Genomic DNA, 41,609 nt, shown 5'->3' with positions numbered 1-41,609 from the left:
AGATTTTCGAGCAGCCAGCGTGCAGTGGCGCGCTGGCGACCTCGCGCGGTCGCGGCGACACAGGGTCGCCGCGGCGCGCGCCGACCGCACGGCACCGCACCGCCGGGAGTTTCAGAAAATCGAGGTGTCTGAATCGGTCTGCAACAGTAAGTATCGCGGTTCGGTAGTTCGGCTTATCCGCCGTGCGTGTAGCCCCGGTCGGGAAGGGGCTCGCCGTCGGCGGTCACGCCGGCTTCGGCCGGCTCGACCGTCCCGATCCGGGCGATCCGGGTCGGTGAGCGCTCTCGGATCGCGTCGAGCGCGCGCTCGGGTGCGGTGAAGACGAGTTCGAAGTCCTCGCCGAAGTGGGCCGCGAGTTCGAAGCGTTCCGTCGCGTCCGAGGCGACCTCCTCCACCGCGGAGTGGACCGGGACCCTCTCGCGGTCGACCGCGAACCCAACGTCGCTCGCCGCTGCGATCTGGTGGAGCGAGCGGGCCAGTCCGTCGGAGGAGTCCATCATCGCGCTCGCGCGGCCGGCGAGCACGCGACCGGCCGCCACGCGCGGGGCGAACCGGAACAGGTCGTTCGCGCGCTCCGTCTCCCCGGCTTCGAACAGCCGGAGGGCGGCCGCGGTCCGGCCCCACTCGCCCGTGACACAGACCGCCTCGCCGGGTTCGGCGCCGGTGCGGCGGACCGGCCCCGCACGCTCGTCCACCTCGCCGAACGCGGTCGTGGCGACGGTGAACTCCGAGTGTTCGTCGAGGTCGCCGCCGACGTATTCGGCCTCGACGGCCGCGCACACGTCCCGGGCGCCCTCGAGGAACGCCGTCAGCTCCTCCGGATCGAAGCGCTCGTCGGCGTACACCGCGACCGCGGCGGTCGCGGCCGCGCCCATCGCCGCCACGTCCGACAGCGAGGCGCCGACCGCGCGCCAGCCCGCGGTGTAGCGCGTCGTCCCGGCCGGGAAGTCCGTGCGCTCGTGGAGCATGTCGGTGGTGACGACGGTGTCGCCCACGACCGCCGCGTCGTCGCCCGCGTGTGGGAGGGTGGCGCCGATCCGCGCCAGCGCCTCGCGTTCGTCCATCGGGCCGGGGTTCGGCGGCGGCGGACTAAAAGGGGTCGGCACGCGGCCGGAATCCCGACGCTCCGGCCCTGTAAACCGTTCCCACGGTGCCTCCCGAATACGATGACTTTAAACGGCATGCGACGGAATTTGGCCTCAATGGTAACCATCTACGACGTCCCGGCGGAGGACCTCATCGAGGAGGCCGCCGCGCGACTGGAGGACCGCATCGAGGAGCCCGCGTGGGCCGAGTTCGCGAAGGCCGGCACCGCCAACGAACTCCCCCCCGAGCAGGAGGACTTCTGGTACGTCCGCTCCGCGAGCCTGCTCCGCAAGATCTCCAAGAGCGGCCCGGTCGGCGTCGAGCGCCTCGCCACCGAGTACGGCGGCAAGAAGCGCGGCTCCAACCGCTACATCGTCCGCCCCGGCGAGCACGCGGCCGGCTCCCGCAACGTCATCCGCACCGCGCTCCAGCAGCTCGAGGAGGAGGGCCTCGTCGAGACCGCGCAGGGCGAGGGCCGCCGCCTCACCGGCGAGGGCACCGCCTTCCTCGCCGAGGTCGCCGAGGACGTCTTCGAGGACCTCGACCGCCCCGAACTCGAACGCTACGCGTAGAGCGTTTTTCGCTTTTTCCGCAGGCTCGCAGTCGTGAGCGGCAGCGCCGTGTCGCGGTCGGGCCCGCACCGGCGTGGCCACTGGGAGTGGGAGCGCGTACAGAACCGTCGCGGTGACCGGTGCCCGGGCCGGGTCGTTACGAACCCGCGCGGAACTCGCCGTGCTTCATCCCGAGCAGGAAGGCGACGACGGAGAAGACGACCATCGAGGGCAGGACCATCATGAACACCGTCGAGGGCATCATCACGGCCGTGAGCGCGACGGACGCGACCGCGACGATCACGACGAGCGGAGCCACCGAGCGGGTGAAGTCGAACTCCATGGTCGCCGTTGGAACCGGACGGACAAAAACGGTCGAGTGGGTGACGGGCTCGAGAAGAATTGTTCTCGACTACTTCCCTCAGAAGCCAACGAACCGTGTATACAAACGTCAACACAACTAACGGGGGGGGGGGGGATAGCAAGGCGGTGGCAGGAGGTCAAAGCGCCGTGGAGCGGGCGCGCGGATTTTGCTGGCAAACGAGGTGGGGCCACGAATAGGGGGATCATCTCAGTTTATCCCGTCAAAACTGAGGTTTTGAGGACTCAGACGCCCGAATCGGCGTAACAGTATTAAGTGGCTCTGTTGAAATCCTATCTTCTCGACACCTTTCTTGCCAGAATAGTCCTTAGGCAGGTGGGACTGGTAGTTAGAGAAATCATCAGTTTCGATGGACAATTTATTCGAGCGTGCTGCATACAGGGCGCGAGTCGGTCAGGGTTGAGTGTGCGAACCAGGCGGTAGTCACACCCCTAATTATCCTTTTGGACGGTAGAACCGGAGCTGTTGGCTCTGATTGACCGATTAGCCAACGAGTTCTATATAGGGTTCTGAGCAACTTTTACACTCGGTGCGCGATCAGCGAAACCTAATGAGGTCTTCCTCGACGCCCTCCGTTTCGCGTCGGAACACGCTCGCCGCTAGTACCGCCCTCCTCGCGTCGCTTGCCGGCTGTGCGTCACTCTTCGATGATAGCTCATCGACAACGCCTGACGACTCACCGACAGCGGGGACGGTCACAATGAATGCACGAGACGAAGCGACCACCACGCCGCTGCACGTCCAGTCAGGATCGGAGTTCCACCGAGTGCTGCATGAAGCGGCTATCACGTGGAATCTGAACCCGAAAGTGTCGGACAGAAGTTGGGTAGCAGAACTCGACATCGCCTCGGACATACGACTAGCTGACTATTTCTGTCGACAGGAGGGACTGGAACCCACCGGTGAGCGGTCAACTCCACCGGTTCCGACTGTCATATCTCATTCTGATCCAACGGCTGTGGTCCGAGACCTCGCTGCTGACCGGGTTGATCTCGGTGCCACTGGGTACAAAACGACCGGAGCAATCAGCGAATCGCTTGCAATCGAGGACCAGTCGGTCAGTCATCCGGTTGCAACCGCCGGGAGTGCGTTCGTCGTCAGCCCTCCGATCATCGACAGCGGCGTGACATCGTTGCGGGCAGAGGAGTTGCGGGACATCTACGCGGGCAAGATAACGAACTGGAAGGAGGTGGGCGGTCCAGACAGAGAAATCAGGGTCATTGCTGGTCCCGATGCGAACCCCCCGCGCTGGCTTATGGACACGTTTTTTAACGGCGTTCCCGAGGCTGGCGTTGACGAACGCAGGGGGAGGGAGGCCACGCGGGTCAACAGAATAGAATCCCGGAACGACGCAGTCGGTGAGGTCCCCGTCGGTTTCGCCGTCTACGACACTCCCGTTTTGGACATCAGTGTTGATGGCACGCGTTTCAGCGTGAACGAGACGGGATATCCGGCGACGGTTGACCTCGCGTGTTATTCGTGGGGGGAGCCGAACCCGCAAGAGCGTGCGTTCGTCTCGTACCTCCAGTCGCCCGCCGGACAACGGTACGTCGACAGGTACAGGGACTTTCTCCCGCTCAATTGGCAAGCCGACTCTTGACTGATCCTGCCAATTTGACGATCGCTGTAACGTTGGACTCGACCCTGGCCATAGAACGAAAACTCAGAAGATAATCGCTAGAGTGGTTGCTGCATATCCCCTCTGAGCCGGTCACGACTCTTTTGACGAGAATCAGAAGGGTTCGACCCACTTGCTGTCTTGTTCATCGATATCCGCTGTTCAGAGTGACTTGTCGATGTTGTGAGTGAGACAGCCGACAACGAGTTCACGGAACTGCTTCCACCAGTATCGTGAGCGGACGAATGCGCCATATTTCCGTTTGAGGCTGGAGTTCACTGTCTCGTTCTGACTCCGTTGGCCGTAGAGGTCGGCGTCCAGCCGTGCATTCCACGCCTTGTGGAGCGACGAAAACTCTCGGTGCTTGATGAGGGGGCGAACATCAGCGTCACGGGCGAACGCGCGAACCTTCTGGTCGTCGTATCCCTTGTCACCGAGGAGAATCGCTACTTCATCGGTATTCCGCTTGATGAGCGACGGTGCAATTTGTGAGTCGTGTTTTCGTGTCGTCGTCACGTGTAAGTCGATTATGGCGTTTACTCTCGTGTCCACGAGAAGCGTAACTTTCAACTGCTGAATTGTCAACTTAGTTCGCTTCGTGTAGTGCTTCGAGGCATGACTGCGGTCGAACCCGGAAGCGTCTATCCCGACGACGCCGTTAGTAGGGAGAAGCGTGACCGAGAGGTTGAGAAGAACCCGCCACACAGCCATTTCAAGGCGGTTGAACGCCTTACACAACGTCGAAGGAGACGGGATTTCCTGAAGATTGAGGACGCTCCGAACCCGAGGCATTTCAATAAGTTCGTCAAGGAGCGTCCGGTACGTCGTATTCTTCCGAACCTTGAGACAGAGGAGGACGATGTGTTGATGAAGTGTGTACCGCCGTTTCGAGAATTTCGATGAGTAACGAGCGATAGCTCGCCGAGCCACGTGCATCGCTTGCTCAACGAACCGGAGTAACTGTGACTTCGGGAGGGCTTCCATGCGGTCAGACTACCGGGCGAACCTGTAACTCTCTGAGGATTTCAACAGAGCCTATTAAGTCATCACCCGCTCATACCAAGTGTATGACAGTACATTGGGGGAAGATAGCTGCGTTCGGGTCATTGCTCACAGTCCTTGCCGTGGCTCCGTTCCTGCTCGAGATGGGGAGTATACTGTCTAACGCGAGTATTCAGAGCGAAGATATTGAGAGTACGTATCGGATGATGAATCTCGCAGTGGGCGCGCTCAAGGCGTTGGTCCCGCTCACCCTTGGGGGCGTTCTCGTGTTCGCCTTCTTTTAATTTGCAGGGGAGATGGCATAGATGTCAGACTGGAACGACGCAGACGACTTGGTGACTGCCGTAGCCGTCTTAGTTGTGGGAGGCCCACTTCTCTATCTCACTCTGAATATTGGCGAATTGTCTTTCTCTGAAGCGTGGGCGGTAGGCGAGTACGTGATTCGGACGATCGCGGTCCCCACCTTCGGTTTGATTATCCTATTCTGGGCTCTTCTCAAGATGGGTCCGCTGGTGGATGTTTTCGCAGATTGGTGATGGTTCGCAACGATTAGTCGGCTCCACTTCCACCCCGCTAAGTCAAGATTTTTGAATTATCAATTTGTCGTTTGGAACATGGGAGGACTTGATATTGGGGGTGTGGCAAGTTGGTTACTTGCCGCAGGATTAGGATTAGGAATCCTGTGGGCAGTTAATGAGGGTATGCTGAGAACTCAATACAGTTTGGGGTCCACGTCGGTCCCGATGGAGAACCTTGGACTGATTATTTTCCTCGCGGCGATTGGACTGGGAGCGTTCTATTTCCTGAAAGACGTTGGGCGGAAATTGTAGCGACGTTTCGTCCGCGCATATTCACTCCTACCCCTACGCGAGTAGGGACCCGTCCGCTCTGTGATCTTGACGGGGGACCTTTTGGGGTGGTGTCGATCGGGTTCGATTGACGCGCAAGAAGTGGCGAAGCGGCTACCTATCAGGTTGGTAGAGTAGTCTGGCGGGTTTGACACCAACTATCGGCTAAAGCGCCCGAATCTGTGTAGACTACACAAAATCTCTACTTCCCCCAGAAGGGGTCCCGCTTGCGCCGCGTGTCGAGGTAGCTCGTCAGTGCCTCCAACTCGTCGGCGGTAATCTCGTCTTTCAGCTCCTGTTCGAGGATCTTCGCGTGCTTCTCGGGGACCTCGGTCCAGAGGGTGTCGCCCTCCTCGATGCCGCGGCCGACGGTCGGGCCGTCGATGGCGACGCTGACGCGCTCGCCCGCGCGGGCTTCGTCGACGTCCTCGCCCTGCTTCTGGATGCCGGAGAGCTGGCCGACGCGGTCGAACTCGTTGCCCTCGAACTTCCCAACGTTGCGGTTGTTCTGGAGGGTGCCCGAGAGGACCTCGACGCCGACGACCGCGGGGTCGTTCTGCCGGAAGGTGTGGTCCGGGAGGATCCGGACGCGCGCGGGGCGGACGATCTTGTCGAGGACCGTCTCCTGCTGGGCGCGCTTGCGCTCCTCGACGAACGTCTCGTAGTCCTCGATCAGCTGGTAGATCACGTCGTCGGTGAACAGCTTCACGTCCGCGGCCTCCAACTCGTCGCGGGCGTTCGACAGCAGGTCGACGTTGAACCCGAGGATGGCCTTGTGCTCGTCCTGGTTGGCGGTCTCCGCGATGGCCACGTCCCGCGGCGCGATGTCGCCGACCTCCGCGCGGAGGATGGGGACCTCGGCCTCCTCGAGGGCGTTCGCCATCGCCTCGAGGCTGCCGAGCGTGTCGGCCTTCACGACGACGCCGTCCTCCTCGGTCTCGACCTCGATCTCCGCGAGCTCGGCTTTCACCTCCTTGATCACCTCGGCCTCGGTGCGGTCGCGGACGACGCGGACGGGCGCGCCCGCCATCGCGTCGTCGAGGTCCGGCGCGGCGATCTTCACGCCGGCCGCGGCGCCGACCTCCTCGACCGTCTCGAACTGCTTCTCCGTGCGGATCTCCGCGAGCGGCTGGGGCTGGAGCAGCGCGCGCACCTCCGTCACGATGGGGTCGCCCTGCCCGCCGACGACGACCGTGTCGCCGGTGCGGATCACGCCGTCGTACATCACGGCGTCGACGGTGGCGCCGAAGCCGCGCTCGTCTTTCACCTCCAGGACGGTCCCCTTGCCGGGACCCGCCACGTCGATGGCCATCTCCTCCTTCATGAACCGCTGGGAGAGGCCCATCAGGACGGTCAGCAGGTCCGGGACGCCCTCGCCGGTGATCGCGGAGACCGGGACGACGCCGATGTTCTTCTGGAAGTCCTGCACGCGCCAGTAGAGGTCCGCGGAGAAGCCGTTGTCCGACAGCTGGCCGATGATCTGGTAGAGGTTCTCGTCGAGCATCGACTGCGCGCGGTCGGACTGGGCCTCGTAGGTGGGCTGGATCGGCTCGCCCTCGTTGGGGTTCCAGCCGGGCGTGGTGTCGATCTTGTTGGCGGCGACGACGAAGGGGGTCCCCGTCCGCCGGAGGATGTCCAGCGCCTCTTCGGTCTGGGGCTGGAAGCCGTCGTTGACGTCGACGACGAGCACCGCGATGTCCGCGAGCGCGCCGCCGCGGGCCCGCAGCGTGGAGAAGGAGTGGTGGCCCGGCGTATCGATGAACAGCAGGCCGGGGAGGTCGAAGTCCTCCGGCTGGACGAGTTCGCCCGCCATCGAAGAGATGGTCGCGAGGGGGATGTCCGTCGCCCCGATGTGCTGCGTGATCGCGCCCGCCTCGCCCTCCGAGACGGCGGAGCCGCGTATCTTGTCGAGTAGACTGGTCTTGCCGTGGTCGACGTGCCCGAGCACGGCGACGATTGGCGTTCGTAGCGTGTCCGCGTGTGTGTCTGCCATCGAAGGTCACCCCGAGAAATCGGTCGTTACCGGGAGGAATCGCGGGCGGCAGTTAAGCCTTTCAGAACGGCGGTCGCGCAGCGATCGGACCGATCCCGGGTGCGGCGGCCGGCTTCCGCGCTCCCGGTCGGTCCGCCCCCGCGCGGCGTGTGCCGCCCGTCGGACGCCCCCGTGGCGTTTAAGACGGTCGGCCGGGTTCGTTCGGACATGGCAGACATCCTCGCGGAGAACCTCTCCGGCAAGGCCGTGATGGGCGCGGACGGTACCGAACTCGGCGACCTGTACAACATCACGATGAACCTCAAGTCGGGCGAGCTCCACCACCTGCTCGTCACCCCGAACGACCAGTTCGACCCCGCGCGGTCGAGCTTTCAGGTCGACGAGCGGGGGCGGATGCTCGTCCCCGTCGGCAACGTGCAGGCGGTGAAGGACTACATCGTCGTCGGCCGCTGATGCGGGTCCTCGACGCCTCCGCGTTCATCCACGGCCACGACCCGGACGGACCGACGGCCTCCATCCCGGCGGTGAAGGAGGAACTGGAGGGGGGGCACGCGCTGCGGTTCGACGCCATGGAGGGGGGCGGCATGACCGTCCACATCCCCGACGAGGCCTCGCTCCGCCGGATCACCCGCGCCGCCGAGGAGTCCGGCGACGCGGACGTGCTCTCGGAGACGGACCGCCGCCTCGTCGCCGCCGCCTTCGAGCTCGACGCGACGCTCGTCACGGACGACTACGCGATGCAGAACGTCGCGGAGCGGCTCGACCTCGACGTGGAAGTGATCGCCCGCGACGGCATCACGGAGGAGCGCGAGTGGCAGTGGCAGTGTTTCGGCTGCGGTCGCGTCTTCGACGAGGAGAAGGACCGGTGTCCGATCTGCGGCAGCGAACTTACGCGCAAGAACCCCTCGTGAGCGGCGCGGTTCCCGGCCCTCGTCCGCGGACCTTTTTCTGACCCCTGAGGGCTCGGTCGCGGACCGCGGACGACGGGTTGAAGCGGCCGGCGCGCGGACGTGCGGACGAACATGGGCTACGCGTGTCCGGTCTGTGACCTGCCGCAGCGCGACGGCGAGCACCTCGCGCACCACCTCGCGTTCACGGCGATGCTGCACGGCGACGACCACGAGACGTGGCTCGACGAGCACGCCGACGCGTGGAGCGACAGCACCCCGGCCGAACTCGCGGGCGAAGTGACGCCGCACGCCGAGGAGGTCGAGACCGAGGACGGGGACGGTCACGACCATCAGCACGGCCACGGGCAGGGTCACGGGCAGGAACCGGGTCGCCCCGACGTCGGCCCCCTCGGCGGCGGAGCGGGCGGGCTCGGCGCCGGCGGCACCGGGCGCGGCGCGGGGGCCGCGTCGGGGGGCCCCGGCCGCGACGACCCCGAGGTCCAGCAGGTCCTGCGGGAAGCGCGCGAGTTGACCGAGCGGATGCTCGACGACGGCGACGGGGCGGACGACGACGCTTCCGGGAGCGAAGACGACGCCTGACTGTCCGCTTCGGAGCGGAAACCCCTTCCCGCCGCCGGTCGGATCCGGGGACATGGAGACGAATGGTTCGTTCGCTCCGGCGACCGTGGAGGAGGCGCGCGACCGCTACGCGGAGGCCGGCGAGGCGGCGCAGGTGGTCGTCCGAGAGACGGCGAAGGCGATGGGCTTCGACGGCGAGGAGTACGACGAGCGCGTCACCGGCGAGGTTATCGAGACCGCCCGCGACGCGCTGTTCGCGTCGCTTCTGACCGTCCACGTCGCCGACCGCGAGACGTTCGAGGCGTGGCTCGACGAGCGGCCGTTCACCGAGGGGGACGTGACGGTGCTCGGCTCCGAACACGTCGACAACGTGGTCTGGCACGCCGCGCCGTTCGCCGACGCGGTCGTCGCCGCCACCTTCCAGAACGAACCGGACGCGGCCGCCGGTACGCTCCGGCGGAACGCCTTCGGGCGGATCTACCGGGACGCGCTGTAGCGCTCGGTCGGCGGACTGACGGCCCGTCGGACGACGCGTTTCGACGCACTTCGACGACGGGGACGGCGTCTCGGCGGGACGCTTACGGCGCTTCGCCCCCAACGGAGACCGTGCTCTCGAACGAGCGGGTGGTCGTGGGGCTCGCGGCGACGTTCGCGGGGCTGACGGCGGTGCTTCTGGTCGGCGGGCTCGCGATCAGCCCGGTGATGCTGGCGGTCGCGGTCCCGTTCGCGCTCGCGACCTACTTCCTCTGGTACCACGCCAGCGGCCGGCTTCGGGCCCGGGTCCGGCGGCAGGCGACGGGCGCATCCGCGCGGGATCGCGCGCGAGCCCGGCAGCGAGCCAGGGCCGCCGAGAACCGTCGCGCGGCGTTCACCGGCAGCCGGGCGGACCCGCGCGGGCGACAGTCCCGCGAGCGCCGACGGGACGGGCAACGCCGGAGCGGCCGTCGCGACGGACGCCGCGACCGGGCCCCGCCGGCCGACGGCGGTCCGACGGTCCGCGAGGCGTACGCCACGCTCGACCTCTCGGCCGACGCGGACGAGGCGGCCGTCAAGCGCGCGTACCGCGAGAAGGCGAAGGAGCTGCACCCCGACGCCGCGGGCGGCGACGAGGAGGCGTTCAAGGAGCTCAACGCCGCCTACGAGCGCTTACAGGAACGGTCGCGGGCGTAGCGCGGTCAGGGCGTCCTCCGGGAACACGCCCGACGCGAGAGCGCTCCCTGCCGCTCCCGATCGGTCCGGAGCGTTCCTCACCACTTTCGACCGATCCGGACTGCCCCCGTGCCGTGGGGACACACCCCACGAAAACCGTTATACGTGGTCCTCGCCTACGAGCGCCCATGAGCGCTGACCGGTCCGCCATACGGGGGGCCATCGAGCGCGGGGAGCAGGACGGCGGCGCCGTCGAGTTCAAGGAGCGGCTCTCCCGCGAGGTTCACCTCGCGGACGGGCGGATGGAGTCGCTCGTGGCACAACTCCGCCACCGCGTCCTCTCCGGGGACGGGGAGGCGACGTACGTGCTCGGCGTCACCGACGACGGCGGGATCGCCGGCGTCCCGCCGGAGACCTTCTCGGAGACGATGGACGTGCTCTCGGTGCTGGCCGAGGAGGCCGACGCGCACATCCACGACGTCGACACGTGGAGCGTCGGCGACGTGCGCGAGGGCGGTGACGGCGGCGAGAGCCCGACGGAGGGGATCGTCGGGCTCGCCACGGTTCGCGAGGGCGGCGTGCTGGAGACGGACGAGGACCACCTCGTCGTCGGCACCGCTGGCCACGTCGACCACGGCAAGTCGACGCTCGTGGGGTCGCTCGTCACCGGAGACGCGGACGACGGCGACGGCGCGACGCGCGGCTTCCTCGACGTGCAGCCCCACGAGATCGAGCGCGGGCTCTCCGCGGACCTGTCGTACGCCGTCTACGGCTTCGAGGACGGCGAGGACGGCGGGAACGCGGAGTCTGCGGGGGAGTCCGCGGGGGTGCCCGCCGCTGACCCCGTGCCGGTCCGCATGGACAACCCGCACCGCAAGACCGACCGCGCGGGCGTCGTCGAGCGGGCCGACCGGCTCGTCTCGTTCGTGGACACCGTGGGCCACGAACCGTGGCTCCGCACGACGATCCGCGGGCTGGTAGGCCAGAAGCTCGACTACGGCCTGCTGGTCGTCGCGGCCGACGACGGGCCCACCAAGACGACGCGCGAGCACCTCGGCATCCTGCTGGCGACCGAGCTTCCGACCGTGGTCGCGGTCACCAAGACCGACGCCGTGAGCGGCGAGCGCGTCGACGCGGTCGAGCGTGAGGTCGAGTCGATGCTACGGGAGGTCGGGCGCACGCCGCTCCCGGTCGAGCGCCACGGCGTCGCGGCCGCGGCCGACGAGATCGGTGAGTCGGTGGTCCCCGTCTTCCGGACGAGCGCGGTGACCCGGGAGGGACTGGACGACCTCGACCGGCTGTTCGCGGCGCTCCCCAAGCGCGCGACGCCCGAGCGCGCGTCGTTCCGGATGTACATCGACCGGACCTACAGCGTGACCGGCGTCGGCGCGGTCGCGTCTGGCACCGTGAACTCCGGCGCCGTCGAGGCGGGCGACGAACTGCTGTGCGGCCCCATGCCCGACGGGAGCTTCCGGGAGGTGGAGGTCCGCTCGATCGAGATGCACTACCACCGCGTCGACCGCGCGGCGGCCGGCCGGATCGTCGGGATCGCGCTGAAGGGCGTCGACGAGGCGGAACTGGAGCGCGGCATGGTGCTCGTCCCGCGGGAGGAGAACCCGCCCGCAGTCCGGGAGTTCGAGGCCGAGGTGATGGTGCTCAACCATCCGACCCGGATCCGCGACGGCTACGAGCCGGTGGTCCACCTGGAGACGATGAGCGAAGCGGCCGAGTTCTCCCCCGAAGGCGGTCGACTGCTGCCGGGCGACACCGGCCAGGCCACGGTCCGGTTCAAGTTCCGACCCTACCTCGTGGAGGAGGGACAGCGGTTCGTCTTCCGTGAGGGGTCGAGCAAGGGCGTCGGCACCGTCACGTCCGTCACTCCGCGGTCCGGTCCCGTGAACGCGGACGACTGAGGGGGCGGCCCGTCCCGCGACGGCCCCACGGCGATCGACAGGAGTGTACATTTCTGATCTTTTTCCACCGTTAGATCGCCGACCTCGGATGGAGATCCATGAACGATTTGCGAAATCCTTATTATATAGAAAGGAAACCGGCATAACATGCGGAAGTCACGCATGGACAACGTTACGAGGCGGAAGTTGCTCGCGAGCGGAGCCGCGCTGTCGTCGACGGCGCTGCTTGCGGGTTGTACCGGTGGAGACGACGGCGGTTCCGGCGGCGGAACCGGCACCGAGGACGGCTCGGGCGGCGGGAACGGCGGGAGCGACCTGCCCCAGCAGGAGCTCTACTTCGGTCAGGTGAAGGGCGCGCTGGACATGGACCCCATCGTCATCAACGACGTGCCGTCCGCGCAGATCGCGGGCCAGATCTTCGACGGCCTCTACGAGTACGGCGAGGGCGTCAACATCGAGCCGAAGATCGCGGCCGAGCAGCCGACCGTCGAGCGCGACGGGACGCGATACATCGTTCCGCTCCGCGAGAACGCGGAGTTCCAGAACGGTGACGCGGTCACCGCGGAAGACGTCATCCACACGATGACGGCACCGGTCGAGGAGGAGACCGAGAACGCCTCCGAGGTCGACATGATCGACACCGCGGAGGCCGTCGACGAGCACACGGTCCAGTTCGACCTCAAGTACCCCTACGGCGCGTTCAACACCGCGATGGTCCGGAACGTCGTCAACGCCTCCGTCCGGCAGGAGGACACCGAGGCGTACAACCAGGACCCCGTCGGCTCCGGCCCCTTCGACCTCGTCGAGTGGGAGCCCGAGAACTTCGCGACCGTCGAGCGGTGGAACGACTACTGGGACGAGGAGGCGGGCGTTCCGAACATCAAGACCATCGAGTTCGACCCGGTCGAGGAGCAGACGACCCGCGTCACCGAACTCGAGACGGGGAACCTCGACATCATCGAGACGATCCCGCCCCAGCTGTACGAGACGGTTCGGAACAACGAGAACGCGAGCATCTCGGAGGCGCCGGGCGTCGGCTACTTCTACCTCGCGTTCAACTGCGGCGAGGGTCCGACGACCGACCCCGTCGTTCGCGAGGCGGTCGACTACTGCTTCTCGATGGACCAGGCCATCGAGAACTTCGTGAAGCCCTCGGGCGTCCGGCAGGTCAGCCCGTACCCGGCCTCCATCTCCGAGGAATGGGACTTCCCGGTCGACGAGTGGGGCGAGATCAGCCACGACCAGGACATCGAGCAGGCACAGAGCCTGTTCGAGGAAGCCGGCGTCAGCTGGGACTACGACTGGCGCATTATCGTCCCGCCGGACGACATGCGCGAGCAGATCGGCATCTCCCTCGGGGACGGCCTGCAGAACGCCGGCTTCGAGAACGTCCAGGTCCAGCGGCTCGACTGGGGGACCTTCACGGACGCGTACACCAGCGGGAACGAGGAGGACTTCAACATGTACACCCTCGGCTGGTCCGGCTCCCCGGACCCGGACGCGTTCGCGTACCACCTGCTGAGCCAGGAGACCGAGGGCGTGACGAACGGCACCTTCCACAACTACGACGAGGCGTCCGCGAAGCTCACGCAGGCGCGTGAGTCGGCCGACCGCGAGGAGCGGCGCCAGCTCTACATCGAGGCGACGACGACGCTTCTGGAGGGCCGCGTCCACATCCCGGCGTACAACCTGAACAACTCCTACGGCGTCCGTAACAGCGTCGAAGGCTTCAGCTCGCACCCGATCTCGACGCAGGTCCAGATCTTCACGGACCACAACAACGTCTCCGTCCAGTAGTCGCGACGGCGACGTTTCCCGGTTTCCGGCTCTTTCCCGCCGATTTCGCGGGAACCGAAAAGCAACCTATTTATTTGCGGATTTGCGACAGTCCGACAGCCGCAGCGACTTCAACGACTATGATACATGTTCACAATGGGGTGGTCTAGATGAGCCTCCTCCGATACAGCCTGTGGCGACTCACGCAGGCCGTCCCCGTGCTCATCGGGATCATCACGATCACGTTCTTCCTCGCGAACCAGATTCCCGGCGACCCGGTCGAGATCATGCTCGGCCCCACGCCGGCGCAGGAACAGGTCGAGGCGATACGGGCGAAATACGGGCTCGACCGGCCGGCCCACGAGCGGTTCATCGCGTACCTCTCGGGCGTCGCGACCGGCGACCTCGGCACGAGCATCTACTACGACCGCCCGGTGCTGGAGATGATCCTTCTCCGGCTCCCGGTCACTATGCTGCTCATGCTGTCGGCGTTCGCGTTCGCCGTCGTCACGGCGATCCCGCTCGGCGTCATCTCCGCGAAGCGCCGCAACGAGCCGGCCGACCACATCTCCCGGTTCGTCTCGCTCATCGGCGTCTCGACGCCCTCGTTCTGGATCGGGCTGGTGCTGATCATCGTGTTCGCGTTCCACCTCGGGTGGTTCCCCGCTCGGGGGCTGGTGCTCCCGTGGGCGAACCCGGTGGACGTCCGCGGCGCCGCGACGCGGGTGGAGGTGCTCCGGCAGTCGGCCCACCACCTCTTCCTGCCGATGATCGCGCTCGGAACGCTCCAGATGGCGCAGATCACCCGGATCGAGCGCTCCTCGATGGTCGACTCGCTGCAGGGCGAGTACGTGAAGCTCGCGCGGGCGTACGGCGTCCCCGAGTCGACCATCGTGCGCAAGCACGCCTTCCAGGTGGCACAGCTCCCCGTGATCACCATCGTCGGCCTCGGCCTCTCGACGGCGCTCGGTGGCGCGGTGCTGACCGAGACGGTCTTCGAGATCCAGGGCATGGGCCGGCTGATCATCACGGCGATCAACAACCAGGACTACGAGCTGATCATGGGGACGACGTTCATGTTCGGCGTCGCGTACGTGGTGGGGGTCATCATCACGGACATCGCGTACGCCTACCTCGATCCCCGCGTGACTTACGGTGACGACTGATGGGTGCCACGAATCCAGACACGGACGACGCCAGCGCGGAGGGCGCCGACGAGCCCGCGGAGGGTGCCGGCGAGGTCGAGGCCCGCGTCGGGCTCAGATACACGCTCGCACAGGTCAAACGCGACACGACCGCCCGGATCGGGATCTACATCGTCGGCTTCATGACGGTCGTGGCGGCGTACGCCGCGGTCGACTACTACATCTTCGACTACGCGATCGCGGAGGCGATCATGTACAACCCCGAGACGGACCCCGAGGAGGTCCGCCGGCTCCTCCCGCCCATCGGCATGGAGAACCAGTTCGGGCAGGGCGTGCTCGAACACCCGCTCGGGACGGACCACCGCGGCCGCGACCTGCTGACTCGGCTGGTGTACGGCACTCGCGTGGCGATGACCGTCGGCTTCATGGCGACGAGCATCGGGCTCGTCGGCGGCACCCTCATCGGCGCGGTCTCCGGCTACTACGGCGGCTGGATCGACGACGTGCTCCAGCGCGTCACGGAGACCGTCTACGCCATCCCGTTCCTCGTGCTGGTCATCGCGTTCATGACCGCGTTCGGGCGCGACCTCCGGTTCGCGATGATCGGCGTCGGGATCACGGCGATCCCGGTGTTCAACCGCCTCATCCGGTCGCGGGTCGTCTCGATCCGCGAGGAGGACTACATCGAGGCCGCCCGCGCCGCGGGCGTGAAGGACCGCAACATCATCCTGCGCCACATCATCCCGAACAGCTTCGCGCCGGTGCTGGTGCAGGCGACCCTGCAGGTCGGCGTGAGCATCCTCATCGTCGCCGGCCTCTCGTTCCTCGGCTTCGGCGCGCAGCCGCCCACCCCCTCGTGGGGACAGATGCTGTCGGTGTCGCGGGGGTACATGCTCCCCGCACCGACGTTCAGCGTCTGGCCGGGGCTGGCCATTCTGATCACCGTCGTCGGCTTCAACATCCTCGGCGACGGCCTGCAGGACGCACTCGACCCACGGATCAACAACTGACATGACCGAACCACTACTCAGCGTCGAGAACCTCAAGACGCAGTTCTTCACGGAGGACGGCACGGTGCGTGCCGTCGACGGCATCTCCTTCGACGTCCACGAGGGCGAGATCGTCGGGCTCGTCGGCGAGTCCGGCGCGGGGAAGTCCGTCGCCACCTCCAGTATCCTGCGGCTCGTCGAGAGCCCGGGCGAGGTCGTCGACGGCGAGATCACCTTCAAGGGCGAGACCCTGTTCGGGCTCGAGGAAGGCCCGGACGGCGAGCCACAGCCCAGCGAGGAGATGCTCTCCGAGGAGGAGATGCGCGACGACATCCGCGGCAACGAGATCGCCATCATCTTCCAGGACCCCATGGAGTCGCTCAACCCCGTCTTCACCGTCGGGGGCCAGCTCCGGGAGTTCATCGAGCTGAACCGGGACCTCTCGACGAAGGAGGCCGAGCAGGAGGCGATCGACATGCTCCGGGAGGTCGGCATCCCGGACCCCGAGAACCGCTACGACGAGTACCCCCACCAGTTCTCCGGCGGGATGCGCCAGCGCGTGCTGATCGCGATGGCGCTCGCCTGCCAGCCGGACCTGATCATAGCGGACGAGCCGACGACCGCGCTCGACGTGACCGTCGAGGGGCAGATCCTCGAACTCGTCGAGGAGCTCCAGGAGAAGTACGGCACCTCCTTCATCTGGGTGACCCACGACATGAGCGTCGTCGCGGAGATCTGCGACCGCGTCAACGTCATGTACCTCGGGGAGATCATCGAGCAGGCGGACGTGGACGACCTGTTCTACGACACCAAACACCCGTACACGCAGGCGCTGCTCGACTCGATGCCCCGACCCGACGAGACGGTCGAGGAGCTGAACCCGATCAAGGGCGTCATGCCCGAAGCGATCAACCCGCCCTCCGGCTGTCGGTTCCACTCGCGGTGTCCGGAGGCGCGCGAGGTCTGTACGCGCGTCCACCCGGAGCCGCGGACCGTCGCCGAGGACGCGGTCGCGGACGCGGACGCGCCCACCGAGGCGGCGGTCGCGGACGCCGCCACCGAGGAGGGCGAGCGCCCGCACACGGTCGCGTGCGTGAAGTACGACGCCTTCGACGTGGGATACGACTCGAGCGAGCCCCTCGAGACGGAGGCGACCGGCGGCTTCAGCGCCGGCCTGACGGACACCGGAGGTGAGGCGGATGACTGACGAGCTGGCGTCGGCCGGCGACGTGGCCGAGGGCGAGCCGCTGGTCGAGGTGCGCAACCTCAAGAAGTACTTCGACAACGACAGCGGGCTCCTCGGCGGGGTCGACGTCTCGACGGAGTTCCCGTTCGTCGAGCGCAACCCCACCCACGTCCAGGCCGTCGAGGACGTGAGCTTCGACATCAAGAAGGGCGAGACGCTCGGGCTCGTCGGCGAGTCCGGCTGCGGGAAGTCCACGCTCGCGCGGACCGTCCTCCAGCTGCTGGAGTCGACCGACGGGGACATCTACTTCAAGGGCGAGGACCTCACCGAGCTGAGCGGCGAGGAGCTGCGGACCAAGCGGAAGGACATGCAGATGATCTTCCAGGACCCGCAGTCGTCGCTGGACCCGCGGATGAAGGTGGGCCCCATCGTCGAGGAGCCGATGAAGGCTCACGACATGCTCGACGAGGAGGGGCGCGAGGAGCGCGCCAAGGAACTGCTGGAGAAGGTCGGGCTCGACCCCCAGCACTACAACCGCTACCCGCACGCGTTCTCGGGCGGGCAGCGCCAGCGCGTCAACCTCGCGCGTGCGCTATCGGTCAACCCGGACTTCATCGTCTGCGACGAACCGGTCTCCGCGCTCGACGTCTCCATCCAGGCGCAGGTGCTCAACACGATGCGGGACCTGCAGGAGGAGTTCGACCTCACCTACCTGTTCATCGCGCACGACCTGAGCGTCATCCGCCACATCTCCGACCGCGTGGCCGTGATGTACCTCGGGCAGATGGTCGAACTCGCGGACAAGGAGGAGCTGTTCGAGAACCCCAGCCATCCCTACACGCAGGCGCTCCTCGACGCCATCCCCGCGCCGGATCCGCGGGCGGGCGGCCGCACGGCCGTGCTGAAAGGCGACGTGCCCTCGCCTATCGACCCGCCGTCCGGCTGTCGGTTCCGGACGCGGTGCCCGTCGCTGATCCAGCCCGAGGAGTACGACGTGGACGACGCGACGTGGCGCGACCTCGTCGAGTTCCAGCGCGCAGTGAAGCGCCGCGCGTTCGAGACGACGAACCGCGAGGAGCTCCGCCGGCGCTACTTCGACGGGGACGAGCCGGGCGGCGAGGCGGGCGACGTGCTCGCGGAGGCGCTCGGCCACATCTCCGTCGAGGAGTGGGACGAGGCCGAGGCCCTCCTCACCGAGTCGTTCGCGGAACAGAGCGTCTGCGCGACGGAGGAGCCGGCCTACGAGATCGATGCGGAGTACGGTGACAGCCGCCACTACGCGGCGTGTCACCTCCACCGCGACGACGCGACCGCCTCCGGCGGCGACGCCGGCGTCGGCGAGGGCGTCACGAGCGACGCGGCCGTCGACGAGACGGCCGAGCCGGCCGACTGAGTCGCCCTCGAGGGGGTTCCTGTCGCCAAGCCTTCGTCACTCGATCCGCACGGTCGTCGAGTCCTCGATCCGCGCTCGGCCGCCGTCGACCGACAGGAACGCGGTGACGGTGTGGTCACCCGGTGCGACCGGCTCGGCGCGGTCCAGCCCGGTAGCTTCGCTCCGCCGGATCGTCCCGTTCCACACGGCGGTCGCGGTCTTCGACTCGCCGGCGCGGAACGGGAACGTGAGCGGCGACGCGGAGACGTAGCGACGCTCGTCGGTCGCCTCCAGGAGTCCGTCGACCTCCCAGCCCCACCGCCGGCTGGTGGGCGTGGGGACCTCGACAGGCACCGGGAGCCGGTTCCGGAAGGTGACCGTGATCTCGACCGGGTCGCCGACCGCGTACGTGTCGCGGTCCGTCTCGACGGAGACGACGACCGCGCGCCGTGCGAGGCCGGTCGGGACGACCTTCGCGAGCGTCCGCGTCAGGTAGTTGGTCGTCTCGTCGAACCCGGTCCTGTCCGTCTCGTCGGTGTGGCGTTGCTGGACCATGGTCGGGAGTGCGGGTCGCCGGTCGACCGCGCGATGGTTGTTCCAGCTACCGGCTCCGAGGACTTTCGTCTGTCGGTTTTCGGGGCGGCGGTCGGGATCGGAACTCGGGGGCCTGACTCGGAAGGAGCGGACTCAGAGAGGACCGACGCCTCACGTCCCGCTTCGCCGTCGCCAGACGGTCTTCGCGTAGCCGACCCCGCCCCCGACGAACAGGCCGAAGAAGACGAACGCGGGCAGCAGCATGATCGCCTGCGTGATCGCGGTCGCGACGTAGCCGGCGAAGACCCACGTCGCGGCGACGAACTCGAACTGCGCCGAGACGGCGGCGGCGTACGTCAGGAACGACAGCAGGTAGACGCAGCCGCCGAGGACGCCCGCGAGCGGCGCGTCGACCCAGCCGGCGTCCGGTGCGGTTAGCACGGCCGCGACCGCGGGGCCGGCCATCCCGACCACGAAGACGGCGGGCCGCATTCCCGACGCGAAGCCGACGAACGCGAGCAGCGCGACCGCCTGCACCACCGCACCGTAGATCACGGGACGCCGAACGTGGTCGCGCAGCCGGCTACTCGCCGCGCGGCTGCGAACGACCGCAGGGAGGGTACTCACGGGCGTTTGTCTCGATGGAACGACAAAACGATTGCGGAGATGTGAGGCGGCGTTTAGCCGAGCCGACGTCGCGCAAAGACGAGCCCCTACGACCGACCTTCAGCGGTACTCGGCTCGGCGTGACGGGCGCATTCGCGACCTGGGTTAGGTGGCTTCCGAGAGGTGCTCGCGGATCGTCTCCTCGTCCAGCGCGTCGAGCACGCGGTCGGTGCCGACCGTCTCCACGAAGCGTTCGAGGCCGCGCTCGGCCAGTTCCTCGACCTCCTCGGGCGTCCGCCGCGTCTCGAACGCGCGGTCGATGTAGCGCTCGCGGCGCTCGCGGTGTTCGGGGGTGTCCGTCTCGCCCTCGGTCTCGTTGTCGAACCACTCGCGCCAGCGGTCGCGATCGGCCCACTCGCCCGAGAACTCCGCGTCCTGACGGAGCCAGTCGTAGTGGTCGACCACCTCGCCGGAGAATCCCGCCTCGCGCCGGCGGTCCGCGATCAGGCCGCGCGCGACGTGCGCGCCGTTGCCGGCGGCGACGACCGCCTGCGCGCTCCGGGCGTCCGCGGGCGAGGCGACGTAGAGCCCCGCCACGTCCGTCCGGCCGTCCGCGTCCGGGTAGGTCGGGTCGAAGCGCTCCTCCACCTCGCCGTGATGCTCCTGTTCCGTGAACATGTCGCCCTCGTCGAGCGGGCGCAGGTAGGAGCCGTCGTACCACGAGGCGGCCACGACGCTCTCGGCCGTGACGGTCGTGCCCGCGTCGGTCTCGACGGCGAACCCCTCCTCGGTCCGGTCGACGCGCTCCACCAGTTCCGCCTCGATGGTCGCGCCGGCCTCGCGGACGTGCTCGTCGAGGAGGTCGCGGAAGGCGTCGACCGGGATCCCGCCCGGGAAGCCGGGGTAGTTCTCCAGGTACGCACAGCGCGGGAGCGCCGCGTTGCCGCGGTCGAACACCAGCGTGTCGAGGCCGTACCGCGCGGTGAAGATGGCGGCCGCGCTGCCGGCCGGTCCGCCGCCAACGATCACCACGTCACGGTCGGCGGCGGACCCCTCCCGATCGCTCTCGGCTTCGGCGTCGCTCACGTCAGAACTCCCCGTTGACGATGGCGGCGACGCGGTCGCGGTCGAACAGTTCCTCGCCCCCGAACGCGTCGGGGTACAGCGCCTGCGCGGCGCGTTCGAGTTGGAACAGGTGGACGATCGGCCCCTGGTAGGTGACGCCGCCGTAGATGACGCGGTCGTTCTGTACCGCGGTCAGCTCGCTGGCCACGTCGTGCGACTCCAGGTGCGAGCGGATCTGCTCGTCGAAGTACTCCGGGGTGATCTCGCCCTGCAGGCGCACGGCGAGCGCGTCGGGATCGATCTCCAGCAGGGTCTCGTAGTCGATCGTCGCGCCGCCGGCCTGCGCGTCGGTGATCCCGTGGACCGCGAGCGCGTCGTCGACGCCGAGGTCGCGCCAGTGCTTGGACTGGGTCCCCTCGCCGATCAGGTACGGGTAGTACGACTCCGGCGGGACCTGCTCGGGGTAGACGACCGCCACGTCCGGGCGGTCCTCGGGGAGCCGCGACTCCACGTCCGCGATGACCTCGTCGTGGTAGGACGCGAACGCCTCGTACCGCTCGCGCTCCTGAAAGACTTCCGCGAGCTTCTCGAAGGCCTCGTAGAGGTCGTAGTACGGGTAGTCGTGCCAGTCGTAGACGTGGGAGAATATCGTGTTGCCGAGGAACGGCCCGACGTTCTCGTCGATCTCGGCGACCTCGTCGCGGCTCCACTGCAGCCGGTTGACCATGAAGTTCGGGTCGATGACGTGGACGTCCGCGTCGAGCTCGTAGAACGCCTCCTTGTCGGTGCCGTTCTGCCACAGCTCCACGAGCGACTCCTCGTCGACGGAGACGCCCGGCAGCTCCTCGTAGAGGTGCGACGCGAACCGCGCCTTCACGCCGACCGCCGCGAGCCCGTCCGCCTGCCCGAGCGCGACGCCCATGTCGGCGTAGTCGCCCGTGTACGGGAACCACGTCTCCGGGACCGACTCGAACGACACGGTCCCGACCGGCTCCATCGTCACGTCGTAGGCGGCCTCGTCTCCCCCCTCGCCGTCGGCCTCGGTCGCCGTCTGCGGCGTCTCGGTAGCGTCGGTCGCGGTCGGGTCCGCGGACTCCGTCCCCGCCGGTCCGTCACTGTCACCGGTGCAGCCCGCGAGTCCGCCGGTCGCGATGGCCCCGCCGTAGGCGAGGTACCGTCTGCGCGTCGGTCCGTCGGTGCTGTCGTCTGACGACATATGTTTTAGGCTTGCCTAAACGCCTATATCGGTTCCGATTCACGGAGAACCGTGGCGGAGCGCGGCCGGGAATCGGGCGCGCCGCCCGCGGGGCCGTCTCAGTCCTGCCAGTCCGGGTTCAGCCGCGGCGGCGAGAAGATGTCGTAGCCCTCGACGGGGACCTCCGTGTCGTTGCGCGCGGCGTGCGGCTCGCCGCCCGGGATGACGTAGGAGTCGCCCTCGTGGACCAGCAGTTCCTCGCCGTCGACGAGGAACGTGAGCGTGCTCTGCGTGATGACGCCCGCCTGCTCGTGCTCGTGGCTGTGGACGGGCACCTCCGCGCCGGGCGCGATCGTGAACCCCTGCACGCTCGTCTCCTCGCCGGCCGCCTCCTGCGTGAGGTGGACGCCAGGGACCGCCTCCACCGGCTCCGTCTCGTCCTCATGTACGATGTCCATACGGGTGGAGGGAGGCGGGACGTCATAAAGCTCCGGGCGCGAACGGGGACCCTACTGGTCCGGACCGCGCCAGTCGGAACGTCCCGGCAGCCTCTCTATGTAGCCTTTTTCTGTAACTGCCGTTGATCCTGCTGGTCTGGTCAGCAACGCCCGGAAAGCCCCAGTCGTCTCTCCCTACTACTGATCGGGATCTGGTGCAGGTGCTGCTGATCTTGACAGCAACATCCAGAAAGCCCCAGCCGGATCGATCAGGCTGCCCCTTTCAGTCCCACCCACCGCACCGCGACCGCACCGCAACCGCCCCGCGACCGCACAGCAGCCTCGCACCTCCCCAACCTCGGCCGCGGGCCGGCCGCGGAACAGCACCGCACCGCAGGCGGCCGGCCCGCGACCTCCCTCGCGCGGTCGCGGCGACACGCTCCGCGGTCGCCGCGGCGCGCGCCAACAGCACAGCACCGCGACCGCACCAGCACCGCGGCCGCACCAGCACCACCCTGCACACCGCCGCCGGCCCGCGAGGGCAGACCCACCGTAAGGTTCCGGTCCCGTGCACCGCGACCACCGGGGCTTTATCGGCGCGCGCCGAAGCCCGATCCGAACCGTGGCCTTCCTCGAGAACCTCCTGCTGGTGACGCTCGCGGGGCTCGTCACCGCGCTCGCGACCGGTCTCGGCGCGATCCCGTTCTTCTTCGTCCGGGACGTGAACAACCGGCTGAACGTCGTGCTCTGGGGGTTCTCCTCCGGGATCATGATCTCCGCGTCGCTGTTCGGCCTGATCCGGGAGGGGCTCGCGGAGGGGACGCCCGCGGAGATCGCCGTCGGCATGGCCGCGGGCGTCCTGCTCGTCGTGCTGGCCCACAACGTCATCACGAACGCGGAGGTCGACCCGCGTCAGTACGAGGAAGCGGACTTCAAGAAGCTGCTCCTGATCCTCGGCGTGCTCACGGTCCACAGCTTCCCGGAGGGGATCGCGGTCGGCGTCTCGTTCGCGGACCTGGGCATCGAGGGCGGGACCCCCATCGTCGGGTTCACCGTCCCGGTGCTCGCGGTGTTCATGACCGTCGCCATCTCGATCCACAACGTCCCGGAGGGGACCGCGATCTCCATCCCGCTGCGGGCGATGGGCGTCCCGCGCTGGAAGATGGTCTGGTGGGCGGTCTTCTCCAGCCTGCCTCAGCCGATCGGCGCGGCGATCGCGTTCACCTTCGTCCGCCTCGCGCGGGAAGTCCTCCCGTACGGCTTCGGGTTCGCCGCGGGCGCGATGATCTACCTCGTGCTCACGGAGTTCGTCCCGGAGGCGATGGAGCGCGGCGCGGAGCTTTCGAGCGGCGGCAAGCCCGAGTTCGTCGGCGGCGCGGTCGCCGGCGCGCTGCTGATGGTCCCGCTGAACTTCGTCTGACTCCGCCGACCACCGCCGGCCGACGGGACCACCGCCGAGCCGTCGGCCGGCGAGACAACCGTCGCCGCCCTCCCGAGGGTTGAAAGCCGTTGCCGCGAAACGTCCGTCCATGTACGCGGTCGTCGGCTGCAACGAGTGTGCGACCATGTGGCTCGTGACGGACCCCGAGACGAGCGAGACGGCCCAGTGCCCCCGATGCGGGAAGACCCACCGGACGGCGAAACTGAAGCGGTTCTTCGAGTCCGAGGACCGGACGGCCGCCCAGCAGGCCCGGTCGGCGCTGCTGGCCAAGAAACACGACGCCAGCGAGGCGTTCGCGGAGGTCGACCACGTCGCGGACCTGGAGGAGCGCGTCGACGAGGCGGGCGTCGGCGACGAGGAGTACCTGGAGGCGTCGGGGCTCGACACGGACGCGGTCGCGGCGGCCGGCGAGCGCGCGGAGCGCGGCGAGGGACGGTCGAGCGGTGACTCGCGCTCGCGGACGGAGATCGTCCGGAACGCCGTCGAGGAGGCCGAGGATCCGACCGCGGAGGCGGTCGTGGACCGCGCGAGCGAGCACGGCGTTCCCCCCGAGCGCGCTCGCGAGATCCTGGATCGACTCACGCGACGGGGCGAGCTCTCGGAGTCGCGCGGCCGCTACCGGGTGCTGTAGCAGGGGCGACGCTTCCGGACGGAGCGGTCGGCGGAGCCGCCCTGGACGAATCGGTCGGCGGCCCGGCTCCGAACAGACGCGCGGCACGCGTGCGTCTGACTCACGTTTATGCTCTGTCCGTGTGTATCGTTACCACGATGATCGGCGGGCGTCGGGCGCTGGCGCTTGCGGGCGCGGTCCTCGGAGCGGCGCTGCTCGGCGGGAGCGCGGCCGCGTTTTTGGATCCGGCGCCGACCGCGGTTTCGCTCGTCCGGTGGGCGCTCGCCGTCTGCGGCGTCGCCTTCCTCGCCGCGGCCGCCGCGTACGCGCGGGACGGGTACGGGATACAGGCCGGAACGCATCTGCTCGCCGGGGTGGGATTCGTCGTCGTCGCCGCCGTCCCGGAGGGCCTCGGCGCGCTGATCGGCCTGTCGTGTCTGGGGACGGGCGGGGTCCTGCTGGTGCGCGACGTGATCGGGCGGCGCATCCCCCGGTCGCGCACCGGACCGTCGGGTCGACGGTGAGGAACGCCGGCGCCGTCAGCGCCCGAGGTCCGCGTGCGCGGAGGAGAGGTGCCGCGAGCCGAGCGCCGACAGCAGGGAGAGTTCGCCCGCGAGCGCGCCGGTCGCGATTGCCTCCGCGAGCGCGTCCGCGTTCGCACCCGCCGGGTCGCCGCCGCCGCGGACGCCCAGGACCTCCAGCCCCTCGGCCTGCGTGGGGAGTTTCGTCCCCCCGCCGACGGTCCCGACCTCGAGGCTGGCCAGCGAGACGGAGACGTAGAGGTCGCCGTCGTCGGTCACCTCCGCCGTGGTGATGGCGTTCGCCCCCTCGACGACCTGCGCCTCGTCCTGGCCCGTCGCGAGGAACATCGCCGCCACCGCGTTGGCGACGTGCGCGTTGAAGCCGAGCGACCCGGCCTTCGCGGAGCCGACGAGGTTCTTCCGGGTGTTGATCTCCGCGACCGCGCCGGGCGTCGTGTGGAGTCGCTCCTCGACGACCTCTCGGGAGATCGTGGCGTCCGCGGTGACCGAGCGCCCCCGTCCCTCGACCGCGTTGACCGCGGCGGGCTTCTTGTCCGAACAGAGGTTGCCCGAGAGCGCGACCAGCGAGGCGCCGGTCTCCGCCTCCACCACGTCGCAGGCCTCGCCCGTGGCGATGGTGGCCATGTTCATCCCCATCGCGTCCTTCGTGTCGTAGCGGAACCGCAGGTAGACGTTGTTGCCGACGACGTACGGCGTCACGTCGAGCAGCTCGCCGTGGCTCGTGGTCGCCTCCGCCGCCTCGCGCAGGGCCGCCTCGTTGTCGCGGACCCACGAGACGAGCGCCTCGGCCTCGGCCACGTCCGCGACGCGGAAGACCGGCGCGCGCGTCATCCCCGACTTGGTGACGCGCGCGGTCGCGCCGCCGGCGGCGTTGATGACGGAGCAGCCGCGGTTGATCGAGGCGACCAGGGCCCCCTCGGTGGTCGCCATCGGGAGGTATCGCTCGCCCGAGAGCGCGCCGCCGTCGATCCGCACCGGCCCCGCGACGCCCAGCGGTACCTGCACCGCACCGACCATGTTCTCGATGTTGGGGTCGGCGTCGGCGGCGTCGAAGGCGTACGCGCCCGCCGTCTCGAGGTCGGCGCCGGACTGCTCGGCGACGATCAGGCGGCGGGCCGCGGTCGCGGTGTCGGCGTCCGCGTGCTCCTCCAGTTCGTGCAGGCGCAGGTCGCCCTCGCGCACGCGAGCGGCCAGGTCCTCGGCGGTGGTCATGCGCGAGTGTGGTTCCGGCGACCGTTAAGGCGTGTCGGTTCGCGGGACCGGTGCGGTGGCCCCTCCCGGTGTCGGTCCGGGTCGCTACCTTCAAGGTCTCCCTGGGGGACTCAAGGGGTATGGTGCTCGACTTCCTCGGCGACGAAGACGCGCTCACGTGGCGGCGGGCGGCGATCATCGGCTTCACCTTCATCGCGCTCGTGGTGCTGGCGGGCGTGGGACTCGTGGTCTTCCGCGGCGCGTTCGAGGGCGGACTCTTCTGAGGGCGGCCCGACCTCGCGGCGCGGTCCGGCAACGGCCGCCCGCTTCCCGAACCGCCCGCTTCCCGAACCGTTAACCTCCGTGGCCTCCGCCCCGGAGGTATGAGCGCATCCGCAGACCGGGTCTTTCTCGACGGCGAGGTCCACACCCTCGCCGACCCCGACGAGACGCACGAAGCGGTCGCCGTCCGCGACGGCGCGGTCGTCCGCGTCGGCGACAGCTACGACGTGCGGTTCCTCGCCGGCGCCGAGACCGACGTGGTGGACCTCGACGGCCGCGTCCTGCTCCCGGGGTTCGTCGACGCGCACACGCACCTCACCACGGTCGGGCGCTACCTCGTCCACGCCGACCTCTCCGGGGCCGACTCGCCGAGCGACGCGGTCGACCTGCTGGCGGAACGGGCGGCCGACTGCGGTCCCGACGAGTGGGTGCTCGGTTACGGCTACGACGAGTCGACGTGGGAGGAGGAGCGCTACCTCACGCGCGCGGACCTCGACGCCGTCGACGACGAGCGCCCGGTGGTCGCCTTCCGCGAGGACATGCACGTCGCCTCCGCGAACTCCGTCGTGCTGGACCGCTTCGCGGACGAGGTGCCAGCCGACTGTCTCCCCACGGAGAACGGCGAGCCGACCGGCGTCCTGCTCGAGGAGGGGATCGACCCCGTCTACGAGGCGGTCGAACCGGGCCCGGCGGAGACGCGCGACATCGTGGAGGCCGCGCTCGCGGACTGCGCGGCGAAGGGGATCACGGGCTTTCACGACATGGTCCGCAACTCCCACGCCCCCCGCGTCTACCGCGAACTCGACGCGGCGGACGCGCTGACCGCCCGCGTCCGGATCAACTACTGGACCGACCACCTCGACGCGCTCGCGGAGACGGGGCTGACGACGAACGCCGGCTCCGCGTTCGTGCAGGTCGGCGCGGTGAAGTCGTACACCGACGGGAGCTTCGGCGGCCGGACCGCGAAGCTCTCCGAGCCGTACGAGGACGCCCCTCCAGACGCGGCGGACGCCACCGGCCAGTGGGTCGTCGACCCCGAGGAACTGGCCGAGCACGTCGCGGCCGCGACCGCCGAGGGGTTCCAGTTCACCGCCCACGCCATCGGCGACGTGGCCATCGACGCGGTGCTGGACGCCTACGAGACGGCCGCCGAGCCACCGGTCGCGGACCCCGGCGAGGCTCGCCACCGCGTCGAGCACGTCGAACTCGCGAGCGACGAGGCCATCGAGCGCCTCGCGGCGACCGGCGCGGTCGCGAGCGTCCAGCCGAACTTCCTCAAGTGGGCGGACGCGGGCGGGCTCTACGAGTCGCGCATCGGCGACCGGACCGCGGAGACGAACCGCTACCGCGACCTGCTCGACGCGGGCGTGCATCTCGCGTTCGGGTCCGACGGCATGCCGATGGACCCGCTTCTCGGCGTCCACTGGGCGGTCAACGCGCCCGCGGCGGCGCAGCGGCTGTCGGTAACCGAGGCCCTGCGCGCGTACACCAGCGGCGCCGCCTACGCCGGGTTCGACGAACACCGACTCGGGACGGTCGAGCCGGGTAAGCGGGCCGATTTCGCGGTGTTGGAGGAGTCCCCCTGGGAGAACCCCGAGGGGATCCGGGAGATAGACGTGACGATGACGGTCGTGGACGGCGAGGTCGTCTACGAGCGATAATCGCGGTCGGTCGCCCCGACGACCCGTCGCGAGTCAGAAGTCGGTCGTTCGCTCGCCGGCGCGGATCTCCGTCTCCAGCCAGTTCTCCTCCGGCGGGAGCGGACAGGAGAACGTCTCGCTGTACGCACAGAAGGGGTTGTACGCGAGGTTGAAGTCCAGCGTCACGGGGTCGCCGTCGGAGAGCTCACCCTCCGGCTCCAGCTCCATGTACCGGCCGTGGCGGTACGTCTCTTGGCCGGTCGTCTTGTCGCGGAAGGGGACGAAGAGCCCCTCGCCGTCGTCGCTCTCTTGTCTGTATCCGGCAAGCTCGTACGTCTCGCCGTCCAGTTCGAACGTGAACGTCACGACGCGGAGGTAGCGGACGGGCGCGCCCGCGGTCGTCTCCATCTCGACCGGCTCGGGGTCGTCGTGGACCGTCGCGACCGCCGCGACGCGGTACGTCTCGTCGGGATCGAAGTAGTTCAGCCCCGAGAAGTCGTCCCGGTGCTCGGGCGGGATCGGCGACTGGGGGTGCTCCGCGAAGAAGTCGTCCTTCTCCGCGCGGTTCGCGACCAGTTCGTCGGCGTACTCGCTCATACTCCTCGATCCGGTCGCCAGCGGTTTCAGACGTGTGGTCCGCGTCGGAGCGACGCCGGCAGCCGGTGCCGCCGACTCAACGCCTTTCCCTCCGAGGCCGGTGGCGGACGTATGAGCGACACATTCGACGACGGCGATTCGGCCGACGATCCGGGCGACGATCCGAACGACGCCCCGGGCGACGGTCACCCCACCGTGGCGGTGCTGGCCTGCGGCGGAACGATCGCCTCGGAACCGGACGACGACGGGGCGGCCCCGGCGAAGGCGGGCGAGGAACTGGTCGAGGCGGTGCCCGCACTCGCGGACCACGCGCGGGTCGAGGCCCGCGAGGTGTGCGGCCAGCCCGGGTTCGACATGCGCTGGCGCGACGTGCTCGCGACCGCGGACGCGGCGCGCGAGGCGGTCGCGGACGACGGATCTGCGGGGGAGACCGGCGCCGACGGCGTCGTCGTCACCCACGGCACCGACACGCTCGCGGACACGGCGTTCGCGCTCGACCTGTTGACCGACCTCCCGGTCCCGGTGGTCGTGACCGGGGCGCAGCGACGGCTCGACGAGCCTTCCAGCGACGTGCCCGCGAACCTGACGACCGCGGTCCGGGCCGCCGCGGACGAGCGGTTCGCGCCGGGCGTCCACGTCGCGTTCGACGACGAACTCCACGCCGCACGCGAGGCGATCAAGGGCCACACGAACGCGCTCTCGACGTTCCGGTCGCCGAACGGCGGCCCGGTCGCGGAGTTCACCCGCGCCGCGGTCCGGGTCCACCGCGAACCCGCGCGGCGCGTCGACGCGCCGCCGCTCGACCTCGGGGCGGCGGACGCCGACGCCGTCCCGGAGGTGCCCGTCGTCCAGTCCGGCACCGGCGTCGGCGCGGCGGGGCTGGAGCGCGCGCTCGCCGCGGAGTCCGTCGAGGCGGTCGTGATCGAGGGCACCGGGCTCGGCAACGCCACCGGGGCGCTCGGCGACGCGGTCGGCGAGGCGCTCGGGTCTGAGAACCCCGTCCCCGTGGTCGTTTCCTCGCGCTCTCCGGCGGGGCCGACGGAGCCGGTCTACGGCACCCCCGGCGGCGCCGTCACGCTCGCGGACCACGGTGTCACGTTCGCGGACGACCTCCCGGCCGCGAAGGCGCGAATCGCGGTCGCGCTCGGCCGCGCGGCCGGTCGGTCCGGCGACGCACTCGCCGACCTGCTGACCGCGCCGCCGCGCGTCTGAGTCCGCGCCCGAACGCCGCGCTTTACTCGCCGCGCCGCGTCGTCGGGGGCATGGCAGACCTCCACCCGGTCGCGAAGCGCATCCACAACGTCCAGCCCGACCCGGTCCGACTGACCGTGGAAGGCAGCGGCGAGGGCGGCGGCGACGAGGGCGACGAAGGCGCCGCGTCGGGCGTCTACCGGTTCGACTCGACCGAGTTCTTCCAGCGCGAGTTCCGCGGCGAGGGCACGCGCGTCGACGCGGACACGGACGCGGCGTTCAGGCTCATAAGCTCCGAAGACTACGAGCGAATTCTGCTCGGTCGGCAGGGCCCCGAGGAGGAGGGGTGGAGGATGGTCGGCGAGGTCGTCGCCGCGGAGCGCGCTGACGGCGAGTAGGGACGGTCCACGGACGCTTCGGGCTCACCTCTCGACCACCGCCCGCCGCCCTCAGCGCCGCCACGCCTCGCGCAGGAACACCAGCGCGCCGCCGATCATCGCGAGGTTGCCGAAGAACGCGAGCCGTTCGCCGTCGCGGTCGTCGGGGTCGGCGTTCCAGAAGTCGTGCATCGTCGCCGTCACGACCGTCAGGAAGGTGACGGCCGCGCCGGTGGCGACCCGCGGGAGCCGCCAGAGCGCGATTCCCAGTCCGGCGACCATCATCATCCCCGAGGCGAACGGCGCTGCGAGGTCGGGCAGCGGGACGCCCGCGGACTCCGCGTACTCCACGGTGTCGTCCATGTCGCGGAAGTCCTCGGAGGCCTGCAGCGCCAGCCCGAGCCCGAGCAGGACGCGGCCGAGCCGGGAGGGGGAGTGCTCCGTCGTTCCATCACGTCCCTCGTCGTCGTTGTCCATGGGCGTCGTTCGGGCGCTCGCCGCATAAATCGGGTGGCGATCCGGGGGCGTCGAACCGGGTGTGACGGGGCTCGACGGGCTTCGCTCCCGGCCCAGTGTCAGTGAGTATTTATGTTTCGTTCGGTACGTACGACTCGGCTATGAACGACAAGTCGCGACCGAACGGCGGCGACGCCGAGCGGTCGCTCGTCGTCAGGGCGGTCTGGTTCGTGTTCGTCGGCTGGTGGGCGACCGGGATCTGGCTCGGCGTGGCGTGGTTTCTGAACGTGACGGTCGTCGGCATCCCGCTCGGGATCAAGATGATCAACGCGGTGCCGAAGGTCCTCTCGCTCAAGGAGCGGGACCTCGTCGACGCCGAGGGTAGGGGCGGCGAGCAGCCGTACGGCCTCGCCGTCCGCGCCGTCTACTTCGTCTTCGTCGGCTGGTGGGCCAGCGGCGTCTGGATGTCGGTCGCGTACCTGTTCACGCTCAGTGTCGTCGGGCTTCCGGTCGCGGTGCTGATGTACAACAAGCTCCCGTTCGTGGTCTCGCTGTACGAGTACTGACGGGGGCAGTTCCGCTCCCGCACCGCTCCGCAACCACTAAACGCCGTTCGCACCTTCCCCCGGTAATGGCTGATTGGACGGAGCGCTACCGGCCGAGCACCCTCTCGGAGCTCCGCGGCAACGACAAGGCCGCGAAGAAGCTCCAGGAGTGGGCCGACACGTGGGACGACCACCGCGAGGCGGTGGTGCTCCACGGCAGTCCCGGCGTCGGGAAGACGAGCGCGGCCCACGCGCTCGCCAGCGACATGGGCTGGGAGACATTGGAGTTGAACGCCTCCGACAAGCGCACGGGCGACGTGATCGAGCAGTTCGCGGGGCGGGCGGCGCGCAACGCCACGCTCGCGGGGTCGGCCGCGGGCGGCGGCGCTGCCGGGGGCGACACCGAGAGCCGCCAACTCGTCATCCTCGACGAGGCCGACAACATCCACGGCAACTACGACCGCGGCGGCAAGTCCGCGATCACGAAACTGGTCAAGGAGTCGGGCCAGCCGATCGTGCTCATCGCTAACGACTACTACGACATGTCCCGCGGGCTCCGCAACGCCTGTCAGGAGATCGAGTTCCGGGACGTGGGCGCGCGCTCCATCGTGCCCGTCCTCCGCGACATCTGCCGACGCGAGGAGATCGAGTTCGAGTCCGACGCGCTCCAGCGCATCGCGGAGCGCAACAAGGGGGACCTCCGCGGCGCGGTCAACGACCTGCAGGCCATCGCGGAGGGGCGGGACGCGGTCACCCTCGACGACGTGGTGACCGGCGACCGCGACTCGTCGATGGGCATCTTCCCGTTCCTCGACGCGGTCCTCAAAGAGCAGGGCGCCGAGGAGGCGCTCCAGTCCGCGTACAGCGTCGACGAGACGCCCGACGACCTCACGAAGTGGGTCGAGGACAACATGCTGACGGTGTACGACGCCGACGAGGCCACGCGCGCGTACGACTTCCTCGCGAACGCCGACGTGTGGCTCGGCCGCGTCCGCGCCTCGCAGAACTACTCCTACTGGCGCTACGCGACGGACAACGCGGCCGCGGGCGTCGCGGCCGCCCGCGACGGCGAGAAGGGCGGCTGGACGCGCTGGGGCCGGCCGCAGTTCTGGCCCTCCTCGGACAAGACCGCCGACGAGGTGGTCAGGAAGGTCGCCGCCGCGGAGGGGTGCAGCATGGACATCGCGCGCCGCCGCGTCCTCCCCTTCCTCGCGACGATGACCCACCACTGCAAGCCGAAGGAGCTCACGATCCGGATGGCGGCCGCCTACGACATGGACGAGGCGGAGGTGGCGTTCGTCACCGGCTCCGGCGAGTCGACCAACAAGGTTCAGGGCATCGTCGAGGAAGCGCAGGCCCGACGCGAGGAGGCGATGGAGGAGCACGCCGAGGGCGCCTTCGCAGGCGTTCCGACGCGGGAGAGCGACGATGCGGGAGCGGACGAGGAGGCCGGCGGCGACGAGCGGGACGCCGCGGCGCCGACCGCGGCGGACGACGACGCGGGAGCGGACGGGAGTTCGGACGCGACGGACGACGCCGACGACGCCGACAGCGACGACGGCCAGTCCGGGCTCGGCGACTTCGTCTGACCGCGGCCGGCGCAATCGGTCGGCGAGGTCCGACCGATCGGCGAGGCCCGACCGATCGGCGCAACCGGCCGGGGCAGCCGCCGCACGCGTTTTAAGCACCCGCCGACCGACACGGCGACCATGCGCGCAGCCGTGCTGGAGGCGTACGGGGAACCGCTCGACGTGCGCGAGGTGCCGGACCCGGAGCCGGGACCGGACGGCGCCGTCGTGGAGGTGGAGGCGTGCGGGGTCTGCCGGAGCGACTGGCACGCCTGGAAGGGCCACGGCGAGTGGGCCGACGACCGGGTCCCGCTCGGGCTGACGCTCGGGCACGAGCCGGCGGGGACCGTCCTGGAGACGGGCGCGAACGTCGAGCGCGTTCGCGAGGGCGACCGCGTGGTCGTCCCGTTCTCGCTCGGCGACGGTACCTGTCCGGCCTGCCGGACCGGCCACGGCAACGTCTGTGCCGACGGCGCGGCGCTCGGGTTCGAGGCGGCCGCGCCCGGCGCGTTCGCGGAGTACGTCCGCGTACCGAACGCCGACTACAACGCCGTCGAACTCCCGGGGTTTCTGTCACCGCGGGACGCCGCGGCGCTCGGCTGTCGCTACATGACCGCCTACCACGCGCTGGCCGACCGCGCGGGGCTCTCCGGCGGCGAGTGGCTCGCGGTACACGGCTGCGGGGGCGTCGGGCTCTCGGCGGTCCAGATCGGGAGCGCACTCGGCGCGCGGGTCGTGGCCGTAGACCTCGACGACGACGCGCTGGACCGGGCGGTCGATCTGGGCGCCGACGCGACCGTCAACGCCGCCCGAACGGACGCCGTCGTCGACGCGGTCGGGAGCACGACCGGGGGCGGCGCCGCGGTCTCGATGGACGCGCTCGGCGTCGCGGAGACGTGTCGCAACTCGGTGCGGTGTCTGGAGCCCCGCGGCACCCACGTGCAGGTGGGTCTCACGACGGACGCCGAGCAGGGCGAGGTGTCGCTCCCGACGGACTGGATGACGCGCTGGGAGATCGACTTCGTCGGCTCCCGGGGGATGCCGCCGACCGACTACGGGCGCCTGTTCGACCTCGTGGAGGCGGCCGACCTCGACCCCGGCACGCTGGTGACGCGGGAGGTCGCGCTCTCGGAGGTCTCGGACCGGCTGGCCGCGATGGACGACTACGGCACCGCCGGCGTCGAGGTCGTCACCGACTTCTCGGGATAGGTAACCGGGCGGTAGTTGCCGCCGCCGGCGCGGCGCTACTGCTCGGCGCGGCCGAGGTCGAGTTCCGCGCCGGCCTTCTCGCCGCGGCCGTTCTCCAGCGCGGAGTGGGAGGCCGAAAGCGGCGAGACGCTCACCTCGCCGTCGACGGTCGCGCGGCGGTCGGAGCCGAGGTCGTCGGTTACCTCGCCGCTGAGGAACTCGCGCCAGAAGCGGTCGCGGAGCTCCATCCCCGCCTCGCCGCGCCGCTCCGCGAAGCCGCCCTCCGCGGGTTCGTCGTCGCCGGGGTGGAACTCCATCACGTCGAAGCCGCGCGCGGGCTCGGTGACGCGGTAGGTCGGGTCCGCGGCCGCCTCGTCGTCCGCGCTCGGGACGTTGACGTTGAGGAGCTCGGCGCCGAGCGGGAGGCCGTCGCGCTCGAAGCGCGCGACGAGGTCGGCGGTCACCTCGCCGGCGAGCGCGAAGTCCTCGGCGTCCGGCGTCGGCGAGATGGGGAGGTTCCCGCGGTCGTACATCGAGACCGCGACCGCGGGGACGTCGAGGAACGCCGCCTCCATCGCCGCGCCGACGGTCCCGGACTGGACGATGATGTGCGCGCCGATGTTCGGCCCGTGGTTACAGCCCGCGACTACCAGATCCGGGTCCAACTCCAGCGCGACGGACGCGACCGCGACGCAGTCCGCGGGCGTCCCCTCGACGGCGTAGCCGAGTTTGTGCTCCTCGTAAGTGATGGTCGTGTCCCACCAGGAGCGCTCGCCGCCGACCCCCGACTGGTTGGTCGCCGGCGCGACGACGGTCACGTCGTGCTCGTCCGCGAGCGCCTCGTAGAGCGCGCGGAGCCCGAGCGCGTCGATGCCGTCGTCGTTGGTGAGGAGGATGTCGGTCATGCGCGACCGTAGTGCGGACGAGGGGAAAACGCCGCCGGTACCGTCTTCCCCCGTTTCCGGGATGCCGATACTGCGTGTTACAGACCGACCCAGAACTCCCACATTTCTGAAACTCGCGGCGGTGCTGTGCGGTCAGCGCGCGCCGCGGCGACCGCGGAGCGTGTCGCCGCGACCGCGCGAGGGAGGCGGCGGCGCGGCCGCGGAACCACAACGCACAGCAGGCGGCCGCGCCGCCGCCTCCCTCGCGCGGTCGCGGCGACGCAGGGTCGCCGCGGCGCGCGCCGACAGCACAGCACCGCAACCGCACCGCTCCGCGACCGCACCGCACCGCCGCGAGTTTCAGAAAAAGCGAGGTTTCTGAATCGGTCTGCAACACTAAGTATCGGTTCGTTGCGGGGGCATGCACGGTCGCGGATCGGTCGCGGGCGGGTCGACCGGAGCGCCGGGTTCCTGACACGCCGCCGCGACCTGTCTCCGAGGACCTTTGAGGAGGGCGCTCGAAGCCGGGGCAGATGCAGGACCGAGGGATCAGGGTATGAGCGATGCGGGCGTCCCCAGGCGGGGCGACGGGGTTCGAAGCCGACTCCGGGGGTTGCAGAACTGGGTACTGCTGGAGGCCGACCGGCTGCTCGTGACCGCGGCGCTGCTGGTTGGCGTCTATCTCGTGCTCGACCCCGCGGCACACGCGGTCCCGACCGGGTCGGACGGGCTGGAGTCGGGCCATCGCGTCCAGGGACTGCTCCGCTCGATCCTCGGCGGGGTGTTCCTGCTCGTTTCGATCGTGGTCTCGACCTCCTCGCTGTTCGTGACCCAGGAGCAAGGCCCCCTCGGCCAGCAGCTCGACCGGATCGAGGAGGTCGGCAGCCTCCGCCGGGAGATCGAGAACGCGGCGGGCGTGACGGTGACGCCCGCGGACCCGACGAACTACCTCATCGTGCTGGTCGACGCGGTCGCGTCGAAGACGGGCGAGCTCGCGGACGACGTGGCCGAGGCGGACGCCGACCTCCAGGCGAACGTCGAGGAGTACCTCCGCGAGATGGCCGAGCAAACCTACGACCTGGAGTCTCGGCTCGAGGGACGGGACGACACCGTCTCGCTGGTGCTGGCGACCCTCGATTACGATCAGGTCCTCCTGACCAACCAGCTGCGGCAGCTACGCGCCGAACACGAGGAGGTGCTCCCGCCGGAGGCCGACGAGACGGTCGACGACCTGCTCGCGCTGTTGCGCCACTTCGCGGCCACCCGCGAGTACTTCAAGACGCTCTACTTCAGCCAGGAGTTCGCGGCGCTGTCGAAACACCTGATCTACGTCTCGCTCCCGACGATCCTGCTGGTGTCGTTCGTGCTGCTCCACACCGGCGATTTCCCGGACACCCATACGGCGACGACCGTCGTCACCACGGTCTCGATGGCGCCGTTCATGCTGCTGTCGGCGTACGTCCTCCGCGTGGCGACCGTGACGCTCCGGACGCGGTCGACCGGCCGGTTCGCCTTCGAGCGCGACCGCCCCGACGACGTGCTGGAACTCGACGGTCCCGACCGATAGCCGGCGGACGTGTCGCGGCCGGCGACCGCCCCTTCGCCGGCGCGTCGCCGCGGGGCTGCCGGCGGCCCTGTGAGCGGGCCGCACACGAGGGGGCTCCCGAAACGGTTTAGGAGGATGCTCGCACACCTTCGGTATGCCGACGGATCCCGATACGGGGTACGACCCCTCGCTGGGTCGGAAGTTCGTTTTCGTCACCGGAGGTGTCATGTCCGGGCTCGGCAAGGGAATCACCGCCGCCAGCACCGGCCGACTCCTCGAGAACGCGGGCTTCGACGTGACGGCGGTCAAGATCGACCCCTACCTGAACGTCGACGCCGGAACGATGAACCCCTACGAACACGGCGAGGTGTACGTCCTGAAGGACGGCGGCGAGGTCGACCTCGACCTGGGGAACTACGAGCGGTTCCTCGGCGTCGACATGACCTCCGACCACAACGTCACGACGGGCAAGACCTATCAACACGTCATCGAGCGGGAGCGCGCCGGCGACTACCTGGGCAAGACGGTCCAGATCATCCCCCACGTCACCGACGACATCAAGCGTCGGATCCGCGAGGCCGCGGAGGGCTCCGACGTGTGCATCGTCGAGATCGGCGGAACGGTCGGGGACATCGAGTCGATGCCGTTCCTCGAGTCGCTCCGACAGTTCTCCCACGAGGAGGACGAGGGCGACGTGCTCTTCACCCACGTCACGCTCGTTCCCTACTCGCAAAACGGCGAGCAGAAGACCAAGCCCACACAACACTCCGTCAAGGAGCTCCGGAGCATCGGCCTCCAGCCAGACATCCTCGTCGGGCGCGCGGACGACGAGCTGGACCCGGACGTGAAAGAGAAGATCGCGCTGTTCTGTGACGTGCCGACGGAGGCGGTCTTCTCGAACCCGGACGTGGAGGACGTCTACCACGTCCCGCTGGTCGTCGAGGACGAGGGGCTCGACGAGTACGTGATGGAACGGCTGAACCTCGCCGACGAGGCGCTCCCGAAGGCGGAGCGGTCCACGCGGTGGCGCGAGCTGGTGACCCGCGACCGCGAGACGGAGATCGACGTGGCGCTGGTCGGCAAGTACGGGCTGGAGGACGCGTACATGTCGATCCACGAGGCGCTGAAACACGCCGGCATCCACACCGAGACCGAGGTGAACGTGCTGTGGGTCGACGCCGACGAGATGGCGGAGAAACACACCGAGCGCCTCCAACAGGCGGACGGTATCGTCGTCCCCGGCGGGTTCGGCTCCCGCGGCACGGAGGGGAAGATCGAGGCGATCCGGTACGCCCGCGAGCACGACGTTCCCCTGCTGGGGCTGTGTCTCGGCTTCCAGCTCTCCGTGGTCGAGCACGCGCGCAACGTCCTCGGGATGGAGGGCGCCCACTCCGCGGAGCTGGACGAGGAGACGCCGCACCCCGTCATCGACCTCCTCCCGGAGCAGTACGAGACCGAGGACATGGGCGGCACGATGCGGCTCGGCGCCCACGTGACCGACATCGACGAGGGGACGCTCGCCCACGAGGTGTACGAGGCCGACTCCTGTACGGAGCGGCACCGACACCGCTACGAGGTGAACCCCGAGTACATCGACGACCTGGAGACCGAGGGACTGGTCTTCTCCGGCCGCGCGGACAACCGGATGGAGATCCTCGAGCGCGAGGACCACCCCTTCTTCTTCGGCACGCAGGCGCACCCCGAGTTCCGGTCGCGGCCCGACCGCGCGAGCCCCCCGTTCGTGGCGTTCGTCGAGGCGGTGCTCGACCTGGCGGACGCCGCGGCCGACGGCGGCGCGGACGACGCGGACGGCGCGGCGAGCGAATCGGCGGACGACACGACGACGGAATCAGCGGACGCACCCAACGAGGTTTCCCTATAAATGGTTGACGCGGAGGCATTCATCGACGAGGCGGTCGCAGAGATACGCGAACAGGTCGGCGACTCGAACGCGGTGATCGCGCTGTCGGGCGGGGTCGACTCCTCGGTCGCGGCGACGCTCGCCTACGAGGCGGTCGGCGACCAGCTCACCCCGGTGTACGTGGACACGGGCCTGATGCGGAAGGGCGAGACCGAGGAGATCCGCGAGACGTTCTCCTTCATGGAGTCGCTGCGCGTGGTCGAGGCCGCGGACCGCTACTTCGACCGGCTGGAGGGCGTCACCGACCCCGAGGAGAAGCGGAAGGTCATCGGCGACCAGTTCATCAAGGAGTTCGAGCGCGAGGCGCGCGAGGTGGACGCCGACGTGCTCGTGCAGGGGACCATCTACCCCGACCGCATCGAGTCCGAGGGGAACATCAAGTCCCACCACAACGTCGGCGGGCTTCCCGAAGTCGTCGACTTCGAGGCCATCGTCGAGCCGGTCCGCGACCTCTACAAGGACGAGGTCCGCGAGGTCGCCCGCGAACTCGGCCTCGAGGAGATAATCTCGGAGCGCATGCCGTTCCCCGGTCCGGGGCTCGCGGTCCGCGTCGTCGGCGAGGTGACCCGCGAGAAGGCCGAGGTGGCCCGCGAGGCGTGCCACGTCGTCGAGGAGGAGCTGGAGGAGTACGAGCCGTGGCAGGCGTTCGCGGCCGTGCTCGGCAAGGCGACCGGCGTGAAGGGCGACAACCGCGTCCACGGCTGGGTGGTGGCGGTGCGCTCCGTCGAGAGCCGCGACGGGATGACCGCCCGCGCACAGGAGATCGACTGGTCGACGCTCCAGCGCATCCAGAGCCGGATCACCGGCGAGAACGACAACGTGGCGCGCGTCCTCTACGACGTGACCCACAAACCGCCCGCGACCATCGAGTACGAGTGATGGCGGGAGCCACCACCCGCGCCGTCGTCGCCGGCCCCGACGAGCACGGCCTCGGCGACGCGCTCGAGGCCGAGGGCGCCGCCGTGACGCGCATCGAGGCCGAGGTCTCCGCGAGCGTGCTGGAGGAGGCGGGCATCGCGGACGCCGACCTGCTCGTCCTGACCGACGTGGAGGAGGCGACCGGCATCCCGGTCGCGAAGGAGCTGAACCCGGACGTGCGCGTCGTCACCTACGCCAACCGCTCGCTGCCGGAGTTCGTCGCCGCGGTCGCAGATCTTGCCGTCGACCCCGACCTGCTCGACGCCGCGACGGTCGCCGAGGAGCTGCTCGCCGACGGCGACGCCTGATCGGGGGAGCGCGGTTGGGTGCCGTCGCAGTTCGGTGCCGTCGCAGTTCGGTGCCGTCGCAGTTCGAGGGATGTCCGTTTCTTCTGGAAGAAAGTATTTGATACTGCAATAGGGAACCCCGTCATGATCAGGCGGCTTCTCTCGGCGGTTCTCGGGGCGATCGTCGTGCTTCCGCCGGTCGTTCTCGATCCGTGGAACTACGGATACGTCTGGGTCGCCGTCGGCGGCGCGGTCGTCGGGCTGGCGGTGGCTCAAAGCTGGTGGCAGTGGGAGCTTCGCACGCCCGCGGTCCTCGCGGCGCTCTGGCTCGCACTCGTCTACTGGCACGTCCTCACCTGGCAGCCGCCGGAGTCGGGGCTCGGGGCGGGAGCGTTTCCCCCACAGCGCACGCTCGTCTACGCGTGGCCGGGGCTCCTCTTCGTCGGAGGTCTCGTCGCCGTGATGGAGCGGAACCTCCGACTGATGAATCGGAACGAGTGAGAGGTCCCTCCGCATCCGGTCAGCGACCACGTCCGCGGCCATCCGTTCGGTTTGGTTCAGTTCGCGTCGCCGTCCGCGGAGGACGCTCGCGCACAGCCGCCAGCCACCGAGGTTTTACGCGCCCGCCCCGTCGGTCCGGAGGTGAACGAGAACGACGTGCTCGCGAGCTGGGCGGACCGCGCGGGCGAATACTCCCCCGACTACTACGCCCACTACGGCGCGGACGAGCGCAGCGAGCGCGTCCGCGCGCACCTCGACGAGCGCGTCGACGCCGACGCCGCGGTCCTCGAAGTCGGCTGTAGCGCCGGCCGCCACCTCGAACACCTCCGCGAGGCCGGATACGCGGACCTCCACGGCATCGAGATCAACGAGACCGCCTTCGACGTGATGGCCGACGAGTATCCCGACCTGTTCGCGGCCGGCACCTTCCACGCGGCCGCGGTCGAGGACGTGTTCCCCGACGTCGCGGACGACCGCTACGACGCCGTTTTCTCCGTCGAGACGCTCCAGCACGTCCACCCCGACAACGCGTGGGTGTTCGACGACCTCGTCCGCGTCGCCCGCGACCTGATCGTCACCGTCGAGATCGAGACCGGCGAGGAGGGCGGGCCCGCCCCGTCCGCGGACGCCGCGGACGACGACGCGAACGTCAACTACGTCGACGACGACGTGCCGCTCTACTACCGCGACTGGGCGTCGGTGCTCGGCGACCGCGGCTGCGAGCAGATCGCGGCCGAGACCGTCGGAAACGACACGCTGCGCGCGTTCGTGCCGCCGGCCGCCGACGACTGACCGACACGCTCACTCGGATCGTGCCTCGTCGTACCGCTGAACCAGCGCCCCGACGTACCAGAACTTCAGCAGGACGGACCCCAAGCCGCCGAGCACCGCCCGAACCGGGTTCCCGCGGTAGGCGGCGACGAACGCGTACGCCGTCACGGGGAGGTTGAGCAGGTTGAGGACGCTCGGGTAGGCGGTCGCGAGGACCGGCTCCCCGCGCTCCTCGGTCCACCACCGCTCCGCGAGCACGACCCGCGTCATCCACGCGTCGTCGTCCGCGGGCGGCGAGAACAGGACCGGGTTGACGACGGTGAATCCGACCGCAGCCCCCGCCAGTTTCCAGTCCCGCCGGTAGACGGCGTAGAGGAGCGCCGGGAGGATCAGGACCCGGCTCCAGCCGCTCTTCGGGTTCGAGTGCCGTTCCCAGAACGCCGCTCGGAGTCGTGAAACCGCGGTCATACGTACCGATACGGCCCGGTTCGCAAAGAGTTGGAGGTCGGTCAGCGACCGACGGACGCTCCGACCGCCGCCGGCCCGCCTCGCCCTACTTCCCCCACTCGGCGACGCGCTTCGGGCGGTCCGAGACCGCCATCACGTCGAGGTCGTCGTTCGCGTGGTCGAGGGCTTCGAGCGCCGCCTTCGCGCTCGCGTGCGTCGAGAAGTAGGTGATCTCCTCCTCGACGGCGACCTCCAGCAGGTCGCGCTGGCGGGAGACGATGAGGTCGAGTTCGCCGGCCTGCGCGGCCTCGATGAGGTCCGTCGCCTCGCTCAGCTCGAAGTGCTCGGCGTAGCCCTCGACGAGCGCCTCGCCTTCCTCGGTGTCGGGGT

47 protein-coding genes (1 of these 47 cut by a window edge) are annotated in these 41,609 nt (G+C 69.1%); 32 read left to right on the top strand and 15 right to left on the bottom strand.

From position 1 onward, the window contains the following. Positions 1–173: 173 nt before the first annotated feature. Positions 174–1,064 (bottom strand): thiamine-phosphate kinase, encoded by an 891-nt coding sequence (gene thiL, locus ACQE3L_RS07255; RefSeq protein ID WP_426963102.1) that lies wholly within the window; start codon positions 1,062–1,064, stop codon positions 174–176. Between the two features lie 138 nt (positions 1,065–1,202). Between thiL and ACQE3L_RS07250 the strand changes: the two genes are divergently transcribed. Continuing rightward, positions 1,203–1,658: a 30S ribosomal protein S19e gene (locus ACQE3L_RS07250; protein WP_058366072.1), complete on the top strand. Its 456-nt coding sequence runs from the start codon at positions 1,203–1,205 to the stop codon at positions 1,656–1,658. Between the two features lie 136 nt (positions 1,659–1,794). Here ACQE3L_RS07250 and ACQE3L_RS07245 read toward each other — a convergent pair whose 3' ends face one another. Further along, positions 1,795–1,980: a DUF7333 family protein gene (locus ACQE3L_RS07245; protein ID WP_426963101.1), complete on the bottom strand. Its 186-nt coding sequence runs from the start codon at positions 1,978–1,980 to the stop codon at positions 1,795–1,797. 739 nt (positions 1,981–2,719) lie between these two features. On the opposite strand from ACQE3L_RS07245, the gene ACQE3L_RS07240 reads away from it, so the two are divergent. Next, on the top strand, positions 2,720–3,619 hold the full coding sequence (locus ACQE3L_RS07240; protein ID WP_426963100.1) for a substrate-binding domain-containing protein: 900 nt from the start codon (positions 2,720–2,722) through the stop codon (positions 3,617–3,619). A gap of 180 nt (positions 3,620–3,799) precedes the next feature. On the opposite strand, the gene ACQE3L_RS07235 is transcribed toward ACQE3L_RS07240, so the two are convergent. Beyond that, positions 3,800–4,621 (bottom strand): IS5 family transposase, encoded by an 822-nt coding sequence (locus ACQE3L_RS07235; protein WP_426963099.1) that lies wholly within the window; start codon positions 4,619–4,621, stop codon positions 3,800–3,802. 83 nt (positions 4,622–4,704) lie between these two features. Here ACQE3L_RS07235 and ACQE3L_RS07230 point away from each other — a divergent pair, with 83 nt between their 5' ends. From ACQE3L_RS07230 to ACQE3L_RS07220, 3 genes are all read left to right on the top strand, one after another. Beyond that, entirely contained in the window at positions 4,705–4,923 is a 219-nt protein-coding gene (locus tag ACQE3L_RS07230; protein WP_426963098.1) for a hypothetical protein, read from the top strand. A 21-nt stretch (positions 4,924–4,944) separates the two neighbouring features. Next, positions 4,945–5,175, top strand: a complete 231-nt coding sequence (locus ACQE3L_RS07225; protein ID WP_426963097.1) for a hypothetical protein — start codon at positions 4,945–4,947, stop codon at positions 5,173–5,175. A gap of 78 nt (positions 5,176–5,253) precedes the next feature. After that, a complete protein-coding gene (locus tag ACQE3L_RS07220) occupies positions 5,254–5,469 on the top strand; it encodes a hypothetical protein (protein WP_426963096.1) in 216 nt (71 codons plus the stop codon). 220 nt (positions 5,470–5,689) lie between these two features. On the opposite strand, the gene infB is transcribed toward ACQE3L_RS07220, so the two are convergent. Then, positions 5,690–7,480: a translation initiation factor IF-2 gene (gene infB, locus ACQE3L_RS07215; protein WP_426963095.1), complete on the bottom strand. Its 1,791-nt coding sequence runs from the start codon at positions 7,478–7,480 to the stop codon at positions 5,690–5,692. A 207-nt stretch (positions 7,481–7,687) separates the two neighbouring features. On the opposite strand from infB, the gene ACQE3L_RS07210 reads away from it, so the two are divergent. From ACQE3L_RS07210 to ACQE3L_RS07160, 11 genes are all read left to right on the top strand, one after another. After that, positions 7,688–7,933 carry a PRC-barrel domain-containing protein gene (locus ACQE3L_RS07210; protein WP_058366070.1) on the top strand — a complete coding sequence of 82 codons (246 nt, stop codon included), beginning with the start codon at positions 7,688–7,690 and terminating at the stop codon, positions 7,931–7,933. Next, positions 7,933–8,391 (top strand): NOB1 family endonuclease, encoded by a 459-nt coding sequence (locus ACQE3L_RS07205; RefSeq protein ID WP_058366069.1) that lies wholly within the window; start codon positions 7,933–7,935, stop codon positions 8,389–8,391. Before ACQE3L_RS07210 ends, ACQE3L_RS07205 begins: the two co-directional genes overlap by 1 nt. 111 nt (positions 8,392–8,502) lie before the next feature. Beyond that, a complete protein-coding gene (locus ACQE3L_RS07200; RefSeq protein ID WP_426963094.1) occupies positions 8,503–8,970 on the top strand; it encodes a DUF5810 domain-containing protein in 468 nt (155 codons plus the stop codon). Between the two features lie 52 nt (positions 8,971–9,022). Further along, entirely contained in the window at positions 9,023–9,445 is a 423-nt protein-coding gene (locus tag ACQE3L_RS07195; RefSeq protein WP_426963093.1) for a DUF5809 family protein, read from the top strand. 110 nt (positions 9,446–9,555) lie between these two features. Then, positions 9,556–10,119 carry a J domain-containing protein gene (locus ACQE3L_RS07190; RefSeq protein ID WP_426963092.1) on the top strand — a complete coding sequence of 188 codons (564 nt, stop codon included), beginning with the start codon at positions 9,556–9,558 and terminating at the stop codon, positions 10,117–10,119. Between the two features lie 167 nt (positions 10,120–10,286). Continuing rightward, positions 10,287–12,011 carry a GTPBP1 family GTP-binding protein gene (locus ACQE3L_RS07185; RefSeq protein WP_426963091.1) on the top strand — a complete coding sequence of 575 codons (1,725 nt, stop codon included), beginning with the start codon at positions 10,287–10,289 and terminating at the stop codon, positions 12,009–12,011. A gap of 147 nt (positions 12,012–12,158) precedes the next feature. After that, positions 12,159–13,808, top strand: a complete 1,650-nt coding sequence (locus ACQE3L_RS07180; protein ID WP_426963090.1) for an ABC transporter substrate-binding protein — start codon at positions 12,159–12,161, stop codon at positions 13,806–13,808. Between the two features lie 149 nt (positions 13,809–13,957). Next, positions 13,958–14,953, top strand: a complete 996-nt coding sequence (locus ACQE3L_RS07175) for an ABC transporter permease (protein ID WP_426963089.1) — start codon at positions 13,958–13,960, stop codon at positions 14,951–14,953. After that, positions 14,953–15,942, top strand: a complete 990-nt coding sequence (locus tag ACQE3L_RS07170; RefSeq protein ID WP_426963088.1) for an ABC transporter permease — start codon at positions 14,953–14,955, stop codon at positions 15,940–15,942. The genes ACQE3L_RS07175 and ACQE3L_RS07170 overlap by 1 nt, the downstream gene beginning before the upstream one ends. Position 15,943: 1 nt before the next feature. After that, positions 15,944–17,128, top strand: a complete 1,185-nt coding sequence (locus ACQE3L_RS07165; protein WP_426963087.1) for an ABC transporter ATP-binding protein — start codon at positions 15,944–15,946, stop codon at positions 17,126–17,128. Continuing rightward, positions 17,121–18,500 (top strand): ABC transporter ATP-binding protein, encoded by a 1,380-nt coding sequence (locus ACQE3L_RS07160; protein WP_426963086.1) that lies wholly within the window; start codon positions 17,121–17,123, stop codon positions 18,498–18,500. Before ACQE3L_RS07165 ends, ACQE3L_RS07160 begins: the two co-directional genes overlap by 8 nt. A 36-nt stretch (positions 18,501–18,536) precedes the next feature. Here ACQE3L_RS07160 and ACQE3L_RS07155 read toward each other — a convergent pair whose 3' ends face one another. The 5 genes from ACQE3L_RS07155 to ACQE3L_RS07135 form a co-directional block, all read right to left on the bottom strand. Next, entirely contained in the window at positions 18,537–19,034 is a 498-nt protein-coding gene (locus tag ACQE3L_RS07155; protein ID WP_426963085.1) for a DUF7974 family protein, read from the bottom strand. Positions 19,035–19,184: 150 nt separating this feature from the next. Then, a complete protein-coding gene (locus ACQE3L_RS07150) occupies positions 19,185–19,640 on the bottom strand; it encodes a hypothetical protein (RefSeq protein ID WP_426963083.1) in 456 nt (151 codons plus the stop codon). 144 nt (positions 19,641–19,784) lie between these two features. After that, positions 19,785–20,705 (bottom strand): FAD-dependent oxidoreductase, encoded by a 921-nt coding sequence (locus ACQE3L_RS07145; protein WP_426963082.1) that lies wholly within the window; start codon positions 20,703–20,705, stop codon positions 19,785–19,787. Position 20,706: 1 nt separating this feature from the next. After that, positions 20,707–21,900, bottom strand: coding sequence for an ABC transporter substrate-binding protein (locus ACQE3L_RS07140; protein ID WP_426963081.1), 1,194 nt, complete (start codon positions 21,898–21,900; stop codon positions 20,707–20,709). Positions 21,901–21,998: 98 nt separating this feature from the next. Further along, positions 21,999–22,337: a cupin domain-containing protein gene (locus ACQE3L_RS07135; RefSeq protein ID WP_426963080.1), complete on the bottom strand. Its 339-nt coding sequence runs from the start codon at positions 22,335–22,337 to the stop codon at positions 21,999–22,001. 601 nt (positions 22,338–22,938) lie between these two features. Between ACQE3L_RS07135 and ACQE3L_RS07130 the strand changes: the two genes are divergently transcribed. The 3 genes from ACQE3L_RS07130 (at position 22,939) to ACQE3L_RS07120 (ending at position 24,891) form a co-directional block, all read left to right on the top strand. Then, positions 22,939–23,736 carry a ZIP family metal transporter gene (locus ACQE3L_RS07130; protein ID WP_426963079.1) on the top strand — a complete coding sequence of 266 codons (798 nt, stop codon included), beginning with the start codon at positions 22,939–22,941 and terminating at the stop codon, positions 23,734–23,736. A 109-nt stretch (positions 23,737–23,845) separates the two neighbouring features. Continuing rightward, positions 23,846–24,388 carry a DUF5817 domain-containing protein gene (locus ACQE3L_RS07125; protein WP_426963078.1) on the top strand — a complete coding sequence of 181 codons (543 nt, stop codon included), beginning with the start codon at positions 23,846–23,848 and terminating at the stop codon, positions 24,386–24,388. A gap of 137 nt (positions 24,389–24,525) precedes the next feature. Beyond that, complete coding sequence (locus ACQE3L_RS07120) at positions 24,526–24,891, top strand: hypothetical protein (protein WP_426963077.1); 366 nt, start codon at positions 24,526–24,528, stop codon at positions 24,889–24,891. Positions 24,892–24,906: 15 nt separating this feature from the next. Here the strand turns inward: ACQE3L_RS07120 and hmgA are convergent, their stop codons facing one another. Beyond that, entirely contained in the window at positions 24,907–26,121 is a 1,215-nt protein-coding gene (hmgA, locus tag ACQE3L_RS07115; protein WP_426963076.1) for a hydroxymethylglutaryl-CoA reductase (NADPH), read from the bottom strand. A gap of 119 nt (positions 26,122–26,240) precedes the next feature. Between hmgA and ACQE3L_RS07110 the strand changes: the two genes are divergently transcribed. Next, positions 26,241–26,384 (top strand): hypothetical protein, encoded by a 144-nt coding sequence (locus tag ACQE3L_RS07110; protein WP_426963075.1) that lies wholly within the window; start codon positions 26,241–26,243, stop codon positions 26,382–26,384. Positions 26,385–26,483: 99 nt separating this feature from the next. After that, on the top strand, positions 26,484–28,043 hold the full coding sequence (locus ACQE3L_RS07105) for an amidohydrolase (protein WP_426963073.1): 1,560 nt from the start codon (positions 26,484–26,486) through the stop codon (positions 28,041–28,043). Positions 28,044–28,076: 33 nt separating this feature from the next. Here ACQE3L_RS07105 and ACQE3L_RS07100 read toward each other — a convergent pair whose 3' ends face one another. Further along, complete coding sequence (locus tag ACQE3L_RS07100; RefSeq protein WP_426963072.1) at positions 28,077–28,619, bottom strand: DUF1684 domain-containing protein; 543 nt, start codon at positions 28,617–28,619, stop codon at positions 28,077–28,079. Positions 28,620–28,730: 111 nt separating this feature from the next. Here ACQE3L_RS07100 and ACQE3L_RS07095 point away from each other — a divergent pair, with 111 nt between their 5' ends. Both ACQE3L_RS07095 and ACQE3L_RS07090 read left to right on the top strand, forming a co-directional pair. Further along, positions 28,731–29,831, top strand: a complete 1,101-nt coding sequence (locus ACQE3L_RS07095) for an asparaginase (protein WP_426963071.1) — start codon at positions 28,731–28,733, stop codon at positions 29,829–29,831. Positions 29,832–29,881: 50 nt separating this feature from the next. Then, positions 29,882–30,208: a DUF8072 family protein gene (locus tag ACQE3L_RS07090; RefSeq protein WP_426963070.1), complete on the top strand. Its 327-nt coding sequence runs from the start codon at positions 29,882–29,884 to the stop codon at positions 30,206–30,208. Positions 30,209–30,259: 51 nt separating this feature from the next. Here the strand turns inward: ACQE3L_RS07090 and ACQE3L_RS07085 are convergent, their stop codons facing one another. After that, complete coding sequence (locus ACQE3L_RS07085) at positions 30,260–30,664, bottom strand: DoxX family protein (RefSeq protein WP_426963069.1); 405 nt, start codon at positions 30,662–30,664, stop codon at positions 30,260–30,262. Positions 30,665–30,804: 140 nt separating this feature from the next. Here ACQE3L_RS07085 and ACQE3L_RS07080 point away from each other — a divergent pair, with 140 nt between their 5' ends. From ACQE3L_RS07080 to ACQE3L_RS07070, 3 genes are all read left to right on the top strand, one after another. Next, on the top strand, positions 30,805–31,209 hold the full coding sequence (locus tag ACQE3L_RS07080) for a YccF domain-containing protein (RefSeq protein ID WP_426963068.1): 405 nt from the start codon (positions 30,805–30,807) through the stop codon (positions 31,207–31,209). Between the two features lie 65 nt (positions 31,210–31,274). Further along, a complete protein-coding gene (locus ACQE3L_RS07075; RefSeq protein ID WP_426963067.1) occupies positions 31,275–32,777 on the top strand; it encodes a replication factor C large subunit in 1,503 nt (500 codons plus the stop codon). Positions 32,778–32,897: 120 nt separating this feature from the next. Continuing rightward, on the top strand, positions 32,898–33,965 hold the full coding sequence (locus ACQE3L_RS07070; RefSeq protein ID WP_426963066.1) for a zinc-dependent alcohol dehydrogenase family protein: 1,068 nt from the start codon (positions 32,898–32,900) through the stop codon (positions 33,963–33,965). Positions 33,966–34,000: 35 nt separating this feature from the next. Here ACQE3L_RS07070 and surE read toward each other — a convergent pair whose 3' ends face one another. Then, positions 34,001–34,849, bottom strand: coding sequence for a 5'/3'-nucleotidase SurE (gene surE, locus ACQE3L_RS07065; protein ID WP_426963065.1), 849 nt, complete (start codon positions 34,847–34,849; stop codon positions 34,001–34,003). 535 nt (positions 34,850–35,384) lie between these two features. Here surE and ACQE3L_RS07060 point away from each other — a divergent pair. The 6 genes from ACQE3L_RS07060 to ACQE3L_RS07035 all read left to right on the top strand — a co-directional run bounded on the left by ACQE3L_RS07060 (position 35,385) and on the right by ACQE3L_RS07035 (position 40,793). Continuing rightward, the gene (locus ACQE3L_RS07060; RefSeq protein WP_426963064.1) at positions 35,385–36,395 is read left to right on the top strand and encodes a DUF7972 family membrane protein; all 1,011 of its coding nucleotides are present in this window, start codon (positions 35,385–35,387) and stop codon (positions 36,393–36,395) included. A 133-nt stretch (positions 36,396–36,528) separates the two neighbouring features. Then, a complete protein-coding gene (gene pyrG / locus ACQE3L_RS07055) occupies positions 36,529–38,256 on the top strand; it encodes a CTP synthase (RefSeq protein ID WP_426963063.1) in 1,728 nt (575 codons plus the stop codon). Next, positions 38,257–39,174, top strand: coding sequence for a glutamine-hydrolyzing GMP synthase (gene guaA / locus ACQE3L_RS07050; protein ID WP_426963062.1), 918 nt, complete (start codon positions 38,257–38,259; stop codon positions 39,172–39,174). Then, positions 39,174–39,521: a DUF7126 family protein gene (locus ACQE3L_RS07045; protein ID WP_426963061.1), complete on the top strand. Its 348-nt coding sequence runs from the start codon at positions 39,174–39,176 to the stop codon at positions 39,519–39,521. Before guaA ends, ACQE3L_RS07045 begins: the two co-directional genes overlap by 1 nt. A gap of 123 nt (positions 39,522–39,644) precedes the next feature. Next, positions 39,645–40,001, top strand: a complete 357-nt coding sequence (locus tag ACQE3L_RS07040) for a hypothetical protein (protein ID WP_426963060.1) — start codon at positions 39,645–39,647, stop codon at positions 39,999–40,001. 141 nt (positions 40,002–40,142) lie between these two features. Further along, entirely contained in the window at positions 40,143–40,793 is a 651-nt protein-coding gene (locus ACQE3L_RS07035) for a class I SAM-dependent methyltransferase (protein ID WP_426963059.1), read from the top strand. Between the two features lie 9 nt (positions 40,794–40,802). Here ACQE3L_RS07035 and ACQE3L_RS07030 read toward each other — a convergent pair whose 3' ends face one another. Together ACQE3L_RS07030 and carB are read right to left on the bottom strand one after the other, a co-directional pair. Continuing rightward, complete coding sequence (locus ACQE3L_RS07030; RefSeq protein WP_426963058.1) at positions 40,803–41,240, bottom strand: DUF6653 family protein; 438 nt, start codon at positions 41,238–41,240, stop codon at positions 40,803–40,805. A gap of 85 nt (positions 41,241–41,325) precedes the next feature. Next, positions 41,326–41,609: the end of a carbamoyl-phosphate synthase large subunit gene (gene carB / locus ACQE3L_RS07025; RefSeq protein ID WP_426963057.1), read on the bottom strand. Its footprint extends 3,061 nt past the window's final position; 284 of the gene's 3,345 nt are visible here — the last part of the coding sequence; its start codon lies beyond the right edge, outside the window; it ends in the stop codon at positions 41,326–41,328.

The organism is Haloparvum alkalitolerans (assembly GCF_050122995.1).
GTDB classification, from domain to species: domain Archaea; phylum Halobacteriota; class Halobacteria; order Halobacteriales; family Haloferacaceae; genus Haloparvum; species Haloparvum alkalitolerans.
The sequence above is the reverse complement of the archived record's forward strand: the minus strand, read 5'-3'. Positions and strand labels throughout refer to the sequence as shown.

Excerpts from the sequence above, each read along its gene's own strand:
- ACQE3L_RS07085 (WP_426963069.1), bottom strand. The coding sequence starts at position 30,664 with ATGGACAACGACGACGAGGGACGTGATGGAACGACGGAGCACTCCCCC.
- ACQE3L_RS07165 (WP_426963087.1), top strand. The coding sequence starts at position 15,944 with ATGACCGAACCACTACTCAGCGTCGAGAACCTCAAGACGCAGTTCTTC.
- ACQE3L_RS07235 (WP_426963099.1), bottom strand. The coding sequence starts at position 4,621 with ATGGAAGCCCTCCCGAAGTCACAGTTACTCCGGTTCGTTGAGCAAGCG.
- ACQE3L_RS07240 (WP_426963100.1), top strand. The coding sequence starts at position 2,720 with ATGAATGCACGAGACGAAGCGACCACCACGCCGCTGCACGTCCAGTCA.
- ACQE3L_RS07100 (WP_426963072.1), bottom strand. The coding sequence starts at position 28,619 with ATGAGCGAGTACGCCGACGAACTGGTCGCGAACCGCGCGGAGAAGGAC.
- hmgA (WP_426963076.1), bottom strand. The coding sequence starts at position 26,121 with ATGACCACCGCCGAGGACCTGGCCGCTCGCGTGCGCGAGGGCGACCTG.
- ACQE3L_RS07030 (WP_426963058.1), bottom strand. The coding sequence starts at position 41,240 with ATGACCGCGGTTTCACGACTCCGAGCGGCGTTCTGGGAACGGCACTCG.
- ACQE3L_RS07075 (WP_426963067.1), top strand. The coding sequence starts at position 31,275 with ATGGCTGATTGGACGGAGCGCTACCGGCCGAGCACCCTCTCGGAGCTC.
- ACQE3L_RS07040 (WP_426963060.1), top strand. The coding sequence starts at position 39,645 with ATGATCAGGCGGCTTCTCTCGGCGGTTCTCGGGGCGATCGTCGTGCTT.
- ACQE3L_RS07230 (WP_426963098.1), top strand. The coding sequence starts at position 4,705 with ATGACAGTACATTGGGGGAAGATAGCTGCGTTCGGGTCATTGCTCACA.
- ACQE3L_RS07045 (WP_426963061.1), top strand. The coding sequence starts at position 39,174 with ATGGCGGGAGCCACCACCCGCGCCGTCGTCGCCGGCCCCGACGAGCAC.
- ACQE3L_RS07195 (WP_426963093.1), top strand. The coding sequence starts at position 9,023 with ATGGAGACGAATGGTTCGTTCGCTCCGGCGACCGTGGAGGAGGCGCGC.
- pyrG (WP_426963063.1), top strand. The coding sequence starts at position 36,529 with ATGCCGACGGATCCCGATACGGGGTACGACCCCTCGCTGGGTCGGAAG.
- ACQE3L_RS07220 (WP_426963096.1), top strand. The coding sequence starts at position 5,254 with ATGGGAGGACTTGATATTGGGGGTGTGGCAAGTTGGTTACTTGCCGCA.
- ACQE3L_RS07205 (WP_058366069.1), top strand. The coding sequence starts at position 7,933 with ATGCGGGTCCTCGACGCCTCCGCGTTCATCCACGGCCACGACCCGGAC.
- ACQE3L_RS07210 (WP_058366070.1), top strand. The coding sequence starts at position 7,688 with ATGGCAGACATCCTCGCGGAGAACCTCTCCGGCAAGGCCGTGATGGGC.
- ACQE3L_RS07200 (WP_426963094.1), top strand. The coding sequence starts at position 8,503 with ATGGGCTACGCGTGTCCGGTCTGTGACCTGCCGCAGCGCGACGGCGAG.
- ACQE3L_RS07140 (WP_426963081.1), bottom strand. The coding sequence starts at position 21,900 with ATGTCGTCAGACGACAGCACCGACGGACCGACGCGCAGACGGTACCTC.
- guaA (WP_426963062.1), top strand. The coding sequence starts at position 38,257 with ATGGTTGACGCGGAGGCATTCATCGACGAGGCGGTCGCAGAGATACGC.
- ACQE3L_RS07080 (WP_426963068.1), top strand. The coding sequence starts at position 30,805 with ATGAACGACAAGTCGCGACCGAACGGCGGCGACGCCGAGCGGTCGCTC.
- thiL (WP_426963102.1), bottom strand. The coding sequence starts at position 1,064 with ATGGACGAACGCGAGGCGCTGGCGCGGATCGGCGCCACCCTCCCACAC.
- ACQE3L_RS07090 (WP_426963070.1), top strand. The coding sequence starts at position 29,882 with ATGGCAGACCTCCACCCGGTCGCGAAGCGCATCCACAACGTCCAGCCC.
- ACQE3L_RS07180 (WP_426963090.1), top strand. The coding sequence starts at position 12,159 with ATGCGGAAGTCACGCATGGACAACGTTACGAGGCGGAAGTTGCTCGCG.
- ACQE3L_RS07170 (WP_426963088.1), top strand. The coding sequence starts at position 14,953 with ATGGGTGCCACGAATCCAGACACGGACGACGCCAGCGCGGAGGGCGCC.
- ACQE3L_RS07135 (WP_426963080.1), bottom strand. The coding sequence starts at position 22,337 with ATGGACATCGTACATGAGGACGAGACGGAGCCGGTGGAGGCGGTCCCT.
- ACQE3L_RS07225 (WP_426963097.1), top strand. The coding sequence starts at position 4,945 with ATGTCAGACTGGAACGACGCAGACGACTTGGTGACTGCCGTAGCCGTC.
- ACQE3L_RS07095 (WP_426963071.1), top strand. The coding sequence starts at position 28,731 with ATGAGCGACACATTCGACGACGGCGATTCGGCCGACGATCCGGGCGAC.
- surE (WP_426963065.1), bottom strand. The coding sequence starts at position 34,849 with ATGACCGACATCCTCCTCACCAACGACGACGGCATCGACGCGCTCGGG.
- ACQE3L_RS07155 (WP_426963085.1), bottom strand. The coding sequence starts at position 19,034 with ATGGTCCAGCAACGCCACACCGACGAGACGGACAGGACCGGGTTCGAC.
- ACQE3L_RS07070 (WP_426963066.1), top strand. The coding sequence starts at position 32,898 with ATGCGCGCAGCCGTGCTGGAGGCGTACGGGGAACCGCTCGACGTGCGC.
- ACQE3L_RS07120 (WP_426963077.1), top strand. The coding sequence starts at position 24,526 with ATGATCGGCGGGCGTCGGGCGCTGGCGCTTGCGGGCGCGGTCCTCGGA.
- ACQE3L_RS07060 (WP_426963064.1), top strand. The coding sequence starts at position 35,385 with ATGAGCGATGCGGGCGTCCCCAGGCGGGGCGACGGGGTTCGAAGCCGA.
- ACQE3L_RS07250 (WP_058366072.1), top strand. The coding sequence starts at position 1,203 with ATGGTAACCATCTACGACGTCCCGGCGGAGGACCTCATCGAGGAGGCC.
- ACQE3L_RS07245 (WP_426963101.1), bottom strand. The coding sequence starts at position 1,980 with ATGGAGTTCGACTTCACCCGCTCGGTGGCTCCGCTCGTCGTGATCGTC.
- ACQE3L_RS07125 (WP_426963078.1), top strand. The coding sequence starts at position 23,846 with ATGTACGCGGTCGTCGGCTGCAACGAGTGTGCGACCATGTGGCTCGTG.
- infB (WP_426963095.1), bottom strand. The coding sequence starts at position 7,480 with ATGGCAGACACACACGCGGACACGCTACGAACGCCAATCGTCGCCGTG.
- ACQE3L_RS07185 (WP_426963091.1), top strand. The coding sequence starts at position 10,287 with ATGAGCGCTGACCGGTCCGCCATACGGGGGGCCATCGAGCGCGGGGAG.
- ACQE3L_RS07175 (WP_426963089.1), top strand. The coding sequence starts at position 13,958 with ATGAGCCTCCTCCGATACAGCCTGTGGCGACTCACGCAGGCCGTCCCC.
- ACQE3L_RS07160 (WP_426963086.1), top strand. The coding sequence starts at position 17,121 with ATGACTGACGAGCTGGCGTCGGCCGGCGACGTGGCCGAGGGCGAGCCG.
- ACQE3L_RS07105 (WP_426963073.1), top strand. The coding sequence starts at position 26,484 with ATGAGCGCATCCGCAGACCGGGTCTTTCTCGACGGCGAGGTCCACACC.
- ACQE3L_RS07110 (WP_426963075.1), top strand. The coding sequence starts at position 26,241 with ATGGTGCTCGACTTCCTCGGCGACGAAGACGCGCTCACGTGGCGGCGG.